A 55,419-nucleotide genomic window follows, 5' to 3' on the forward strand; every position below is an offset into this window, starting at 1 on the left:
CGCTTCGGGCCGTACGCCGCCATCGGCAGCACCGCCGAAGATGCCGAGGAGAAGCCGAAGTTCGCTTCGCTGCGCCCGGGCCAGTCGATGCACACCATCACCCTGGAAGACGCGCTGGAGCTGTTCCTGATGCCGCGCGCGCTGGGTGAGGACAAGGGCGAACCGGTCAGCGTCGGCATTGGTCGCTTCGGCCCGTTCGCCAAGCGTGGCAGCACCTATGCCTCGCTGAAGAAGGAAGACGACCCGTACACCATCGACCTGGCCCGCGCCGTCTTCCTGATCGAAGAGAAGGAAGAGATCGCGCGCAACCGGATCATCAAGGAATTCGAAGGCAGCGACATCCAGGTGCTGAATGGCCGCTTCGGCCCGTACATCAGCGACGGCAGGATGAACGGCAAGATTCCCAAGGACCGCGAGCCCGCCTCGCTGACGCTGGCCGAAGTGCAGCAGCTGATGGAAGAAACCGGCAAGCCGGTGCGCAAGGGCTTCGGCGCGAAAAAAGCCGCTGCCAAGAAGGCACCGGCGAAGAAGGCGGCGGTGAAGAAGGAAGCCGCGCCGAAGAAGGCAGTGGCCAAGAAGGCACCGGCCAAGAAGGCGGCCGCGAAAAAGGCGCCGGCAAAGAAGGTCGTCGCCAAGAAGGCACCGGCGAAGAAAGCGGCCAAGAAGGTCGTCAAGAAGGCCTGATGTGGGACAGCGCCCGGCCATGGGCCGGGCGCAGGCAGTGCAGTACCCGGTCCGCCGCCGCCTCGATGGCGCCGGTCCACCCCATCTGCACGCGGTGGGAGGATAATGAAGGCCCATGCCGGGCCGGTCGCCACCATGAAAGAACTCACCCTGGATTCTGCCGTCACCCTGCTGCGCTCCGGCGGCGTGATCGCCTATCCCACCGAAGCGGTCTGGGGCCTGGGATGCGACCCGTCGCACGAAGCGGCGGTGCACACGGTGCTGCGGCTGAAGCAGCGGCCGATCGAGAAAGGCATGATCCTGGTGGCCGCCGAGCTGGCGCAGCTGGAAGGCTGGGTACGCCTGCAGGCGTTGCCCGACGAGCGTCAGCGTGCAGTGCTGGCCAGCTGGCCCGGCGCCAACACCTGGATTCTTCCTGCCGGATCACGCGCGCCAGGCTGGATCACCGGCGAACACAGCGGCATCGCGGTGCGCATCAGCGCCCACCCGCTGGTGGCGGCACTGTGCCACGCGTGGGGCGGGCCGCTGGTCTCCACCAGCGCCAACCTGGCCGGCGAGCCACCGGCACGCAGCCGCGAGGAACTGGATCCGCGCCTGCTGCGCCTGCTGGACGGCATCCTGGACGGCCCGACCGGCGGCCTGGCCCAGCCGACGCCGATCCGCGATGCGCTCAGCGGCAACGTCCTGCGATCCTGAGCCGCCCTGTGGACGCGCGGATTGCGCCGCTCCGCCGGATCCCGCACGCTGCCTCCATGAGCCCGCTGCGCGCCGCCCTCTGCCTGAGCCTGCTGCTGCCATTGACCGCCACCGCCGGCGACGATGTGCGTGTCTACCGCTGTGTCGGCAGCAATGGCGCCGTGGCACTGCAGGACACGCCGTGCAGCAGCGGCCGCCAGGAAGTGCGCGACCTCCAGCGGCCGCGTGATCCGGCGCCGCAGGTGGTGCGCAGCGACGCCGCGCCCGCAACCAGCACGCCGCCGGCCGTGATCGAGCGCGAGGTCCGGCACGTCTACGTCCAGCCTCCGCAACCGATGTACGAATGCGTTACCGCCGACGGCGAGCGTTACACCAGCGACAGCAACGAAGGCAATCCACGCTGGGTCCCGCTGTGGACCACGGTCTGGTCGCCGCGCGGCCATTTCGGGCCAGGCCATCCCGGGCCCCGCCCGGCCACGGGCGCATCGGCCGGAGGTCCGCCGATCTACCGGCCACCTGCGGTCGGCGTCGGCGTGCAGGTGCCGGCAGGCAACATCCTGGTCCGCGACACCTGCCATGCGCTGCCGCCGCAGGAAGTCTGTTCGCGCCTGCGCGATCGCCGCTGGGAGCTGGACCGCCGCTACAACAGCGCGCTGCAGAGCGAGCGCACCGCGATCAGCAACGAACAGCGCGGTATCGATGCGCGCCTGTCGCGCGACTGCGGGCGTTGAGCCCCTGCCCGTGTAGGCTGCACGCATGAGAAAAGCACTCTGGCTGGTTCTGGCGCTGCTGCCCGCAAACGCGTTCGCCGAGGACATGGTGATCTACCGCTGCACATTCAGCAGCAGCGACGTTCCTACCCTGCAGCGCACGCCCTGCCCCGAAGGCAGCACGCAGCAGATCCAGCGGGTACCGGAGCCATCAGCGACTCCGGCACCGCGCGTGGAGCCGCCCGCCGGCCAGGAAATGGAGCTCGCCCCGTCGTCAGCGCCGCCGCCGGCAGCGGCGGACACGCCGCGCGGGCTCGACCAGGCGCGCACCATCATGGAAGCGGGCATGGTTGAACCCGCTGGCGGCGGCGACGCCATTCTGGACAGCGCAGCGCTGCCGCTGCGGACGGACCCGGCAAACCGCAGCGACTCCGCGCCACGGGCACCGCTGCCGCCGATCTTCCAGTGCAGCAGCGAGGAAGGAAGCCGCTACCTGCACGAGTACGAGGCGGCGCCACCGCACTGCGTGCTGCTCGACGTACAGGGTCTTGGCGGTGTCACCCCGGCCAATGCCGCCAGCTGCGAAGTGGTACGCGACCGCTGCGAGGAGGTTCCCGAGATCCAGCGCTGCGGCAGCTGGCAGCAGCGCCTGCGCGACGCCCGGGGGCGCGAGCGCTTCGCCGCGCCGGAGAACCTCGACGCCGCGCGCAGCGAGCGCGAGCGTCTGCAGGCCGTGCTCGAGGCCAGCGACTGCCCGGTACCGAGGTGAGGACCTGCCGGCGTGGCGCGGGCCCAACGCGGTGACGGTCAGAACCCGTAGCGCAGGAAGCCGCCGTCCACGGCGATGCATTCGCCGGTGACATAACTCGCCGCCGGCAGGCACAGGAAGCCCACGGCCGCGGCGACTTCCTCCGGCTCACCGATGCGGCGCATCGGCGTGCGATCGATGACTTCCTCGTAGTAGTCAGGGTCGGACAACGGCCCGGAGGTGCGGCGCGTGCGGATGTACCACGGCGCCACCGCGTTCACGCGGATGCCGTCCTCGGCCCATTCCACGGCCAGGTTGCGGGTCATCTGATGCATCGCCGCCTTGCTCATGCCGTACACCACGCCACTGCGCACATGGGTCAGGCCGGAGACGCTGCCGACGTTGACGATGGCCGACGAGGCGTGACGTGCCAGCAGCGGATGCGCATAGCGCGACAGTTCAAACGCCGAGAACAGATTGGTCTCGAAGATGCCGCGCCACTCGTCCTCGGTATAGTCGATGGCGGCGCGGGTGATGTTGCCACCCGCATTGTTGACCAGCACGTGCAGGCCATCGGCATGGTCCTCGACCCAGTCCAGGATCTGCCGGCGATCCTCGTCGTCGGAGACGTCGGCGGCAAGCGCGCGCACCTGCTGGTCGGGATAGGCGTCGGCCAGCTCGTCGCGCGCGGTTTCCAGCGCGTCGATGTCGCGCCCGACAATCATCAGGTCGGCACCGAAGCCGGCCAGTTCACGCGCGATGGCCAGGCCGATGCCGGCGCTGGCGCCGGTGATCAGTGCGGTCTGCCCGTCCAGTCGCCACCGTTGCTGGGTCATGTGTCCTCCCGGGCTGCGCCCGCTGTGTTCCGATGCAGAAAGGATACGCGCTCACGGCACGCCCCTGCCGGCGGTGCCACACTGGCCGCACGCCCGTCGTGGAGAGCCGCCATGCGCATCCTGATCCTGTCCGTACTGCTGTCGGCGACTGTATTGCTGGCCGGCTGCCAACGCCCACCGGCACCGGACCCGGAACGGCCGCCGGAACCCCAAGCCCTGGCCCGTGCAGCGCAGCAACCGATCGATCGCGCGCGCGCCGTGCAGAAGACCGTCGATGATGGCGCCGAGCGCGAGCGCAGCGCGGAAGCCGACGCAGCGCGCTGATCGCCGCGATGGCGCCGTCAGCGGAGCGCCGCCAAACGAAAACGCCCGGCCAAGGGCCGGGCGTTTTCCGTCGATCCACGCTACGCGTGGCTGGCTGTGCTCAGAACCCGCAGAAGCAGTACGCCAGGGTCTTTACCGGAGCGCCGTTACCCTTTTCGCGCGCGGCGTTCTCGACGAAGCGCAGCTGGGTATCCACTTCCGGCATCGTGCGCGCCAGCATCATCCGCGCCACGCCCGAATCGGACAGCATCCAGGCACCAGTACGGCTGCCGGCAAACCCACTGACGAACTGCGCGAACGGGGTCGCGGCCTTTTCGATGTAACGCACGCGGAACTTGTCTTCGCCGCCCAGCTTGGCGCGGCTGGCGGCGTCGGCCACGGCGTCTTTCAGGCCACCGAAGGCATCGACCAGACCACGTTCCTTTGCCTGCGCGCCACTCCAGACACGGCCACGGGCCACCTCATCAATGGCCTCGACCGGCTTCTTGCGTGCTTCGGCGACACGTCCGGTGAAGTCGGCGTAGCCCTTGTTGATGACCGTCTGGATGACCTGGCCCACCGCCGGATCCATCGGACGGGTGACGTCGAACGCACCGGCGAAGCGCGTGGTGCCGACACCATCGGTATGCACGCCGATCTTGTCCAGCGCGCGGCTGAAGTTCGGGATCATGCCGAAGATGCCGATCGAACCGGTGATGGTCGAGGGATCGGCGTAGATGCGATCGGCATTCATGCTGATCCAGTAACCACCGGACGCGGCCAGGTCACCCATTGACACCACCACCGGCTTGCCGGCGGCCTGCAGGGCCACCACTTCACGGCGGATCTGCTCGGAGGCGAACACTTCGCCACCCGGCGAATTCACGCGCAGTACCACGGCCTTGACCTGCTCGTCGTCGCGCGCAGCGCGCAGCAGCGCCGACGTGGACTCACCACCGATGCGGCCGGCCGGCAGGTCACCGCCACTGATCTCGCCGGCGGCAACCACCACGGCCACCTGCGGGCGTGCATCCACCGGACTACGGCGGGCGTCGAGCAGGGCCATGTAGCGACCGAAATCGACATTGCGGAAGCCGCCCTCAGCGTCTTCATCGGCCACGCCGCGTTCGATCATCAGGTCTTCGAACTCCTCGCGGGTCTTCAGCGCGGTCACCAGCTTCTGCTGCAGGGCGAACTTGGCCAGATCGCCACCGGCAGCCGCCACGCCTTCGGGCAGCGTATCGATGCCGGCGGCCAGCTGCGCCGGATCCAGCCGGCGCGCCTTGGCGATGTCGCCCAGATAGCGCTGCCACACGTCGTTCATCCAGTACAGGTCGGCTTCCTTGGCTGCCGGCGAAGCGGCATCGAGCACATAGGGCTCGGCCGCGGACTTGTACTCGCCCACCTTGAACAGGTGCACGTCCACGCCCAGCTTGTCCTGCAGGCCGGAGCGGAAGTACTGGCGGTAGCGACCCAGACCCTCGAGCACCACCGATCCCATCGGATCCAGGTAGACCTCGTCGGCCTGCGCAGCCAGCAGGTACTGCGACTGGCCCATGCTTTCGCTGTAGGCCACCAGCTGCTTGCCGGACGCGCGCAGGCTCTGCAGCGCGGCGGCGACTTCACGCAGCGAAGCGAAACCGGAGGGCTGCAGCTTGTCCAGTTCCAGCACCACGCGTTCGATCTTCTTGTCGTCGCGCGCCGATTCGATCACCCGGACCAGGTCACGCAGCTGGACCTCTTCGGCGCTGTTGTCGCCCACGGCCTTGGCCAGCGCGCGGCTGACCGGATCGGCACTGAACTGCTCGACCAGGCGCCCTTCCGGTGCGATCACCAGGGTCGTGCGGTCCTGCAGCGATTTGCTGGCGCCGGCGCCCATGCCGGCAGCGATGACGAACACCACCAGCAGCAGGAACAGCAGGCCGAAGAACACCAGGTTGAGGATCAACCGGCGGGTGAAATTCATGACGTCCCACAGCCCGATGAAGAAACTGGCGACGGGATTGCGACGCGCCTGGGGCAGCGGGGGCACGGGTTGATTCATGGAGCGCTCCGGATGGCTTCTTGCCGTGGTAACAGCATAGCCGGTGCCGTGTGAGGCGGCATCGGACACAAGTCAGGGGATCGCCCGTCACGGGGTGACGGGCGGAGGGTCAGGACAGCGCGGACTGGCCGATGCGCTGGCTGCTGCGACGCAGGCGCCAGCCCATCAGGATGGCGGCGGCAGTGAGGCCGACGATCAGGCCGATCCACATGCCCTGCGGGCCCATGCCCAGCCCCAGGCCGAGCCCGGCGCCGAGCGGCATGCCCAGGCCCCAGTAGGCGAACATGGCGATGAACATCGGCACGCGGGTGTCCTTCAGGCCGCGCAGAGCTCCGGCCGACAGCACCTGGATGCCGTCCGGGAACTGGAAGGTGGCCGCGTACAGCAGCAGCGTGGAGGCCAGGCCGGCCACCGCCAGATCGTTGGTGTACACCCCGACGATGGCATCGTGGCCGAACAGCAGCACCAGCGCGGACAACGTCTGTGTACCCATGATGATCGCGTAGCCGGCCCAGGCTGCACGACGCACACCGAAGCCATCACCCCGCCCCACTGCATGACCCACGCGCACCGTGGTGGCCTCGGCCACGCCCATCGGGATCATGAAGCACAGCTGCGCCACGTTGATCGCGATCTGGTGGGCTGCCGCCTCGTTGGCGCCGAGGCGGCCGATCAGCAGCGCGGTGACGATGAACAACCCACCTTCCATCAGCACGGTGATGCCGATCGGCAGACCGGTGCGCAGCAGGTCCCAGATCGCCTTCCAGCGCGGCCACTCGAAGTGCGAGAACAGCTGCAGATGGGCGAATCGCCGGGTACGCCACAGATAGAGGGCAAATGCGCTTGCCTGCAACCACATCATCACCGCCGAGGCGATGCCCAGGCCCTCGGCACCCAGCTCCGGGAAGCCCAGCTTGCCGTTGGCCAGCACGTAGCCCATCGGCGCCAGCACCACCAGGCCGCCGAAGCCGATCAACATGGTCGGCAGCGTCCAGTGCATGCCCTCGCTGAGATAGCGCATGCAGAAGTACAGCGTCAGCGCCGGCCCGCCCCAGCGCACCGCATGCAGGAACGCTGTTGCGCCGGGCACGATGTCCGGCGCGATGCCGAAGGCGGGCAGCAGCGGCGGCACCACCGTGAGGAAGGTGAACATGATCAGGCCCAGGCCCAGCGCCAGCCACAACGCCTGCCGGAACAGCGGACCGATCTCGCGCTCGCGGCCGGCGCCGTGCAGCTGTGATACCGAGGCGGTCAGCGAGATCAGCGTGCCGATCGGAATCAGCATCGGCAGCCAGAGCAGGGCCGTGCCGATGGTCACGGCCGCCAGGGTTGAGGTGGCGTGATGACCGGCAATCACGTTGTCGACGAAGGAGATCAGGCCGGTGGAGACATGCCCGAGCACGAGCGGCAGGGCGAGCAGACCGGTGGCGCCGACTTCCTTGCTGAAGCGCGGCGTGGAGGTTGCGTTGGACATGGGATGCAGAACGCGAACTGCGGTTGCGCGCGAAGGGCACAGGCACCGGGTTGCGGGCCGTCATCTTACGCGCGCGGTGCGTTCATTCCCATGACATGGCGTGAACGCTGGGTTTGACCGCGCGCTTACTGGCCGGCCTGGCGCTTGAGCCAGGCGTCTCGTTCCGCAGCAGGTACGGCGAGGAACGCGCTGCGCACCGCATCGCGTTCCTGCGGCGGCGTGCGCTGGGCCACCAGCGCCAACTGCGCCAGCTGTGCCGGGCTGAGCTGGTGCAGCACGGCCAGTGCACTGTCGCGCTGCTGCGGTGGCAGGAAGCCGAACAGCCCATGCAGCTTGGGAAACTCCACGCCCAGTTGCGGCCCCAACCGCCAGCCATCGCGGAACGCCTGGTCCTGTGCCTGGAATTGCGAGCGCAGGCGCTCCTGCTGTGCGGCCGGCAGCGCGGCGAACCGCGTGGCCGCCTGTCGGATGCGTTCGCGCTCGCTTTCCGGCAGCGCGCGCCAAGCGGCGTAGTCGGCGCGGCGCTGCCGCTGCTGCTGCGCGTCGAGCTGGACGAACGCGGTGGGTGCCGCCGATGGCGGGACCGCGGGCGTGGCCGCCGGCGCGGGTGGCAGTGGAACATTCAGGGTCTGGGGCGTTGCGGACAGCGACAACGGGATGGCCAGCAGCAGGCTGGTGATCACGGACTTATTCATCGGCGGCGGCGGTTTCCAGCACTGCGCTGGCCGGCTCTGGCCGGCTCGGCTTGGTCTGCGACTCGTCCACCGGCAGCGGACCACCGGCGGCCGTCCAGGCATACAGATCGGCCTCGGCCAGCAACGGATAATCGCGGTCGGCCAGCATTGCTGCGTCATCGCTGGCCGGGGCGCTGTCCGCCTGCGGCGTGGCAGCGACCGTGCTCGGCGGCAGCGCCTCGACCGTGACCGGGCCGGCCTCGGCAACCACCCCCTCCGGCAGCGGCGCATCGCTCACCAGCGACCGACCGCTCCAATGGCGCCAGCCCAGAGCGGCTGCCAGCAGTACTGCCACCGTCAGCAGCAGGATCGCCGGCCCGCGCCAGCGCGGTCGGGCATCGGGGCGCCGGCGCCGGGGGCTGGCAGCGCTCCGTTCATCGCGCTGCGGTGCCCTCCAGCTGGACGTCGGCGCCTGCGGATTGCTGCTGGTGGCAGCTGCCGGCTGCTGCAGCTGCTGCAGGCGCTGCGCCGGCAGGTCGCGGATGCGCTGCTGCACCTGTTCGGCCAGGCCGCGCCAGGCAACGGCATCCGGCTGACCCTGGGCATCACGCGGGCAGGCATCGGCCAGCAGCTGCTGGTAGCCGGCCTCATCACGATCGAGTACCCGCGTGGCGATGTTCTCATCCAGGCTGCCGCCCACCCGCAGCAGCAGGGCCAGCCGTGGCAGCGGTGCCATGCCGCCCAGTGCGGCGAGTGCCGGCGGCCACTGGCCCGGGGCCGGCTCGCGCAGTGCCTGCCGCTGCCCCAGCAGGGTCCAGAAGCGGGTCGGCCACTGTGCCATCGGCAGATCGCTGGCAACGGCCGAGAAGGCGCGCATCACCGCCACCAGGGTCTGCTCGGCCCGGGCCGGGTCGCCGCATTGCAGCTCCGCCACTACCAGGGCACGGCGCTCTACGCCACGCAGAAACGCCGACAGCGCACCGGCCGCGGTCGAGGAAACAGGGGCGGGCACAGCGGTCATCGGTCACTCCAGAGGTCTGCCGGCATGATAGCGGCAGGCCATCGGCGCCCGGCAGGACTTGCGTCCGTGGGCACTTCATGCTGCAGGTTGTGCACAGCACCACGCTGGCGCCCGGCAAAACCGCGACATCTCGCTGAATTCACTCTGTTTCAGCAATGTTTCACACATAACATATTGATTTTAATACATTTTAAAGTATGGCGATTTTTTGACCAACCCAAGGGCGAGGCCGTCGCCATCGGCGTCCTGCGCAGCCGTTGACCGGTAACGCACAGTGTTATCCACAGAACGTGTGGATAAGACTGAATCTCCAATGGACACCGATATTTAGGTGACATTTATGATTCGGCGACGTCCCCCGTGTGGGCCTTCCGGGCGGCATGCGGGTGCACACGGCCCGTTACACTGCCCCGATGCTCGACCCGATTCCGACCCTGCAGGTCGCCCTGCCCGTCCCCCTGCCCCGCCTGTTCGACTATCTGTCGCCGCAGGGCGATGCCCCGGACGTGGCGGTCGGCTGCCGGGTGAAGGTGCCGTTCGGCAACCGCGAACTCATCGGCGTGGTGGCCGGCCACGGCCAGGCCGACGACGGCCAGGGCCTGCGTCAGGCGCTCGCGTGGTGCGACCCCGCGCCCCTGCTGCAGGGCGAACTGTGGCAGAGCCTGCAATGGCTGGCCCGATACACCCACGCGCCGCTGGGCGAAGTGCTGAGCACGGCCCTGCCGGGGCCGCTGCGGCACGGCGAAGCCCTGCCCGACACCCATCATTGGGGCTGGCAGCTGACCGCCGCAGGCCACGCGCAGCGCGGCACGCTGCGCGCAGGCAGCCGCCCGCGGCAGTTGGCGGAACTGCTGGCCGACGCCGTCGTGGACGAGGACGTGCTGGGGGCGCGCATGGAGGACTGGCGCAGCGCGGCGCGCAGTCTCGGCAAGCGCGCACTGGCCGAGCGCGTTGCACTGAGCGTAGCGCCACAGCACGCGCAACCGCTGCCCGGCCCGACCCTCAATCCGGACCAGGCCGAAGCCGTTGCCGCGATCAACGCCGCGGAGGGGTTCCAGCCCTTCCTGCTCGATGGGGTGACCGGCAGCGGCAAGACCGAGGTCTACCTGCAGGCGATCATCCACTGCCTGGCCCAAGGCCGGCAGGCGCTGGTGCTGGTGCCCGAAATCGGACTGACGCCGCAGACCCTGGCGCGTTTCCGCGGCCGCCTGGGCATCGCCGTGCATGCGCTGCATTCGGGATTGAACGACAACGAGCGCGCGCGCGTCTGGGCAGCCGCCTCGCGCGGCGAAGCGCGGGTGATCGTCGGCACCCGCTCGGCGGTGTTCACGCCGCTGCCGCAGGCCGGCCTGCTGATCGTGGACGAGGAACATGACGGCAGCTACAAGCAGCAGGACGGCATCCGCTACCACGCGCGCGATTTCGCCCTGGTGCGTGCCAAGGCGCTGGGGGTTCCGGTGCTGCTGGGCAGCGCGACACCGTCGCTGGAAACCCTGCACAACGCCTATGCCGGTCGTTACCTGCACCTGCGCCTGAAGCAGCGCGCCGGCGACGCGCGGCCGCCACGCGTGCGCATCCTGGATGTGCGCAAGCGTCCCCTGCAGGACGGTCTCTCGGCCGAAGTGCTGGCCGGCATCGGCGAGCACCTGCAGCGCGGCCAGCAGGTGCTGGTGTTCAAGAACCGGCGTGGTTACGCACCGGTACTGCTGTGCCATGACTGCGGCTGGACGGCGCCGTGCCAGCGCTGTGATGCGCCGATGACCGTGCATGGCGGCGGCCGTCGCCTGCAGTGCCATCACTGCGGTGCGCGGCAACCGGCGCCACTGGCCTGCCCCGCCTGCGGCAGCCTGGCCCTGCAGCCACAGGGAATCGGCACCGAGCGGCTGGAGGAGCACCTCACCGCCGCCTTCGCCGAGTACCCGGTGGTGCGCATCGACCGCGGCACCACCGCCCGCCGCGATGCGCTGGAACAGCAGCTGGCCAAGCTGGGGGACCAGGCCGGCATCCTGGTCGGCACGCAGATCCTGGCCAAGGGCCACGATCTGCCCAGACTCACGCTGGTGGTGGTGGTCGGCATCGACGAGGGCCTGTTCTCGGCCGATTTCCGCGCCAGCGAGAAACTTGCGCAGCAGTTGATCCAGGTCGCCGGCCGCGCCGGGCGCGCCCGCGATTCGGGCGAGGTGTGGCTGCAGACCCACCATCCGGGTCATCCCCTGCTGGAGACGCTGGTCAACGGCGGCTACCACCCATTCGCGCAGGCCGAACTGAACCAGCGGCAGGCCGCCGGCTTCCCGCCATTCGCGCATCTGGCACTGATGCGTGCCGAAGCGCAGCAGGTGGAGCACGCCAACGCGTTCCTGCTGGCTGCACGGCGACTGCTGGGCGAACAGGCGCTGGTGGAGGCGTACGGACCGATGCCGGCACCGATGCCGCGCCGGGCCGGCTACCAGCGCACGCAGCTGCTGCTCTCATCGGCACAGCGCCCGCCTCTGCACGGCGTGCTGGCGCAGCTGGTACCGCAGCTGTATGCCTTGCCGGAAGCCCGCAAGGTGCGCTGGTCGCTGGATGTGGATCCGACGGATCTGTATTGAATGCAAGCAGAATCCGCCGGGCATGGCCCGGCGCCATCGTTACCGCGCGCGATTCCCGCTTACGTCAGCGGTGACATCACGCCGCGCTGGTAAGCGGGTCGCTCACGCAGGCGTGCGTACCACTCGGCCAGGTGGGGCAGGTCCGGACGCTGGATCGGCAGTTCATACCAGGCGTACACCAGTGAACCCAACGGGATGTCGCCCATCGCGAATGTCGCGCCCGACAGCCACGGCTGCGTGGCCAGCGTCGCATCGGCCATCGCCAGGTAATCGGCGGCGCGCACGATGGCGGCATTGATGCGCGATTCGTCGCGGTCTGCCGGCGCGGTGCGCATGATGCCCCAGATCAGATCGCTGTACAGCGGCGCCATCCGCGAGGTGCTCCAGTCCATCCATTTCTCGGCCTGTGCGCGTTCCATTGGATCCTCGGCGTACAGTGTCCCCAGCGCGTAGCGCGCGCTCAGGTAGCGCACGATGGCGTTGGACTCCCACAGCGGCAGGCCGTGGTCCTCGATCACCGGCACCAAGCTGTTGGGGTTCATCGCCAGGTATTCCGGCGTCTGTGTGCCACCGTGGCTGCCGCCCACTTCGATGGACTCGTAGGGCAGGCCGATCTCTTCGGCACACCACAGCACCTTGCGGACGTTGCTGGAATTGCGACGGCCCCAGATCTTCAACATGCGGGTATTCCTTGCGGGCAATGCGAGCGGCAACGATACGCCTGATCGGTGTACATGTGGGCGTGCGGAATGATGCGCGGGGGCGTCGGCCGGGCATGGCCCGGCGCTACCGGTTCTTCTTCGGCAGCGCGCGCACGTAGGACGACTTGCCATCCTTCTTCAGTTCGAACAGACCGATCGCCGCCAGCAGATCACTCAGCTTTCCATAGCCGTAGTTGCGCGAATCGAACGAGGCCTGGTTGGCGATCTGGCTGCCCACCGGCCCCAGGTGCGACCAGCCGTCCTCGCCTTCCGCGGCGGACACGGCGCGGCGCAGCATCTTCACCAGACGTGTATCGCTGCGCATTTCCGCGCCGCTCTTGCGCGGGCGCACTTCGTCGCCGCTGCCCGTTTCACCGGTGGCCGGCTCGATGGCACCCGGCTCTGCCGTGCCCTGTTCCACTTCCGGCACGCTGGCATGGGCCTGGCCCAGTGCTTCCAGATAGGTGAATTTGGAACAGGCATTGACGAAGGGTTCCGGCGTCTTCTTTTCGCCGAAGCCATACACCTTCACCCCGTCGGTCAACAGGCGCATCACCATTGGAGTGAAATCAGCATCGCTGGAGACGATGGCGAAGCCGTCGAGGTTGCGCGCGTACAGCAGGTCCATCGCATCGATCACCATGGCCATGTCCGAGGCGTTCTTGCCCTTGCTGTAGGCGAACTGCTGGATGGGCCGGATCGCGTACTCGTGCAGCACCGCCTCCCAGCCTTTCAGCCGTGGGCTCTTCCAGTTGCCGTAGGCACGGCGGACATTGGCCACGCCGTAGCGGGCCACCTCCGCCAGCACTTCGTCGATCTTCGATGCGGGCGCGTTGTCGGCGTCGATCAACAGGGCGATGCGCTTTTCCGGTTCGCTCATGGGCCTCTCGCTGGCGGTTGCCTGAATCCGAGTATCGCCGATCCGCGCGCACGCTGACGTGACAGGCCGCCGCCGTGCGAAGATGCCGGACGGTTCCCCATGCCCCCTGGAGTGAGTCGATGAGTCGTGAGCGCGTTCCCCACCTGGTCGTTGTCGGCGGCGGTTTTGCCGGCCTCTGGGCCACCCGTGCGCTGGCACGCGAACGCATCCGCATCACCCTGGTCGACCGCCGCAACCATCACCTGTTCCAGCCGCTGCTGTACCAGGTGGCGACCGCAGGCCTGTCAGCGCCGGACATTGCCGCACCGCTGCGCCACATCCTCGGCCACCAGCGCAACGTGGAAGTGCGGCTCGGTGAGGTCGTGGCCATCGACAGGCAGCTCCGCCAGGTGCGGCTGGCCGACGGCAGCACGCTGGACTACGACAGCCTGCTGCTGGCTACCGGCGCCACTCACGCCTACTTCGGCAACGACCAGTGGGCCGATGATGCGCCCGGCCTGAAGACCCTCGACGATGCCATTGCCCTGCGCCGCAAGCTGCTGCTGGCGTTCGAGCGCGCCGAAGCCGAACCGGACCCGGCCAGGAAGGCGGCGTGGCTCAGCTTTGCCGTCGTCGGCGGCGGCCCGACCGGCGTCGAACTGGCGGGCACCCTGGCCGAGATTGCACGCCATACGCTGCGCAATGAATTCCGCCACATCGATCCGGCCAGCGCCAAGGTGCGCCTGGTGGAAGCCGGTCCACGCGTGCTGTCCTCGTTCCCGGAAGTGCTCTCGCTGAAGGCGCGCCGGCAGCTGGAAAAGCTGGGTGTGGAAGTGCTGACCGGAACGCCGGTGAGCAACATCGACAGCCAGGGCTTCACGCTGGGTGACCAGTTCGTGCCGGCGCGCACCGTGGTGTGGGCGGCCGGCGTGGCCGCCTCGCCGCTGGCGCGCACGCTGGACGTGCCACTGGACCGTGCCGGGCGCGTGCAGGTGCAGCCGGACCTGACCCTGCCCGGGCATCCGGAACTGTTCGTGGCCGGCGATCTGGCCGCGGTGAACCAGGCCAACGGCAAGCCCGTGCCCGGCGTAGCGCCCGCCGCCAAGCAGATGGGCAAGTACGTGGCCGAGGTCATCCGTGCACGCCTGCACGGCAGGCCGGAGCCCGGGCCCTTCAAGTACGCGGACTACGGCAACCTGGCCACCATCGGCCGCATGGCCGCCATCGTGCACCTGGGGCGCCTGCAGCTGTCGGGCGTGCTGGCCTGGTGGTTCTGGCTGGCCGCGCACGTGTTCTTCCTGATCGGCTTCCGCAACCGCATCGTGGTGCTGCTGAACTGGGCGGTGGCGTATTGGAGCTACCAGCGCAGCGCACGCATCATCTTCGGCGACGACCAGGATGACCGACGGCCGAAACGGTAGCGCAGGTCTGCAACGGGGTCCTGCAACGGGGTCAGATCCCTTTCCTGCGGAAAGGGATCTGACCCCACGTTGGGCACGGCGCTACAAAGATGAGGAATCCAATGCCTGCAACCACGCCAGCTTGCGCTCGCGCGGCAGCTGTTTGAGCTGCCATTCGGCGCGCGAGGCGGCGGAGCGGTCCGGGTACTCGCGCACGGCCAGGATGCGCAGCGGCGGGCGGGCCCGGGTGTAGCGCGCCCCCGTGCCGGCGCGATGGGCGGCGAAACGCGCGTCCACGTCGGTGCTGATGCCAGCGTAGTAGCTGCCATCGTGGCATTCGAGCAGGTACAGGAACCACGGGCGGTGGGACGGGGCCATGCCGGGATTATGCCGTGCTGCACCGCAGCGGATATACTGCCCGCGAATGCAGGAGAGAGGCGCCGCGCTGGCGCCCGCCGAAGGCGCAGGCTCCCATGATCGCTCAGGCCGGTGGGCTGGAATCCCACCAACCATGCATTCGACTCGCCGAGCTGGAGAGAGGTCACCGGGCATGCCCGGTACGATCCGCCGAAGGGGCACGCGGCCTACGCCGCTGAACTCTCAGGCAAAAGGACAGCGGGAGCGGCACCGGTCATCGTCATCCCGTCATTGCGCAGGCAATGGCGGCGTCCGCGCATGGCCGGCCCCACCGCGTCCGGAGCCTGTTCCATGTTGCTGTCCATCATCTACCTGATCGCCATTTCCGCCGAAGCCATGACCGGCGCACTGTCCGCGGGACGCCGCCGCATGGATCTGTTCGGCGTGGTCATGATCGCCTGCGTTACCGCGCTCGGCGGTGGTTCATTGCGCGACATCCTGCTTGGCCACTATCCGCTGGGCTGGGTCAAACATCCCGAGTACCTCGGCTTCACCGTGTGCGCGGCGCTGATCGCCACCTGGGTCGCACGCTGGATGCACCACTTCCGCCGCACCTTCCTGGTGCTCGACGGCCTGGGCCTGATCGCCTTCACCCTGATCGGTTGCTCGATCGCACGCGAGGCCGGTCATGCCACACCGATCGTGCTGATCGCAGGCATGCTGACCGGTGCGTTCGGCGGCGTGCTGCGCGACATTCTGTGCAACGAAGTGCCCCTGATCTTCCAGAAGGAGCTGTACGCGATCATCGCGCTGCTGACCGGCGCCGCCTATCTGCTGCTGCTGCACTGGAACGTGTCCGATGCCACGGCCATCCTGTGCTGCCTGGCGGGCGGCTTCGCCCTGCGCCTGCTGGCGATCCACTACCGCTGGGAAATGCCGAAGTTCGTGTATCACGACGAAGTGCATTGAACGATGGCGTGTTCGCCGGGCGTGGCCCGGCGCTCCCCTTCGTGCCCTGCACCACCCCGGCGATGGACCTGGCGCTGTCGCTCATGCGCAGCGCCAGGCGCATCGCCGGTGCGGACGGGCCGGTCTCCAACTCCGACCGGCCCTGATCGCGGCCGCACCCCCGCAGGCGCAGGCCGCCATCCACACACATGCCGCGCTCAGGCGGCTTCTGACACCGTCACTTCGCGACGGGCGCGCACGGCCGCAGCCAGTCGCTCCAGCACCGTCACGGTGGTGTCCCAGTCGATGCAGCCATCGGTGATGCTCTGCCCGTAGACCAGCGGCTGGCCTTCCACCAGTTCCTGCCGGCCTCCCACCAGATGGCTCTCGATCATCACGCCCACGATGCGCTGTTCGCCGTCCTCCAGCTGAACGGCGATGTCTTCGATCACCTTCGGCTGGTTTTCCGGGTTTTTCAGGCTGTTGGCATGGCTGGCATCGATCATCAGCCGCGTCGGCAGCCTGGCCTTGGCCAGTGCCTGGCAGGCGTCGGCCACGTTGGCCGCGTCGTAGTTCGGCTGCTTGCCGCCGCGCAGGATCACATGGCAATCCGGGTTGCCGGTGGTCGAAACGATGGCGGTGCCGCCCTGCTTGGTCACCGACAGGAAGTGATGCGGGTTGGAGGCCGCGCCGACCGCATCGGCCGCGATCTTGACGTTGCCATCGGTGCCGTTCTTGAAGCCCACCGGGCACGACAGGCCGGAGGCCAGTTCGCGGTGCACCTGGCTTTCGGTGGTGCGTGCGCCGATCGCGCCCCATGCCACCAGGTCGGCGATGTACTGCGGCGAGATCACGTCGAGGAATTCAACGCCGGCCGGCAGGCCCAGCTTGTTGATGTCACGCAGCAGGCCGCGGGCAATGCGCAGGCCCTTGTCGATCCTGAAGCTGCCGTCCAGGTCCGGATCGTTGATCAGGCCCTTCCAGCCCACCGTGGTGCGCGGCTTCTCGAAGTACACGCGCATCACGATCTCCAGCTCGCCGGCCAACGCGTCGCGCAGCGGCTTCAGGCGCTGTGCGTACTCGATGGCCGCATTCGGATCGTGGATCGAACACGGGCCGACCACGACCGCCAGGCGATCGTCGCGGCCATGCAGGATCTGGTGCAGGGCCGCGCGCGAAGCACTGACGGTGCCGGAGGCTTCATCGTCACACGGCAGCATCGCCAGCAGCTGGGCAGGCGGTGTGAGCGGTTCGATGGTGCGGATGCGCAGGTCGTCGGTATGGGGGGGCATGGGGGAGGTCTCCGGTACGTAGGGGGTCCCCAGCGAGGCGGCATGAAAAAAGCCGCCAGGTTCGCTGGCGGCTTTCGGGAATGCGTCTGAAGCTTTCTTCAGGGTGAGCGCAGTCCTTCCTCCGCCAGTGGCTTCGGAAAGTAATACCAGTAAAAGCGGGTAGCGGCTGCGTTCATGGGATGTATTGATAGCACAGCTTCTGCGCAGCACAAAATGTTTCATCCGCAACTGGGGAGGCGGTTCAGCAGCACGGCGATCTAGCGACTGCCATGCACTTCCACGTCCAGCAGCAGGCCCTCGTGGATATCGGCCCAGCGCTCCAGCACCTGATCCAGCTCCCGCCTCGCCTCCTCCAGCTGCTCGGGGTTGAGCAGGGACCGCGCCGTGTAGAGATCGGAGACCAGCCGCCGCAGGGTCGATTCCGGTATCGCCACCGAGGGCCCGTCCACATCCGGCAACTGCAGCGCCGGGGTGTCGCCGGGAGGGCCGAACAGCGTGACTTGGAGCGTGCTCTGCATGATCGACTTCCCTGTGGGTAGACGTGGGCAATGCACTGTTTACCGCGTCTGGCGCACCAGCGCATGTGCCGTCACGCGGACCGCTCATGTCGTGACTGGACCGATTGTGCCCGCAGGTTGAGAACGCCTTTCCACACTTTCCACGCCCCGGCCTGGAGGGGCCTGCAGGCGCTCAATGCGCGGTTATACGGGCAACGGCATATGCGATACTTCCTCCGTCTCCATGACGTGTCGCGTACTGCCTTGGCATCCCACGCGGACATGTGCTCAAGATGGTTTGCCACCGGAAAAGGGTGGCCGGGTCGGCAAAGCCCGTGTGTCACTGAAGTTCGCGTTTGTCAGCCGGCGTCGCCTTGTGCGGCGCCGGCTGGCAATCCGTCCGCGTTCTATGGCGGGCGGTGCGGGGGGGCGCTTGCGCCCGCCGGATCAGTGACCCGGTCTTTGCCGCCACGTACCGTCCGCCACCTCTTCCGGTGGCGGTGTCGTCTGTCCTGTACGGAGCACACGCCATGAACACACCACACGTTCCCTTCCCCGGTGCCCACCCCGATCCGGCCAATGCCGATCAGGCGCCGTTCGATCCCAACAGTCTGGTCGCCCACCTGCAACGCATCGGCAGCGGTGCGGCCGCCGATGGCCAACCCTGGCCCGAGCGCCATCCAGCGAACGGCCGACGCATGATGCTGGCCGATGCCGATGGCGCACTGGCCGGCCTGCGCATCGTGCAGGAGGTGCTGCTGGCCGCCGAACGCTGCCGCCAGAACGCCGCGCCCGAACATCACGTGAGCGACCGGGTGATGGAAGGGTTGATGCTGGCATCCCTGGGGCTGGCCACGCATGCGGCCGAACGCCTGCAGCCCCACTAGCCGCGTCCGCGCAATGTGACCGGGCCCGATGGCCCGGTCATGGTCCGGCACCCGCCGGATCACAGTGAACGCAGTGCGCGCCTGCGGATGTAGGCGTTGGCAGGGCTGTCGCGCTCGCGTTGCCAGCGTGTGCACAGGTCACGCAGCCACTGCGGCTGGGTCTTCCCGGCATCGTTGAGCCAGTTGCCGACGGAATCCTGCACATAGCGTTCGGGATCATCAGCCAGTGCCTCCAGCAGCGAATGCGCGTGTTCGGGATGCTGCTTGAAAAGAGCGATGTGCGCCGCCCAGACGCCACGGGGACGCAGTGCTTCACAGGCAAACCGGCGCAGATGGGCGGACGGTTCCTGCGTCCACGGCTGCAGGCATTCAAGCGCCAGCAGTGGCCCGGCAACGATGTCGGTGCGCAGCGCCAGCCACGCCCATTCGCGCACGCCGAAATGCGGATCATCGGCCAACGGGCGCATCTTCTCCAGCTTCACCGGCAGGGAGGCGGTGGCATCGCCACCGATCAGGTAGCAGGCCCAGCCGCGCACGGTGTCGGATGCATGCGACTGCCACTGTGCAGGATCACCCTGCCTGGCCTCACGCAACAGCGTTGCCGCCAGAACCATGCGCTGGGTAATGCCTTTGCTGGCGGCATCGCGCATGCATTGAATGGCAGTCTCCGGCAGCACCGCAACGGTCTGCAGCAACACCGCGAAGTCCACGGCCAGACATTCCGCCAGATGCGTGCTGGCGGCTGCCCCGGTATCCAGCTGATGCTTTCGCGCCGGGCTGATCGCTGCGCTCACTGCAGGTCCTTCCGTCCGCCGCCGGTGTGCTGCCACACCTTGGCCAGCAGCTGTGAGAGCTGCACCTGCTCGGCAGTGTCCAGGCCGTTGAACAGGCCCGCGATCCACTGCGTGTGCTGATTGAAGAGGTCTTCGGCCAAGCGCTTGCCCTGCACGGTCAGCACGATCTGGAGGCGACGGCCATCGTCCGCATCGCTGCGCCGCTGCAGCAACCCTTCGCGCTGCAGGCCATCGAGCAGGCCGCTGATGGTGGCGCGGGTCACGCCTGCACGTTCGGCCAGCGCATGCGGCGACAGTGTGCCGCCGGCACCGTGCAGCAGGAACAGCACGATGAAGCGGCCTTCACTGAGCCCGTGCGGTGCCAGCCGGCTGGCGCAGTCGCGATCGATCGCCGAGGACAGCGACAGCAGTTGGAAGCACAGATGCAGCAGGGCGACATTGGCGTGGCCACGTCGCCGGGCCTCGTCCAGAAGGGCGCCATGTTTTGCCTCAAGCACAGTGATTTCCAATATGTTTAGGCGCCTAATCATATTCATGACGGGATGGAACGCAACACCTACGGGGCCTGCCGCCGGGCCCGGCCGGGCGCACTCCTCGCGCAGGGGGCTGCAAGCAGCCGAAGCTGCGGTAGCATCGCGCCACGTCCCGCCAGGAGTTCCACGCATGCGCCGTGCCGTCCTGCTGTTGCTGACGCTGTTCCCCGCCGCCGTAATGGCCGCTCCCCCTCCCGTGCCCTCCCCGGCCCGGATCGATGCCGAAGCCAAGCGCCTGATGCAGGTGGCTCACGCCCGCGGGATGGCAGTGGCCGTCGTCGACGGTGGCAAGGTCGTGCACGTTGCCGCCTATGGCGAGCGCAACGCTGCCGGCGAACCGCTGCAGACCGACACGGTCATGTATGCGGCATCGCTGACCAAGATGGCCTTCGGCCACCTGATCGCGCAGCTTGCACAGGACAAGGTGATCGATCTGGATGCCAGCATCGCCAGCGCGCTGGACAGACCGCTACCGGACTATCCGGCCGAGCCGAAGAAGTACGCCGATTACACCGTGCTGGCCGGCGACCAACGTTGGCGCCGGCTGACCCCGCGCCTGCTGCTCAACCATGCCAGCGGCTTTGCCAACTTTGCATTCCTGGAGCCGGACGGAAAACTGAAATTCCACTTCGATCCGGGCAGCCGCTATGGCTATTCCGGCGAAGGCCTGATCCTGCTGCAGTTCGTGCTGGAGCGCGGGCTGGGCCTGGACGTGGGTACGCTCATGCAGCAGCGCGTATTCGACCGCTTCGGCATGCCCCGCACCAGCATGATGTGGCGCGAGGATTTCGCCACGAATCTGGCCGACGGCTGGACCGCCGAAGGCACGACGGAACCGCACGATGAACGCAGCCGCGTGCGTGCCGCCGGTTCGATGGACACGACCATCGCCGACATGGGCAATTTCGCGGCCGGCTATGTCAGTGGCCAGGGGCTGTCGGCATCGATGCGCCGGGAGCTGGTGCGGCCGCAGCTGCCGATCACCACCGCCAGCCAGTTCCCGACGCTGCAGCCGGAACTGCCGGTGGCGCAGCGGCGCAGAAACCTGGCTGCGGGACTGGGCGTGGTGACATTCACCGGTCCACAGGGCGCAGGCTTCTACAAGGGCGGACATGACGATGCGGTGGGCAACACGCTGGTGTGCGTCGAACAAGGCCAACGCTGCGTAGTGATCCTGGGCAACGATGTGCGCGCCGAAGCGACCTTTCCGGCACTGGTGCGCTTCGTGCTGGGCGAGACGGGGGTGCCGTGGGAATGGGAATACGGCGCCACGAAGGCATTCGTGCGCTGACAGGTCGACCACGGTCCACGTCCAGCAGAGGGGGCGGAACGCCCACAAAAAAAACCCCGCCTTGCGGCGGGGTTTTTCACTTCATCGGGAACAGCGGACCTTAGAAGTCCATGCCGCCCATGCCACCCATGCCGCCCATGCCACCGGCGCCGCCCAGGGCCGGCTCGTCCTTCTTCGGCGCTTCGGCAACCATGGCTTCGGTGGTGATCATCAGGCCAGCGATCGAGGCCGCGTTCTGCAGCGCCGAACGGGTCACCTTGGTCGGGTCCAGGATGCCGAACTGCAGCATGTCGCCGAACTCACCGGTGGCGGCGTTGTAGCCGAAGCTGCCGCTGCCTTCCTTGACCTTGTTGACGATGACGGACGGCTCTTCGCCGGCGTTGGCGACGATCTCGCGCAGCGGGGCTTCCATCGCGCGCAGGGCGATCTGGATGCCGTGGTTCTGGTCTTCGTTGGCGCCCTTCAGGCCGGCCAGCGCGGTGACCGCACGGACCAGTGCAACGCCGCCGCCCGGAACCACGCCTTCTTCAACGGCTGCACGGGTAGCGTGCAGGGCGTCGTCGACGCGATCCTTCTTTTCCTTCATTTCGATTTCGGTGGACGCACCCACCTTGATCACGGCAACGCCGCCGGCCAGCTTGGCCACGCGTTCCTGCAGCTTCTCGCGGTCGTAATCCGAGGAGGTGTCCTGGATCTGGGTCTTGATCTGCGCAACGCGCGATTCGACCGCAGCCTTGTCGCCCACGCCGTCGATGATGGTGGTGTTCTCCTTGGAGACCTGCACCTTCTTGGCGCGGCCCAGGTCCTTGATGGTGGCCTTCTCCAGCGACAGGCCCACTTCTTCGGAGATCACGGTGCCGCCGGTCAGCACGGCCATGTCTTCCAGCATCGCCTTGCGACGGTCGCCGAAGCCCGGGGCCTTCACGGCCACGACCTTGACGATGCCACGGATGGTGTTGACCACCAGGGTCGCCAGCGCTTCGCCTTCGACTTCCTCGGCCACGATCAGCAGCGGCTTGCCGGCCTTGGCGACGCCTTCCAGCACCGGCAGCAGGTCACGGACGTTGGAGATCTTCTTGTCGTGCAGCAGGATGAACGGGTCATCCAGGTCAGCGGTCTGCGACTGCTGGTTGTTGATGAAGTACGGGGACAGGTAGCCGCGGTCGAACTGCATGCCCTTGACCACGTCCAGCTCGTTGTCCAGGCCCGAGCCTTCTTCAACGGTGATCACGCCTTCCTTGCCGACTTCCTTCATCGCGTCAGCGATGATCTGGCCGATCGACTCGTCCGAGTTGGCCGAGATGGTGCCGACCTGGGCGATCGCCTTGTCGTCAGCGGTCGGCTTGGAGATGTTCTTCAGCTCGGTGACGGCAGCCACGACGGCCTTGTCGATACCGCGCTTGAGGTCCATCGGGTTCATGCCGGCAGCAACGGCCTTGGCGCCTTCGCGGATCAGGGCCTGGGCCAGCACGGTGGCGGTGGTGGTGCCGTCGCCGGCGTCGTCGTTGGTGCGCGAAGCAACTTCCTTCACCATCTGCGCGCCCATGTTCTCGAACTTGTCAGCCAGTTCGATTTCCTTGGCAACGGAGACGCCGTCCTTGGTGATGGTCGGGGCGCCGAAGCTCTTCTCGAGCACGACATTGCGGCCCTTCGGGCCGAGGGTGGCCTTGACGGCATTGGCGAGAACGTTGACGCCGCGCACCATGCGCGAACGGGCGTCTTCACCGAAACGGATATCCTTGGCAGCCATTGCAATTACCTCATTGGTCGCGCCGGGCCGTGCCCGGCGGCTGGGATGTGGGGATCAGGTTGAAACAGGTCGCGGCGGGGCTCAGCCGATGACGGCGAGCACGTCGTCTTCGCGCAGGACCTTGTACTCGACGCCTTCGCTCTTGTACGAGCTGCCGGCGTACTGGCCGTAGATGACCTTGTCACCGACCTTCAGCGACGGCGCGCGCACGCTGCCGTTGTCCAGCGGCTTGCCGGGGCCGACGGCCACGACTTCACCCTTGGTGGACTTTTCCTTGGCCGAGTCGGGGATGACGATGCCACCGGCGGAGATTTCGTCGGCTTCGATCGGCTTGACCACAACGCGGTCGTGCAGCGGCTTGATGCTCATAGGAGACCTCTTAAGTGATTGATTGGTCTAAAAAAGTCCGGCGATGTTAGCACTCGCACCAGGCGAGTGCCAGAACCGCACGTGAAGAAACCCGACAAGGTCGGGAGCACGGCAGAGATGGAGCCCCCCGGGAGGCTTTCAAGGGGCGTCGCGAAAAAAGTTTCCGCGCCGGACGCTGCGGCAGTGCGGTGGGGTGGCCCCGAATTAGGTGACCAACGTCGCACTGTCAGATATCTGACGTTCATTTACGACAAAGTGTCACTGGATCGGCCTTAGGCTCGGCCGCGCATTCCCAATCACAAGGAGTCGTCGATGCGATTGCTGTCCCCGCTCGCCACCGCCTGCGTGCTGGCCCTGGCCACCGCGCCGGCCCAGGCCGAGGTCTTCATCAACGAACTGCATTACGACGACAGCACCGCAGCCGGTGACGTCGGCGAGGCGATCGAGGTCGTGGCCACCGCCGGCGAGGATCTGTCCGGCTATCGGCTGTATCTCTACAACGGCAGCACGCCGTCGGCCGCTTCGGTGTACGCCAACACGGCCGTCCCTGCCGGCAGCGCGGCCGGGTGCGGCAGCGCCACTCTGGCCGTGGTCAGCTATCCGACCAACGGCATCCAGAACGGTCCCAACGACGGCATCGCGCTGGTCGACGCCAGCGGCAAGGTGGTCCAGTTCCTCAGCTATGAGGGCACGATCACTGCCTCCGGCGGTCCTGCCGCAGGCATGACCAGCCAGAACATTCCGGTGGCCGAGACCAACAGCACGGCCCCTGGCACCTCACTGCAGCTGACGGGCAGCGGCAGCCAGTACGCCCACTTCACCTGGGCCGAATCGGCGACGCAGACCTTCGGCAGCTGCAACAACGGCCAGACCTTCAGCGGTGGGGGTACGCCCGGTCCCAATACGCCGCCATCGGTGTCCACCACCACCCCCGCCCAGGGCAGCAGCACGTTCCCGGCCGCGGCCGATCTGGAAGTGGTGTTCAGCGAGACGGTGAACCTGGCCAGCGGCGCCTTCGCGCTGAGCTGCGGCGCCTCCGGCAGCGTACCGCTGACCCACCCGGCCAGCGGCAGGAGCGTGAAGCTGTCCACCAACACCGCGCTGGTGGCCGGTGAGGCCTGCCGCTTCGACATCCGCGCCGCGCGCATCACCGACCTGCAGGGCGCGCATCCGGCTGCCGACAGCCGCATCGCCTTCACCGTGGCCAGCGCCACGGGCAACCCCGATCCGGGCAATCCCGGCGTACCGGCGGGCTACTACTCCAGGGTCAACACCTCCAGCCCGAGCCAGCTGCGCTGCTCGCTGCACGCGACCATCAAGGGCCACACCGCCTATCCGTACAGCGGGTCGGGCACCAGCACCTGGACCATCCTGGAGATCGCCGACGAGGATCCGAACAATCCCAACCGCATCCTCGATGCCTATCGCAACCGCAGCTACGCCAAGGTCAGCGATCGCGCTGGCACGGGCAGCGGCCTGACCTACAACCGCGAGCACACCTGGCCGAACTCGCTGGGCTTTGCCAGCACCACCGGCGACAAGGGCCTGCCCTACGCGCCCTACACCGACACCCACATGCTGTACCTGACCGATGCGCAGTGGAATGCCGACCGCGGCAACAAGCCGTTCGGCAAGTGCGATGCCAACTGTGGCGAGCGCGCCACCGAGGCCAACAACGGCCATGGCGGCGGCAGCGGCGGCTACCCGGGCAATTCCAACTGGGTGCGCACGCCGGACGGCAACACCGGCACCTTCGAGGTGTGGGGCCATCGCAAGGGCGACATGGCGCGCGCGGTGATGTACATGGCGATCCGCTACGAGGGCGGCAAGGATGCAGCCACCGGCCAGTCCGAGCCGGACCTGGAGCTGACCGACGACCGCAGCCGGATCGTCAGGACCAGCAGTTCGCCGGCCTACATGGGCCTGCTCTCGACCCTGATCGACTGGCATCTGTCCGATCCGCCGGACGACGCCGAGCGCGCGCGCAACGACGTGATCTACAGCTTCCAGGGCAACCGCAACCCGTTCATCGACCACCCCGAGTGGGCGACGCCGGCGTTGTTCACCTCGGCCAAGCCGGCGACCTGCCAGCTGGCCAACTGACCGCGCAACGCAGCGGTCCATCGCCGCCGCCGGACCTTGATCCGGCGGCGGCCCTATACTCGACGGTCATGCCGACCGTCGATCCCGTCCTGCTGCTGTTGACCACCTGCCCGGACCGGGCCAGTGCCGAGCGCATCGCGCATGCGCTGGTCGGCGAGCGCCTGGCCGCCTGCGTGACGCGCCTGGAAGGGGCGCAGTCGACCTACCGCTGGCAGGGCGAGGTCACTACCGATGCCGAGCTGCAGCTGCTGGTGAAGACTACGGCCAGCCGCGTGGAGGCAGCGATGGCACGGATCGTCGAACTGCATCCGTATGAACTCCCCGAGTGCATCGCGGTCGAAGCCCGGGCCGGACTGCCGGCCTATCTGGATTGGATCCGGGCGCAGACCCGGGAGGACACCGCTTGATGAATCTGTTTGCCCGTGCCGCCGCGCTGTGCGCCCTGCTCTCGCTGGCCCTGCCTGCATTCGCCCTGGACGAGAAAGATCTGCTGCCGGTGGACCAGGCGTTCGCGCTGACCGCCAGTGCGCCGGAGCGGAACCAGATCCAGCTGCAGTTCAAGATCGCGCCGGGGTACTACCTCTATCGCCACCGCACCAGCGTCAAGGCCGACCCGGCCTTCAATGCCGGTGCGCTGCAGATGCCCAGCGGCACCAAGCACCACGACGATTTCTTCGGCGAGGTCGAGACCTACCGCGAACGCCTGCAGGTTTCGCTGCCGGGCGCCCCGACGGATGCGGCCGGCACCCTCAGCCTGGAAGTGCGCTACCAGGGCTGCGCCGATGCCGGTGTCTGCTACCCGCCGCAGAAGCGCGTGGTCCAGGTGACACTGCCCGGTGGTGGCGGTGGCGCCGCAGCCGCCCTGCCAACCGCGCGGGTCACCGGCGTGAACGCGTTCAACACTCCGCTTGCCGGGGCCGGCAGCGGTGGTGGCCTGCGCCTGCCCGGCAGCAGCAACAGCCAGGCGCTTCCGCTGCCCTCCGAACAGGCCTTCGGCTTCGACGCGATCGCCAGCGATGGCAACACCCTGCTGCTGCGCTTCAGTCCCGCGCCGGGCTACTACCTGTATCGCGATCGCACTTCACTGAAGCTGGAAGGCAGTGCCGGTGTGCTGGCTGATACGCCGCGCTGGCCCGCCGCGCAGTCGCATCGCGACGAGCACTTCGGCGATGTGTCGGTGTACTTCAACCAGGTCGAAGTGCCGCTGCCGCTGCGCCGCACGGTGACCGACGCGGTGGACAGCACACTGGTGGTGACCTTCCAGGGTTGCCAGACCGATGGCATCTGCTACCCGCCGATGACCCGCCGGGTGAAGCTGTCGATCCCCGCGGGAAAGATCAGCGCCCACGCCGGCCAGCCTGCGCCACGCAGCGAAATGATCCGACCGCTGCCGGCGGGCAGCGCCGCACCGCGCGAGGCTGCCAACGGCACCCCGTTGCGCCTGCTGCCGACCGTGCCGAACAGCGAACCGGCGCGTACCGATGTGGACGGCGCGCAGGCAGGGTTCGCCGCCGATGCGCGGGGCGACAACGCGCTGCGTACCCGCCCGCCGGCCACCACCCCGGATCCGGACCGTTCGTTCCTGTGGGTGCTGCTGCTGGCACTGGCCGGTGGTCTCGTACTGAACCTGATGCCCTGCGTGCTGCCGATCCTGTCGCTGAAAGTGCTGGGCCTGGCACAGAGCGGTGAGAGCGCCGAGCGCGCCCGCAGCCACGCCATGTGGTACACGCTGGGCGTACTGGTCGCCTTCGCGGTGATCGGCGCGCTGATGGTCGGCCTGCGCATGCTTGGCAATGCGGTGGGCATCGGTTTCCAGCTGCAGCACCCAGGCGTGGTCGCGGCCCTGGCCTACATCATGTTTGCGGTTGGCCTGAGCCTGTCCGGCGTGTTCACCCTCGGCGGTGGCCTGGGCAACCTCGGCCAGTCACTCGCCCGTCGCAGCGGTCCGGCCGGCGATTTCTTCACCGGTGCGCTGGCCTGCGTGGTCGGCAGCGCGTGCGTCGGTCCGTTCATGGGAGGCGCGGTCGCCTATGCCTTCGTTGCCACGCCCGTACAGGCGATGGCCGTGTTCCTGTTCCTGGGTCTTGGCCTGGCCCTGCCGTTCCTGCTGATCGGCTTCGTGCCGGCGCTCGCGCGGCGCCTGCCCAAGCCCGGCCCGTGGATGGAAACGCTCAAGCACGTGCTGGCGTTCCCGATGTATGCCACCGCACTGTGGCTGCTGTGGGTGCTGGGCAAGCAGCGTGGCGTGGACGGCATGGCGCTGGCGCTGGGCGGACTGCTGCTGCTGGCCCTGGGCCTGTGGTTGTTCGAGCGCAGCCGCTGGCGCAGCCAGCGCGCCGCCGGCCTGCTGGGCGTGCTGCTGGCAATCGCCGCGCTGGTACCGGTGTGGGGCGTGACCCAGCTGAAGCCACCGGCACGTGCGGCACAGGCCACCAGCGAGAACGTCGTGGAGTATTCGCCGCAGCTGCTCGACCGCCTGCGTGCCGACAACCGCGTGGTGTTCGTCAACATGACCGCCGACTGGTGCGTGAGCTGCAAGGCGAACGAGCGCGCCGTGCTGTCGCGACCGGAGTTCAGGGAGCTGCTCAGGCGCACCAACGCGGTGTACATGCGCGGCGACTACACCAACGTGGACCCGCAGATCACCGCTTTCCTCGATGAGCACAAGGCCGTGGGCGTTCCGCTTTACGTGGTGTACGGGCCCGGCGCACCGCCGACGGTGCTGCCGACCCTGCTTACCCAGGCCGTGGTCGAAGAAGCGCTGCTGCGCACCGCACGATGAGGTGGCAACGGCCAGCGCTGCTGTGGACCGCGGTGCTGGCTGCCGGCCTGGGCCTGTGGGCCGGCCATCGGCTGACGCCGGTGCCGGCGGCGGACGCTGGCGATCCAGACGTGCAGCCACCTGCAGCACCGCTGCCCGTGCTGCAGGCAGGCGATGCCCTGCCCGCACTGGTGCTGCCGGACCTGCAGGGACAGCCGCTCGATCTGCGCCAGCGTTTTGCCGGCCGGCCGCTGCTCATCAATGTCTGGGCCAGCTGGTGCGGGCCCTGCGTCGAGGAAATGCCGGAACTGTCGCGCTTCGCGCAGGCGCAGCAACCTGACGGCGTGCAGGTGCTGGGGCTGGCGCTGGATACACCCGAAGATGTGCAGCGCTTCCTGCAGCGGGTGCCGGTGGACTACCCGATCGTGCTGGAGACGCCCGGTCCGCGCGATGCCAGCGTGCAGCTGGGCAATGCCCAGGGGCTGCTACCTTACAGCGTGCTGGTGGATGCACAGGGCCGCATCGTGAAGCAGAAGCTGGGGCCGTTTGCCGCCGGCGAAGTGCAGACGTGGGCCCGGCTGTAAGCTGGCCGCGGCCGGCATCCACGCGTCCTGATCCCGGTCAGACCAGTGAGCGCGCCCAGAGCTGGGACACCTGTGGCTGGCCGAACAGCTGCTCGTGCTGCTCGGTCATCAGTTCGAAGCCGGCCCGTTCGTACAGACCGCGGGCGTCGATGAGCGCGGCATTGGTCCACAGCACCATGCGCTTGTAGCCCACCGCGCGCGCGAAGCTCATCGCCTCGTCCACCAGTCGCTGCCCGATGCCCCGCCTGCGCGCGCTGGCATCGACGTGCAGCAGCCGCAGCTTGGCATTGTGCGCGTCGTGCCGGACCACGAACACCGACCCCACCGGGGTGCCGTCCAGTTCAGCGATCCAGCAGCGCTCGGTCTGCGGGTCGTGTTCGCGCAGGTAGCGGGTGACGATGTCGGCCACCAGCGCTTCAAACTCCGCGTTCCATCCGAATTCGCGTGCATACAGCGCGCCGTGCTTCTGGATCACCCAGCCCATGTCGCCGGGGCGGGGATCGCGCAGCACGCAATCCGACGATGCACCTCCCAGCAGTGCCTGGATGTGCGCCATCGCCTCAAGAAGGCGCTGGCATCCTGCTTCGCTGATATCTCCCAGCATGGCAGCGACGCTTTCGCTGGACGCTGCATCCAGCTGTGCGAAGGCGGCGCGGCCCGCCTCGGTCAACACCAGCCGGTTCGCGCGCGCATCCATCACCGACGGTTCGCGTTGAACCAGACCGCGCGCCTGCAGCCCGCTCAGCAGCCGGCTGAGGTAGCCCGCGTTGAGGTCTAGCCGATGGCCCAGCTGCGCAGCCGTGATGCCCTGGCCCGCCGCCAGTTCGAACAGCACCCGCGCCTCGGTGAGGGTGAAGTCGCTGTGCAGCAAACGCTCCTCGAGCACCGCGATCCTGCGGGTGTAGAAGCGGTTGAAGGCGCGGACCTGTGCGACGGGATCGGAAGTGAGCGCAGACACGGGGACGTTCCTGATGGTTGCCTTGGGCACATAGTACATGCCTTGAGCAACTATATAAGGCTGTTTTGCGATCCATTCCGCGTCTTGGCGCCTTAAAACGAAAGATTCGTTGCAGTACGGTTTACGTTCTGTTAATTCTGCGTTTAGCGACCAGGGCCCTGGCTGCAAGGAGAACCAACAGGATGAACGACTGACCGACAAACCACTCAAATCGACTGCAGGGTGCATGCATGAAACACGGAATTCGCAGAAGTGTTCAGGCTCCAGACGCAATCACGCCATTGGCATCCGCAGTAATGGTGGCCCTCGCCACCGCGCTGCTGTCCACCAGCCCCGTTGCACGGGCGCAGGACAGCGGCACATCGACGACGCCCGACGCGGCCACCACCCTGGATACCGTTTCGGTACTGGGCAGCCGCACCAAACCGCGCACGGTGTCCTCGTCGGCGGTGCCGATCGACATCATCAGCGGTGAAGAGTTCCGCAACCAGGGCGCGACCGACGCCCTCGACCAGCTCAAAGTGCTCGTGCCTTCCTTCAACGTCAGCACGATTCCCATCGACGATGCGGCCAGCCTGGTGCGTCCGGCCAACCTGCGTGGCCTGCCGCCGGACAACACCCTGCTGCTGGTCAACGGCAAGCGTTTCCACCGCTCGGCGGTGATCACGTTCCTCGGCCACGGACTGTCCGACGGCGCACAGGGACCGGACCTGTCCGTGTTCCCCTCGCTGGCGCTGGAACAGGTGGACGTGCTGCGCGACGGCGCAGCGGCACAATACGGCTCGGACGCCATTGCCGGCGTGCTCAACTTCAGCCTGAAGAAGCTGCGCGAAGGCGGCACCGCCGAGGTGTTCGCCGGCCAGTACTACGAGGGCGACGGGCTCACCACCCAGTACTCGGCGCAGATCGGCCTGCCGCTCACCGAGCACGGCTTCGCCACCCTTACGGCCGAATGGCGCAACGCCGACGACACCTCGCGCAGTGTGCAGCGCGACGATGCCGCCGCGGTCGCAGCGGCAGGCTACCCCGGGGTGAAAGATCCTGCGCAGATCTGGGGATCGCCGAAGGTGGACGACGACCTCAAGCTGGTCGCCAACCTCGGTTACGACACCGAGAACGTGGAGTTCTACCTGTTCGGCAATTACGCCAAGCGTGAAGTGGATGGCGGGTTCTACTACCGCGACCCCACCGCACGTTCGGGCGTCTACTCCAACGATGGCGGCCAGACATTGCTGGTGGGCAACCTGACCGGCGTGGGCGCATGCCCCACCATCGCCCTGCGCGATGGCGCCGGCAACCTCCTGCCGTACGGCACCGTGAGCGGCGCGGTGGCTGCCCTGCCCGCCAACTGCTTTACCTTCCTGTCCAGCCTGCCCGGCGGCTTCACCCCACGTTTCGGCGGCAAACTGGAAGACGCCTCGGTGTTCGCCGGCGCCAAAGGCACCTGGGGTGAGTGGTACTGGGACGTGAGCGGCTCCTGGGGACGCAACGACATCGAGTTCACCATCTACAACACCGTCAACGCCTCGCTCGGTCCCGACCAGCCGGCCGGGCTGTTCTTCCGCCCGGGTGGCAATACCCAGACCGAAAAGAACCTCAACGTGGACGTCAGCCGGGACATCCCGGTCAGCTTCAGCAGCCAGCCGCTGCGCCTGGCGATGGGTGCCGAATGGCGCGAGGAGAGCTTCAGGATCAGCCCCGGTGACGGCCCGTCCACCGCCATCGGGCCGCTGACCGAGCAGGGCTTCGCGCTGGGCTCCAACGGATTCAACGGCTTCAGCACGCGCACCGCCGGCACCTTTGATCGTCGCAACTGGGCCGCCTACGCCGACCTGGAAGCACAGCTCACCGAGCGGCTGCTGCTGGCCGGTGCGCTGCGCTACGAGGACTACGATTCGTTCGGCAGCACCACCACCGGCAAGCTCACCGCACGCTTCGACTTCAACGAGCACTTCGCTCTGCGCGGCGCCTACAACACCGGCTTCCGTGCGCCGACTCCCGGCCAGGCCAACATCAGCCAGATCAGCACCGTGTTCGGCGGTACCGCACTGGAAGACATCGCCACCCTGCCGCCGACCAATCCGATTGCCCAGCTCAAGGGCGCGCAGCCGCTTACTCCGGAAGAGTCCAGGAATGTGTCATTGGGTGCGGTGTGGACCGAAGGTGACTGGCTGGTCACCCTGGACGGCTATCAGATCAAGGTGGAAGACCGCATTGCCCTGAGCACCAGCTTTGCAGTCACTCCGGAGGAGCGTGCGGCGCTGGTGGCCGGCGGCAATGCGGAAGCCGCTTCCATCTCGCAGGTAACCTACTTCGGCAACGCCTTCGATACCACCACCACCGGCGTGGACCTGGTGACCAGCTTCAAGAGCAACCACTTCGGCGGGGTCACCACCTACTCGCTGGCGGCCAACTGGAACCGCACGAAGGTGGACCGCTACGACACCGACTTCATCGACGAAGCGCGCGTGTACAAGCTGGAGAAATCGCTGCCCAGGACCAAGGGCTACTTCAGCATCAATCACCAGCGGCAGATCTTCCACGCCAATCTCCGGTTCAACTATTACAGCAGCTGGTACGAGGATCACCTGGACAGCGGCGTGATCTCCGCCGAGGACGGCGGCCTGCCGATCTACGGGGGCAGCGCGTTGATCGTGGATGCGGAGGTGGGCTGGAAGTTCGATTCGGGCCTGTACGTCAGCGTGGGCGCGCAGAACCTGTTCGACCGTGTGCCGGCCAGCAACCCCTGGGGGGGCGTGGCCGGTGCGCAGTATCCGGTGCATTCGCCCTACGGATTCAACGGCGGGTTCTATTACACGCGGGTGGGCTGGAAGTTCTGACGCAGGTGCAAGTGCGCGCAACGGTGGCCATGGAAGGCCCCGTCGCTGGCGCCACCCCACCGGCTTGACCGCAGGCAGGGCGCCCCCGAGAATTACGCGACTAATTCTCATTTGCTGTTGCGCAGGATGCGGGCGGCAGCCCTCCTGGCTTTCATCCCCCGATGTTCAAGAACGTCCTGTTCCAACTGCACTGGCTGCTGGGCATCACGGCCGGCACCGTTCTGGCCATCATGGGCCTGAGCGGCGCAGCCCTGTCTTTTGAAGATGAACTGCTGCGCGCCGCCAACCCCGGCTTCGCCGCCATCGCCGAACATCACGCCGAAGGCCAGCAGCCGCTGCCCCTGAGCGAGCTGGTGCCGATGCTGCAGGCCGACAGCAAACGGCCGTTGCAGCGGCTGCGCGTGGATGCCAGCGGCCAGCGCCCATCGGTGGCCCGTTTCGCCGGCGGCAAAGCGCACTGGGTGTACTTCGACCCCTACAGCGGCGAGCGCTTCAGCGCCCTGCGCGGGCAGGCCTTCTTCGACTTCGTCGAAGACCTGCACCGCCACCTCGCCGCGGGCGAGCGCGGAAAATGGATCACCGGCAGCTGCGCGATCGCCCTGCTGTTCTTCACGCTGTCCGGGCTCTACCTGCGCTGGCCCCGCCGCTGGTGGCACTGGCGAAGCTGGCTGGCCGTGGAATGGAAGCGCAGCGGCCGCGGCTTCCTGTGGAGCCTGCATTCGGTGGCCGGCACCTGGGTGCTGCTGATCTACCTGATGAGTGCCCTGACCGGCCTGTGGTGGTCGTTCGACTGGTATCGCAGCGCGGCCAATGCCCTGCTCGGCGTGGCGCCACCGGCCAAGCAGGTGATCGATGCCGGCGCCGTGCTCGACCTGCGCCGCGTGGAAACGACGCTGTACGCGCAGGCCGGGGTGCGCACCGGTTACATCGACCTGCGGCTGCCCGAGAAGCCCGGCCAGGCACTGAATGTGCGGACCATGGCGGGCGATCCAGCATTGCGCGGCGGCCATCATGACCGCGCGCACGATCTGCTGCAGCTCGACCCTGCCAGCGGTGCGATTCTGGACGCGCGTCCCTACGCGCGCCAGGGCGCTGGCGGTCAGCTGGCCACCAGCGTGTTCGCGCTGCACTCGGGCAGCTACTTCGGGATTCCCGGGCGCATCATCGTGATGCTCAGCAGCCTGGGCATGAGCCTGTTCTTCATCACCGGCTGGCTGCTCTATCTCGACCGTCGCCGCAGCCAGCGCGCCGCACGTGCGCTGCGCCAGCCGCTGCCGGCGGCCGCAGCCAACGGCGCCGCATGGCTGGTGGTGCATGCCAGCCAGAGCGGCCTGGCCGAACAGCTGGCATGGCGCGCGGCAGCGCAGCTGCAGGCCAGCGGACAGGCGGTGCAGGTATTGCCGCTGGCAAGGATCGACGCGCACCGCCTTCAGGCGGCGAGCCACGCGCTGTTCGTGCTCAGTACCTTTGGTGACGGCGAACCGCCGGATTCGGCACGACGTGCCTCGCGCCAGCTGCTGGGCCGATCCCTGGACCTGGCCACACTGCAGTTCGGCATGCTCGCGCTGGGCGACCGCCAGTACCCGCACTACTGCGCCTTCGGCCGCCAGTTCGATGCGTGGCTGCTGGGCAACGGTGCCCGCGCGATGTTCGACCGCATCGACGTGGACGCTGCATCGGTCGCGGCATTGCGCCAGTGGCAGCAGCAGCTCGGCCTGTTGACCGGCATTGCTGCCGACGACAGCGTGCTGCCGGCGGCCACCCGCATGCACGACTGGCAGCTGCTGGATCGCCAGCAGCTGAACCCGGGCAGCGTCGGTGGTCCGATCTGGCGGATCCGGCTGGCCGCGCCGGATGACGTGCAGTGGCAGGCCGGCGACATCCTGCACATCGCGCCGCGGCACAGCGCCGCGCATGCCCGTGCGGTACTGCTGGCGCATGGACTGGACCCGCTGCAACCGCTGCTGATCGAAGGCGGCACGCAGACCCTGCAGTGCCTGGCCAGCGAACGCGAACTGCCGGACGCGGCCAGTGCGCTGCAGGTGCAGGATGCCGGACGCTGGCTGACGGCCCTGCCCGTACTGCCGGGCCGCGAGTATTCGATCGCCTCCTGCCCGGCCGATCGCGTGGTGGAACTGGTCGTGCGCCTGGTGCACGACAACAACGGGCGCCCGGGGCTGGGTTCGGGCTGGCTGTCGCTGCATGCGCCGGCAGGCGCGCACATCGCCGCGCGCGTGCACCGCAACCCCGGCTTCCATCGCGTGCCGGGCGCACCCATGGTGCTGATCGGCAACGGCACCGGCATCGCCGGCCTGCGCGGCCTGCTGCGCGAGGCGGCACACGCAGGCGAGCACGGCCACTGGCTGCTGTTCGGCGAGCGCCAGCGCGCTCATGACTTCCTGTTCGCCGATGAGGTGAGCGCATGGCAGGCGCAGGGCCATCTGATCCGGGTCGACCTGGCGTTCTCGCGCGACGCAGCGGGCGGTTACGTCCAGGACCGCCTGCGGTCGGCCTGCGATGAACTGCGGGAATGGATGCAGCGTGGCGCCGTGATCCATGTCTGCGGCTCGCTGCAGGGCATGGCCGAGGGCGTGGATCAGGTACTGCGGGGCGCGCTCGGTGACGAGGTGGTGGAAACGCTGCTCGAGAGCGGTCGCTACCGGCGCGACGTGTATTGAGCCGCGCCGCCGGGCTGGACCCGGCGGCGGACGCGATCACGCCGCCGCGCGGGCCTGACGGTCCGGCTGCAGGCGGAACGCGGACACGGCTTCGGCCAGCGCGCGCACCTGCGCCTGCATCTGCGCGGTCGACGAGCCGGCTTCTTCCACCAGGCTGGCATTGCGCTGGGTACTGGCCTCCATCTGCACGATGGCGTGGTTCACCTGGGCGATGCCTGCGTGCTGATCCTGCGAGGCGCTGCGGATGCCGGCGAGCAGGTCCGCCAGCTGCTGCACGCTGCCGACGATCTCGTCCATGGTGGTGCCCGCCTGCGCGGCCTGCACGCTGCCTTGGCCGACGCGTGCCACGGAATCCTCGATCAGCGCCTTGATCTGCCTGGCTGCCTCGGCACTGCGCTGCGCGAGCAGACGCACTTCCGCCGCCACCACCGCGAAACTGCGGCCCTGCTCTCCGGCACGCGCAGCCTCCACGGCGGCGTTGAGCGCAAGGATGTTGGTCTGGAATGCGATGCCGTCGATCAACTGGGTGATGTCCCCGATGCGGTGCGATGCTTCACTGATGCCCTGCATGGTCTCCACCACCTGACCGACGGCCACCCCACCCCGCTGTGCAACCGCTGCAGCCCCCTGCACCAGCGCGTCGGCACGTCCGGCGGCGTCGGCGTTGCGGCCGACGGTGTCGGTCAGCTCATGCATCGAGGCTGCGGTCTCTTCCAGATTGGCCGCCTGCTGCTCGGTACGCTGCGAGAGGTCGTGATGGCCGGCAACGATTTCACCGACACCGCTGTCGAGGCTGGCGGCGGCGCGCTGGATGCGGGTCACGATGCGGCCGAGCTGTGCGACGGTTGCATTGGCGTCGTCGCGCATGCGTGCGAACACGCCCTGCAGCTCACCTTCCATGCGCACGCTGAGATCCCCACGGGCCAACGCCGCCAGCAATGCCTGCAGGTCCCCCAGGTTGGTTTCAAAGGTGGACAGCAGGCGGTTGATGCTGGTGGACAGCGTATGCACGAAACCGTGCTTGCCCTGCAGCGCGATGCGCCCGTGCAGGTCACCCTGCGCGGCAGCGTCGACCAGTGCCGCCACCTCGGTCTCCAGCAGCGTTTCCAGCGCACGGCTGCGCCACTCCAGCGCCACGCCCAGGAACTGGTCGTCATCGACGATGGCGTTGGCAATCAACTGATAGCGCACACCGGCATGACTGATTTCCCGCTCCTGGCGGTGGCGCGCATCGACCAGGCTGGCCAGGGCCGGATGCAGGTCCCGCGCGTCAGTGCCGACCAGCGCGTCGGCCTGCAGGCCCAGCAGGTGCCGCAACGCAGGATTGGCGTAGGCCACCTGGCCTTCGGCATCGACCACCATCAGCCCGGTCTGCGCGCAGTCCAGGGCCTGGCGTACGCGCGTGTTGCCACGGGCCACCGCACGCTCGGTCTCGATGCGCGCACGCAGCCGCTGCTGCATGTCCACCAGGCGCTGTGCCAGCTGGCCGATCTCGTCGTTGGCGTTGTGCACGCGCAGCGTGGTATCGAGCCGGTCATCGGCAATGTCGCTGGCGAACCGCAGGGTGTCCTGGATCGGCCTGCGCACCGCGCGCAGCACCAGCAGCAGGCTGGTGATCAGCACGCCGGCCACCAGCAGCAGGGTGAGGGCGAACAGCACGCTCATGGTGCGTGCACCGGCCTGCTGCCGCGCCTGCGCCAGGGCCAGCGCATTCACCTGTGCCTGCTGGAAGGCGGCGAGCGCGGGCGCCACGCCGGCAGCGGTCTCCAGCAGCGATTGCGTCTCCACATCAAGGCCGACGCGGGCAGCGGTATAGCCAAGCAGTGCCGACTGATAGGCGTCCATGCCGGTGCGGAGGGCCTCCTGCACGTCGGGCGGCAACCCCGCCAGCGCCAGATCGAACGGCAGCTTCTCTTCGCTGGCGCGGTCGGCATGAGTCGAATCGCCATCGAGCAGCAGCAGCGCTTCCTGGCGCCGCATCTTCTGCAGGTGCAGCGCCAGTGCCGGCCGGTCCAGGCCATCCACCTGCTGCTGCAGGGCATCGGCGGCCTGCTGCAGCTGTGCAGCCAGGCCGGCATCACCACGCCCCATCTCGTCCACACGTTCGAACAGCGCAGCCACTCCCTGCGAGAATCCCTCGGCGGCCTCGGTGAGCGCCTGCAATGCCTTGCGGCGACCGGCATCCATCGGCATCGCCCTGAGCGCCTTCAGATCGACCTGCAGTGCCTGCTGGGCCGCCTGCAGCTGGCTGCGGTCAGCATCGTCGAAACTGCGTGCATACTGGGTCTGCAGGCGACGCGCCTCCGCCACCCGCGTCGCCAGGCGTGCGGCCAGATCGCTGCCACGCTGGTAACTGGCCTGACTGCGTGCGGCCTGGCTGCTGGCATAACCGGTCCAGGCATGGACAGCGGCAATCGCCACCAGGCCCGCGCCGCAGACCAGCAGGGTGGCCTTGAGTTTGTTGGCCACGCTGAGTCGATGCGGCTGCAGCCAGACCAGCAGGCGTGGAAACGCCGAGCGCATCGCGATGAGACGGGTGCGCAGGGACCGAAGGGGGACGGCGGCCGACATCACAGACTCCAGGCGGAAGGACGCACCTGTATCGGCCTGACCGGCGACAACTTTAGGCACATTGCCGAAGCCGTGGCACGCACCGTGCCGGTTGCGCTCTTTGTACCGGCCCCAGGCGACGGAGACGTGACACAGCGCCCGCGCTTGACCTCAACCCCGGTTGCGGTTGCACAGTGTGATTCTTCCAACCGGCCGCCCTCGCCATGACCCCGCTCGACGTCCCCCGTTATCTGCAGCGCCTGCAACTGGATGCTCCGCCGTCGCTGGACCTTGCCGGACTGACCCTGCTGGTGCAGCGCCACAACGCCCTGCTCCCCTTTGAAACCCTCAGCAGCCTGCTGCGCGACGCGGTACCGATCGATCTCGACAGCGTGCAGCACAAGCTGCTCGACCAGCAGCGCGGCGGCTACTGCTTTGAACTCAACGGCGGCCTGCTGGCGCTCCTGCAGACAGTGGGCTTCGACGCACAGCCGCTGAGCGCGCGCGTGCTGCTGGCAGCACAGGACGATGCCCCGACGGCGCGTACCCACCTGCTGCTGCGCGTGCACGTGGAGGGAGAGGACTGGCTGGTCGATGCCGGCTTCGGTGGCCTGACGCCGACGGTGCCACTGCGGCTGCACGAAACGGCGCCGCAAACCACGCCGCATGAGTCTTTCCAGCTGCAGCAGCTGCCGGGCGGGGACGATTTCGTGCTGTCCGCCCAGGCGGGCGACGCATGGCGGGCGCTGTACCGCTTCGACCTGCGGCCGCCAGCGCCGATCGACAACGTGGTGGCCAACTGGTACGTGTGCACGCACCCGGATTCGGGTTTCCCCGGCCAGCTGCGCGCGTCACTGGCCGGCCCGGACTGGCGGCGCACCATCGGCAGTGGCAACTACACCGAGTACCGCCCCGGGCAGGCGCCGCTCAAGCGTCCGCTGCGCGATGCCGCCGACGTGCGCGACGTCCTGCAGTCGGCATTCGGCCTGCGCGTGCCGGACGATGCGCGGCTCGACCCGGCGATCACCGATTGGCTGCAGCGCTCGCACGCCGCATCACGGTAGCACCGCGCGGTACGGTGCCCGGGTTACAACGTCACCGGCGCCTGCAGCGCAATACGGTTGCCCTCGCTGTCGCAGATCTCGGCCGCCCGCCAGTGGCCGGCATCATGCAGTTGCAGGTAGAAGGCGATGGCGCGAGCCAGGTCGCTGGCCGGAATCTCGACATGCGCGATGGGGTGCATCGTCGCAGGATGGCGCCGCCCTGACATTCCGTGCGCATCGTTGCGGGCATGCTGGCCTGCCCCCCTTCGCGGAGCGCTGCATGACCCTGGCCGATCACCGAAGTGCACTGGCGCCACTGGGCCATCTGCGCGTCGCCATCAATCTGGGCAATCCGGTCCTTGCGCAGGGCGACGCACGATCGCCGCGCGGCCCCTCGGTGGAGCTGGCCACCGCGCTGGCGCAGCGGATGGGCGTGCAGGCGCGATTCACCTGTCACGATGCGGCCGCATCGGTGGTCGCGGCGGCAGCCGACGACGCATGGGACCTGGCCTTTCTCGCCATCGATCCGGCACGTGCCGGCCGCATCGCCTTCAGTGCACCGTATGTGGAGATCGAAGGAACCTACCTGGTGCGCGAGGACAGTCCGGCGCGGCAGGTGGCCGATCTGGATCGCGATGGGCTGCGTATCGCCGTTGGCCGCGGTGCCGCCTACGATCTGTTCCTGAGCCGGGAACTGCGGCACGCCACGATCGAGCGTGCCGACACGTCGGCGGCGGCCATCGATCTGTTTGACGCACGGCGCCTGGATGCCGCCGCTGGCGTGCGCCAGCCACTGCAGGCCTGGGCACTGCAGCATCCGGGACACCGCGTGCTCGCCGACCGCTTCACTGCGATCCAGCAGGCCGTGGCCGCACCTGCGGCGCGCCCCGCTGCCGCCCTGCGGGCCCTGTTCGACGAGGTCGAGGCGATCAAGGTAGGGCCCCTGCTCGAGGACGCTTTCGCACGTTCCGGACAGGCGGTCACCCTGGTGCGATGACGCAGCAGTGGCCCGCAGCACGCGACAGGTGGCTGCGTGCGCCGGGCCGGATCAGCCCTGCGTCTCCATGTGCCGCGCATGCTCGCTGGCCTGCGCATGCAACCACTCACGGAAGGCGAGGAATCCACGGTGGCGCGCCGAGCGCTGCGGATACACCAGCCAGTGCGGCCAGGCGGTTTTCAGCCGCTGCTCCGACAGCGCGACCAGCTGGCCCGAATCCAGCAGCAGGCGCGCGCGCGTCAGCCGGCCCAAGGCCACACCGACGCCATCGAGCGCTGCACGGTGATGCGCTTCCGAATCGTCGAGCACCGCCACGAACCGCGAAGGGGGGCTCTGCCCGATCAGGGCAAACCACGCGGCCCATGCGCCATCCGGATCGCCCAGCAGCGGCCACTGCGCCAGTGGAGCACGGTCGATGCCGCCCATCCGCGCGATCAGCGCCGGGCTGGCCATCGGCACCAGCCACTCATCGAACAGCCGCTCGACCACCAGCCCGGCCCATTGCCCGCCGCCTACGCGCAAGGCCGCGTCGAACTGCAGCTGCCGATCGAAATCGACAAGGCGCTCGCTGGACTGCAGGTTGATCTCGATCTGCGGGTGTGCGGCGACGAAATGACCCAGCCGTGGCACCAGCCATGCGGAGGCCATCGACGGTACGGCGCTGATCGTCAGCACATGTTCGGCGCGCGCGGCATAGCGCTGGAACACCTCGTTGATTGCATCCAGGTGCGGCCCGACCCGATCGAGCAGGCGCTGGCCCTCCAGGGTCAGTGCGACCCCGCGCGCCTGGCGGACCAGCAGCGGCTGGCCGAGGCGTTCTTCGAGCTGCCGCATCTGGTGGCTGAGCGCGCTGACGGTCAGGTTCATCGACGCCGCGGCGCGTGACAGGTTGCCCAGGCGCGCGGCAGCCACGAAACCCTGCAGGGCATGGAGGGGTGGGCGGGACATAAGGCTTGAATCCTGTTCAAGTCAAGCTTGCGGAAATGTCGCTTTTTGCGTCCTCATGCTGCCCGTATCGTTCAATCCACTCAAGTGGAGTGACGATCATGAACATCTTCAGCAGTCTGTTGTTCCTGCACGGTCACATCGCAAGCGCCGAGCTGGCCCGCCAGTTGGCCACGCCGGTGGCCAGCACGACCGGGGCACCGGCAAAGCCGTACCGGAGCACACACCTCGACCGTCCAGCTGCAGCAAAGGTGACTTGCCCCACCTGCCCCGCCCCGCGCTGAGCGCGGCAGCGGCGGGCTTACCAGTGCCGGGGCGCTAATGCCCGTACCAGGCCTGCACATGGGGCGGTAGCGATGGCAGCGGGTCGATGTCCAGCGCGCGATAGCCATCGAGGGTATCGCGCAGCAGCGCCGGTCCGGGGCTGCCCGGCATGCGCAGGCTTTCCTCTTCCGGCAGCTGCAGGGCGGCCCAGTCATGCAGGCGATCCAGCCGCTGGACCATGGCGGCGCGCAGCCAGGGGCGCAGCGGGAAGGTCCGATATCCGCGCCCATCCAGCGTACGCACAGCATCGGACAGGGCCTGGTTCGCGCCACGCACCCATTCGGTGCGTCCGCCGGCCTTGTCCTGCACGGTCATCGGTGCCGGCGCGCGATGTGCTCGGAAGGGGGCACGCAGCTCCAGCTCCAGGTCACGCGCATCGCGCTCGGTTTCCGCCTCCACCAGCGCCCCGGCGCACAGATCGAAGAACTCGAACCAGCGCCGATGCAGTGCGCTGATGCGACCGAGCGGGTCACGCGAGAAACCGATCTTGGCGTAATCCTCCCAGGCGCAGGGAAAGACGTAGGCGAAGACACGACCATCGATGCGGATCTGCGGTTCCATCGGCGCAGGCTGCATCGCTTCGGACGCGATGGCAACCGGGCCGAACCGTGCGCCGTTCGGGTCACGGCCGCTGCAGCACGTCCTGCACTGCGGCAGCCACGTCGGTGTTGTCGATGTAGCTGCCATCATTCCACCGCACATGCTGTCGGTAACCGGCGTCGATGCCGCGCACGCGGGCGCCGAGCCGCTCGGCGCCGGCGCCCTTGGCCCACAGCGGTACCAGTGCGTTGGAGTGATTGCCGGTGGGGCGGAAGCTCATCCCCGGCATCCGCCCGCGCCCGTTGTTGCGCACCGGCTCGAACGCCACCTGCTGCGCGTCGGGCCCCATCGGCATGCTGTTGTCGTGGTCGGTGGTGACGATCAGCAGATTGCGCTGCCATCCGCCGTTGCGCTCGATCCACGCCACCACCGCCGATACCGCATCGTTGAACTCGACCGTCTCTTCGATCAGGCGGCCGTACTGCGGCTGGTCGCCGCACTGGCCGTAATGCCATTCGGTGCCGCACGCACTGGTATGCGCGGCCCAGTCGGTGGCCCCACCTTCCACCATCAGGAACAGGCCCTTGGACGAGCGCTGCTGCAGGAACTGCAGGGCGCCGCGGGTCATGGTCGCCAGGTCCGGCACGCTGTCGATCTTCCTCACGCCGGAGGGAGTGGTCTCATCCCTGCCCAGGGCCTGCAGCTGACGCGCCTGCTGCAGGGTGCTGGCCACACGCGGTACGCCGATCAACGGGCGGTCGGCTGGCAACCGTCCCTGTGCAAGCGCAGCGAATGCTTCCTTGCTGCGGATCAACCGCCACGGTCCGGCAGGATTGCCAGCGATGGGGGTACCTGCTTCCAGCTGCTGCCAGTCCTGCTGCGACACCCACTCCCAGGGGTTCGCGCAACCCTCGGCCTTCACTGCGCCCGCATCGTCATCGCAGGCGCGGCCATCGACGCTGTAGCCGGGGCCACCGGTTCCCATGACCAGGTCCATGTGGCCCTGGGCCAGCATCTGGTGGGCGATGGCATGGTAGTTGTTGCGCGACGCGTTCTGCGCGGCGAACGCGGCCGGTGTCGCGTGCGAGAACGGCACCGAGGTGACCACACCGGTTGCCATGCCCAGGCGCTTGGCGCGCAGGGTGTTGAACTCGACCGCGACGCCGTCGTTGTTGACGTTGATGGCGTTGTTGTACGTCTTGATGCCCGACGACAACGCCGTGCCCGCCGCGGCGCTGTCGGTCGCCACCGCGGCCAGGTACTGATAACCGGCGAACGGAAGATCCGCTGCCGGTACCGGGGTGGCATCCCATGCTTTCGCGGCGTCGTAGCCGAGCGTCTGCGCCGAATCGTGCGTGGGCTGGCTGCTGGCGTTGAGCGGGAACGTGGCCACCGCAAGGCGCTGCGGGAAGTGCGCGTACGGGGCGCCTTCGCGGCTGCCATACTGCCAGTACGCGGCGGCATCCCAGGTTCCCCAGCCCGCGCCGTCGTTGATCATCACGATCACGTTGTGCGGGTAGCCGCCGGTCGCCACCGGCGCCTGCGCACGCGGTGCCGGCTGGCAGCCGGCGAGGGCTGCCAGCGCGGCCAGAATCGAAGGGTAGAGCCAACGGCGCGGCGTGTGTGCGGTCATCGTGCATCCTGTGGGGTCGGGCAGGCGGCCCGGAATGCGCGACGTTATATCATTGCAATATTGCAGATTCACGCATCCTGGCAGCGGTATCCTGTGAACGTCTCCCCTGCCGCGCCACCATGCCGTCTCCACGTTCCCCGGTCTCGTCGATCACTCTGGATGCCGGCAGCTTCGCGGTCATCCACCAGGAGAACGCCGACCTGCAGCGTCCGCCTGCTTCACTGACCAAACTGATGACCGCGTACGCAGCCTACGAACAGGTCGCATCCGGCGCCGCCGCTTGGGAGATGCCGGTGACCGTTGCCGCCGAGGACGTGCACGCGGTTGCTGACGATGAAACGCGCATGGGCCTGGTGCCCGGCGAAACGGTCACACTGGGCCGGCTGCTGCAGGGCATGCTGGTGGTATCGGGCAACGACGCGGCCCTTGTGCTTGCCCGCCATCTGCACGGCTCGCAGGCGGCGTACCTGCAGCACATGAACGCGCTGGCGCGGCGTCTCGGCCTGGGCAGTACCTGGTTCGCGTCGGTGTCCGGCATCACCACGCCGCGGCACGTATCCAGCGCACGCGACATGGCGGTGCTGGCGGGCCGCCTGCTGGCAGATCATCCGCAGGTGCTGGCCATCACCGCACAGCCAGCGTTCGCACACGGGACGTTCAGCCGCAGCAACCAGAACGCACTGCTCGCCGATGAAGGTGTGGACGGCCTGAAGACCGGCTATACCCGCGCGGCCGGGTTCTGCCTGGCGGCTACGGCGCGCCGCCCCATCGCCGGACACGCGCAGCCGGTGCGATTGATCACCGTGGTGCTTGGCTCGGAAGACCGCGAAGCACGCGATGCGCGGGTGCGCAGGCATCTTGCCAGTGGATTCGCCGCGTTGGCCGGTGACACCGTCGCAGAAGCCTGACCTGCGCGGGCAGTCAGTCCCGTACAACGGTGGATACGATCACCCGCTGCAGTTCGCGTTCCGCGTCGGCTTTGCCGATAGCGCCATTGGCCACCGCTTCGGACAGCGCTTCGGCAGCGCCGAGGATCGCCCAGCGCCCCTCCACCGGTACCTGACCGTCACCGGCGAACGGGCCCAGCCAGTCCGCGCAGTTGTCGATGAACTCCTGCTGGTAGCAGTGCCGCACCTCGCGCAGCTCCGGCGCGCCGACCAGCGCTGCGAGGATGCTCTGCACGTCGCTGCCCTGGCTCAGCACGCAGTCGATGTAACCGGACGCGATGGCCGCTGCGCGCGCGGTCAGTTCTGCCGGCGCCGCGGCGATACGGTCATTGAAAATGAGCGTCTGCCGCTGGTCGTAGTCATGGTAGAGCGCCGCCAGCAGGCCGTTGCGCGTCACGAAGTGATCGTAGGCCACCGGCTTGGTCACGCCCGCCGCTTCGGCCAGGCGCCCCAGGGTCAAGGCATCGGTGCCTTCGGCGCCTACCAGCGCCCATGCGACATCCAGCAGCTGGCGGGCCCGCTGCTCGCGGGTCAGTCGGCGACGCGTGGGGGTGTCGGTGGCAGGCATCGGCGGAACACGGCTGTCAGCTCGTTGGATGTCCGATTTTACGGCCGATCTCCATCGCGGTCTGCAGATGCGCCGCGGCCGCCCCGGTGTCCGCCTCCAGCAGCAGGGTGGAGGACAGCACGCGCGCGCCGCAGTAATCGAAGATGCCCATGTCGATCTGCGTGTTCATGGCCGCGCCATAGCCACGGCGTTCAATCATCGCGGCATCGGCACCCCCGATACCGACCAGATGCACCTGCAGCCGCTGCAGCCGCTTCTCCACTTTTCCATCGGCACCCTCGGCGTAGGCCCAGCCCTGGGTGAAAACGCGATCGATCCAGCCCTTCAGCAGCGCCGGGAACGACCACCAGTAGAGCGGGTAGACCAGCACCAGCGTGTCGGTCGCATCCAGCCGTGCGTGCTCGGCCGCCACATCGGCCGGTGGCGGCGCGATGCCGCGGAACAGGGCCTGGTCCTGCCCGTTGAAGCGCGGGTCGAAGCCTTCGGCCATCAGATCGGCCATGGCGGTGGTATTGCTCTCATCGGCATCGGCGATGGCCTGCGCGATGCGAGCGGCTACCGCGTGGGTCAGCGAGGCAGGATCGGGATGGGCAACAACAATCAGGCTGTGCATGGGCAACTCCTTGGAGATTAGTTACTAATGGTAACTAGCGCACCTAGCCCGATCAGCACTGCCAGCAGGACACTGTTTCTGGCGTCCTGTATCGCCTCAAGTCAAATGCAAATGATTCGTGATACGATTGTTAAGGAGATCTGAAACCCCACACGGACGTCCCAGCCATCGCCAGTGGACCCCTCACCCGGAGTACCGCGCGATGTTGCATGCCAGTCTGAAGTCCCGTCGTTCCGTTGCCACGCTGGCCGTGGCCATCGGCCTTGCCCTCGCCTCCCAGGCCCACGCCGAGGCGTCAGCCGATGCCGCCGCCAAGCAGATGGACACCGTGGTGGTCACCGCCACCGGCGCCCAGCAATGGATCCGGGATGCCCCCGCCAGCATCAGCGTGATCACCCGCGAGGACATCGAGCGCAAGCCGGTCAGCAGCATCGGCCAGCTGTTGAGCACCGTGCCCGGCGTGACCGGCGGTTACGCGCTGTCCGGTGCGCAGTCGAAGATCCGGCTGCGCGGCCTGCCCGAGCAGTACACACTGATCCTGATCGATGGCCGCCGCCAGGGCAGCTCGGCCGGCGTGAACTATCGTGATGACCTGGGCCCGCAGGATCTGAACTGGCTGTCGCCGGACATGATCGAACGCATCGAAGTGGTGCGCGGCCCGATGTCCTCGCTGTACGGATCGGACGCGATGGGGGGTGTGATCAACATCATCACCCGCAAGATCGCCGACCACTGGGGCGGCTCGGCCACCTTCAACTACAGCAAGCCCGATTCGGACACCCGCGGCAACACCACGCAGATGGGAGCGCTGTTCAGTGGCCCGCTGACCGACAACCTGGGCGTGCGCATCGGCGCCAACGTCACTGACCGCGAATCTGACCGCGGCGCGCGGCAGACACCGGGCAACAAGGCAGAGAACGCCAACGTGCTGTTCAACTGGCGCATCAGCGACAGCCACGTCGTGGGCGTGGAGGCCTCGCGCGGAACGCAGCGCAACAGCGGGGCCGGCCAGGTCAACAGCTGGGGACTGTCCAAGCTGGTGCAGACCGGCTACGTGATCCGCCATGACGGCACCTACAGCGACGCCACCACGTCCAAGACCACGCTGGTGCAGAACGAATACGAAGACAAGGGCAGCGACGTCGGCAACCGTTCGAAGGAAACGGTGTTCGATACCGCCTTCAACACCGGCTTCCACTGGGGCGTCGAGCACAGCCTGAATGTGGGCGGGCAGTGGAAACGCGAGGAGTTGGAGAACAGCGACACCATCGGTACCGTTCCGGTCACCTGGACGGGCAGCGGCCGCATCAGCCCGACCAGCGAGGCCGACTCCTGGGCGCTGTTCGCCGAGGACCACCTCACCCTGCACGAGCGCTTCGTGCTGACCCTGGGCCTGCGCTGGGACAACACGGAAAACTACGATGACAACCTGAGCCCGCGCATCTACGGCGTCTGGCACCCGGCCGACGCATGGACCGTGCGCGGTGGCATTTCCAAGGGCTTCCGTGCCCCCAACCTGAAGCAGGGAACGGCCGGCGCTGCGACCCAGTCCGGCGGCAACGGCTGCCGTGCCCTGACCGCCGAAGGCTGGAGCAGCCGTTCGGTGAATGCCGACGGCACGCGCGGCTGCTACATGGCCGGCAACCCCAACCTGGAACCGGAGACCAGCACCAACTACGAGCTGGGCGTGGGCTTCGACCGCGAGGGCTGGTCGGCCTCGGCCACCTACTTCCTGACCAACTTCGACGACAAGATCGAACAGGTGCCGCTGAGCCAGATCCCCGGCCAGACCACCAGCTTCGTCAACGGCTACTGGTGGACGGTGGCACAGAACATCCAGAAGGCACGCACCCGCGGTGTGGAGGCCAGCGTGACCGTGCCGCTGCACGAACGCCTGAGCTGGACCACCCACGCCACGCGCATGCTGGAATCGAAGAACCGCACCACCGGCGCTACCCTGCTGGTAGTACCGGAGCTGACCGCCAACACCTCGCTGGAATGGCAGGTGACCGATGCCTGGTCGTTGAATGCCAGTGCGCAGCACATCGGCAAGCAACTGGTATCGGCCACCAGCGCGACCTTCGCCAAGGCGTACACCACCTGGGATCTGGTGACCGGCTTCGACGTGAACGAGAACCTGACCCTGCGTGCCGGCGTCCTGAACGTGGGCGACGTGTCCACCATCGACGAAGGCAACAACTACGACGGCGGCGCGCGCACCTTCTTCGTGGGCGCCACCGCACGGTTCTGATGCAGCACTGGCTCGGATCCCTTCGCGCAGCGAAGGGATCCTGCCGTGCATCCGCGGCCCTGCCTCAGCGGAACAGCGCGTTCAGCGCCGCACCCGATGCTGCCGCCTGCAGGCCATCAAAGCGGCCTTCCTGCTGGATGGGATCGATGGCCCGCATCAATCCCCCCCACGCCGCACGGGCCAACGCCCCGCCCAGGCTGACCCGGCGTACCCCCATCGCAGCGATGTCCTGCAGCGTCAGTGACGTCGGTCCGCCCACCAGCAGGTTCACCGGCTTGCCGCCGGCCGCGGCCACCACCGCCTGGATCTGTCCGGCCGTGGTGATGCCCGGTGCGTACAACACATCGGCACCTGCGGCCGCGTAGGCACGCAGGCGCTGCAGCGTGTCTTCCAGATCCGGTACGCCCACGAAGAAGTTTTCCGCCCGGCCCACCAGCAGCACATCGGCCGCGGCGCGATCGATGGCCGCACGCGCCGCACGCAGGCGTTGCACGGCCTCCTCCAGCGGGCGCAGCGGCGCGTCGGCCAGACCGCTGGCATCTTCAATCGACAGAGCGGCGATGCCCGTATCCAGTGCCGCCGTCACGGCCTCAGCCACGTCCTGTGGCGTGGCGCCGAAGCCATCGCCGAAGTCTGCGTTCACCGGCAGGTCGGTGGCGGCCACCATCAGCCGCAGGTGGTCAAGCGTCGCCTGCAGCGATACCGCACCATCGGGGCGACCTTCGCTCCATGCACACCCCGCGCTGGTGGTGGCCAATGCCAGGAAGCCCTGCCGCTGCAGGTAGCGCGCGCTGCCGATGTCCCACGGATTGGGCAATACGAAGCAGCCCTGCGCATGCAACTGCCGGAACGTGGCACGTCTGCGGGCAGTGGTGGCATCTGCGCTGTTCATGGCGGGTATCCGTGCGGTGAGCTGACCACCCTATCCGGGCCGCGCACAGGACTCAACGCACCTGCGGCGCAGCATCAGGTGATGCCACCGGATCATTGGACGCGGCCCCCGCATCCGTCCGACGGTGACGGTCCGCCGTCCACGGAAACAACCATGCCGCGCTCACCGCATTCTTCTGACGCCATTGCTGGCGACGACACCGATGCACACCAGGCCGCGCCGTTCTCACCCAGCCGGCGCCGCCTGATCGCATCGGCCGGCCTGGCCGCAGGTGGCCTGGCCGGCGCCACGCGTCCGGCCGCCGCAACACCGGCCCGAGAGGTGGCGAACACGACCGCACCGGGGCGTCCCGGATTCCAGGCGATCGTCCCGCCGCCGGCGCAGGGCCGCAGTCCCTGGGGACAGGACACCGCCAGCGAACCGACCCCACGACCGCGCAGCACACGCCCGGGCGAATCGCCATTGCCGACCCACCCACGCCCCTACACCGACATCAAGAGTTACCACGCCCACATCTATTTCGACGAGGACACCTCGGCCAAGGCCGCACTGATCCGGCGCTGGGTGGCGGAACGCTTCCCGGTGGAACTGGGCAACTGGAATCCGGAGCCACGCGGCCCCCATGTCACCCCGTCCTTCTACTTCGGCTTCACCAACGATCTCCTGCCGGTCGTGGTGCCATGGCTGCAGCTCAACAGCCTGGGCCTGACGATCCTCATCCACCCCAACACCGGCGATGGGCGCGCCGACCACCTGCATTACGCGCTGTGGGTGAACCGCGCGCAGCCGGTGAACGCCTACGACTGGCCCGCGCCCCGGCCGGGCGAACAGGAGCCGCTGGAACAGGTGTTCCCCAACGTCGTGCCGACGCGGCCGCTGGAAACCTGAGCAGACCCGCCCGGCCTGGCCGGGACAGGGGCGGTCGGCCGCCATCGTCGGCGTACGTGCGGGTATCAGCAGCCGTCGCCACGTTCAGCGCGCCTTGAGGCGCTGCCCGGCATACGGGCACAAGCGCTTCCAGCGATTTCAAACAATCGATTGAAACGCGGCAAACTTCGCCGAACTGGACAGCATCGGCCGCTTCCGCCAGACTGCCGCCCTTTCCAGTCGATCGGATCCCATGGCGAAGCTGCTGGTCCTGCACGGCCCCAACCTCAACCTGCTCGGTACCCGCGAGCCGGAGGTCTACGGTCACACCACCCTGGCCGATATCGACCAGGCGCTGGCCCGCCAGGCCGATGCCGCCGGGCACGTGCTGGAGAGTGTGCAGTCCAACGCCGAACACGCGCTGGTGGACCGCGTACAGGCCGCCCGCACCGACGGCACGGCGTTCATCCTGATCAACCCGGCCGCGTTCACCCACACCTCGGTCGCCCTGCGCGATGCGCTGGCGGCCGTGGCCGTGCCGTTCATCGAAATCCACCTGTCCAACCCGCACGCCCGCGAACCGTTCCGCCAGCACAGCTATTTCAGCGACAAGGCGGTCGGCGTGGTGTGCGGCTTCGGCGCCGACAGCTACCGCTACGCGATGGACGCGGCGCTGCTGCGGCTGTCCGCCACCTGATTGTCGACCCGGGCGCCCACGGCGCTCTCCTCACCTAGATAGAAACCCAAGAGGCCCTCATGGATCTGCGCAAAATCAAGAAGCTGATCGACCTGCTGGAAGAGTCGAACCTGGCCGAAATCGAAATCAAGGAAGGCGAAGAGTCCGTGCGCCTGTCGCGCGCGCCGGTCGCCGGCTATGCCGCCCCGGTCGCCGCTCCGGTGTATGCCGCCCCTGCCGCGCCGGCGCCGCAGGCAATGCCGATGCAGTCGCCGACCGAAGCCTCCACCGGCGGCACCGCCAAGCCGGGCCCGGCGCTGCCGGAAGGCCACGTGCTGCGTTCGCCGATGGTCGGCACCTTCTATGCCTCGTCCGCTCCGGACAAGCCGGCCTTCGTCACCGTGGGCCAGCAGGTCAAGGAAGGCGAAACCTTGGCCATCATCGAAGCGATGAAGATGTTCAACCCGATCGAAGCCGACGCGTCCGGCACCATCGTCGCCATCCTCGGCGAGAACGGCCAGCCGGTGGAGTTCGACCAGCCGCTGTTCGTGATCGGCTGAGGGGCACGCCATGCTCGACAAAGTCGTCATCGCCAACCGAGGGGAGATCGCGCTGCGCATCCTGCGCGCGTGCCACACCCTGGGCATCCGCACGGTGGCCGTGCACTCCACGGTCGACCGCAACCTCAAGCATGTGGCCATGGCCGACGAGTCGGTCTGCATCGGCCCGGCGCCGTCGCCGCAGAGCTACCTCAACATCCCCGCCCTGATCGCCGCGGCGGAAGTCACCGATGCCCAGGCCATCCATCCGGGCTACGGCTTCCTGTCGGAGAACGCCGATTTCGCCGAGCGCGTGGAGGAATCCGGCTTCATCTTCATCGGCCCCAAGGCCGACACCATCCGCATGATGGGTGACAAGGTCGAAGCCATCCGCGCCATGAAGGCCGCCGGTGTGCCGTGCGTGCCCGGCTCGGGCGGCCCGCTGGGCGAGGACATCGTCGCCAACACCAAGATCGCCCGTGAGATCGGCTACCCGGTCATCATCAAGGCAGCGGGCGGCGGCGGCGGTCGCGGCATGCGCGTGGTGCACGCCGAAGCCTCGTTGAAGACCTCGATCGAAACCACCAAGAGCGAAGCGAAGGCGGCGTTCGGCAATGGCGAGGTCTACATGGAGAAGTTCCTGGAGAACCCGCGCCACGTGGAGATCCAGGTGCTGGCCGACGGCCAGGGCAATGCCATCCACCTCGGCGAGCGCGACTGCTCGATGCAGCGCCGTCACCAGAAGGTGGTCGAGGAAGCACCGGCACCGGGCATCACCGCCGAGCAGCGCGAGCAGATCGGCAAGGTCTGCGTGGAGGCCTGCATCCGCATCGGCTACCGCGGCGCCGGCACGTTCGAGTTCCTGTACGAGGACGGCCGCTTCTACTTCATCGAAATGAACACCCGCATCCAGGTGGAACATCCGGTCACCGAAATGGTCACCGGCATCGACCTGGTGGCCGAGCAGCTGAAGATCGCCGCCGGCCAGAAGCTGTCGATCAAGCAGAGCGACGTGGTGCTCACCGGCCATGCCATCGAGTGCCGCATCAACGCCGAAGATGCTGAAACCTTCGTGCCGAGCCCGGGCACCATCACCGGCTTCCATCCGCCGGGCGGCCCCGGCGTGCGCGTGGACACCCACATCTACAGTGGTTACCGCGTGCCATCGAACTATGACTCGATGATCGGCAAGCTGATCGTGCACGGCCCGGACCGCGAAACCGCGATCGCCCGCATGCGGGTGGCGCTGAGCGAAATGGTGGTCGACGGTATCAAGACCAACATCGCCCTGCAGCAGCGGATCATGCGCGACAAGGGCTTCCAGGCCGGTGGCCAGAACATCCACTACCTGGAAAAGCGTCTGGCCGAGCGCAAGAACAAACCGATCGCGCTGACCTGATCGGCACAGGTGCTGGACACGAAAAGGGCGGGGATATCCCCGCCCTTTTCGTGCATTCTGCAGCGCCTTCCCCCGCGCCCGGCGTACCGGGAAAAGCAGCCGCGCGTGAGGGCCCGGCGCTGCAGGATCGGTGTCAGTGCCTGTCGGCCGCGGTTGCCGGAATCTGCGAGTTCGGCAGCGGGCGCACGCCATTGGGCGAGGTCGGATCGACAATCACCATGGTCTCGGTCGAGCCATCGGGCCAGACCACCTGGAAGGTGCTGCCCGCCGGCAGCGATGCGAACGGCACGCCGCTCTGCGCGCGATAGACCGCAGCGACCTGGCTGGCGCCGGCGCGGCGCAGGTCTTCCTGTGCCTTCACCGTGGTCAGCTCCACCTTCGACAGATGCCGGTAGCGATCCTCGTAGGTATCGATCATCAACAGGCCCACCGCGCCGGCCGAATAGGCCACGAACAGTGCCACCCAGAACCAGAACTTGGCCCCGTGAAGGAATCGACGGTAGTTCATGGCCTGCTCCCCCTTCCAATCAATCGCTTGATCCATTCGTTCATCTTCCCAGCACCTTGCCGCGAAACCGCAGCGTCATACACGAAATCCCGGAAATCCTGCGTCTCATCCTGCGAACAGATCCCTCCATTCGCACAAAAACTGTTGACCAGCACGCTGTCGGCCCCACACGGTAGACCGAGTTCGCAGGCCGCAAGCCGCCACGCCATTTCGCTGAGCTGCTCGCCGGCCACCAGCCCGTCCAGTGCACTGTCACCGGCGGCGCGCACGCCCATTCCCGGAGCGAGGGCCATGAATGCCTCCGGATCGCGCGACAGGCGCACGCGCTCGACCAGGCCACGGCGGTAGTCCGCGCTGTCGTGCAGCGGCTCACCTTCAGCGAACAGCGCAGCTTCGGCCGCCAGATTGCCCTGCGCGGCCGCCTTGCGACGCTCCGCCAGCACCAGTGCCGCGCCCAGTTTGTCGCCGGGCACGAACCCGCCGCAGCGCTGGGCCACGCGCTCGCGCGCATCGACCATGGCCGGTGCGGCACTCAGGCCCAGCCCCGCCAGCACGTTGTTGTCCAGGCGATACCCGCCCGGATCGACCGCGTACTGCGCGCAATAGTCATACACCCGGCTGAGCATCCAGCGCGCTTCGTGGTTGCCACCGTCGGCCTGCGCGCGCAACCGCTGCGCATAGGCGAACAGATCGGTGGCGCCCTCGATGTCGGCCCGGATGTCCAGCGGCAGGCCGGACGGCAGTGCGCCGCCCCGCTCGAAGGCCGCCAGACGCCGCGCCAGCGCCTCGGGCATGACCGGCACCGTCGTCCCATCCTCGTTGCCCGCCACCTGGGCCGTCGGCAGCCCGGAGGCCGCGACCGGAGACGATACCGAGCCCACGTGCCCGCTGGCCCGATACCCGGCCACGCCCAGCACGGCCACCGCCGGCAGCACGAGCAACCAGGTTTTCAGGGTCGGAGCGAGGGCCATCGGCAACGGAAAGCGTCGGGGGCGCACAGGAAAGCGCGCAGTTTAGCAAGGCCCGGCAGGCCTGTCTGAACGGGGGGCGTTCATCTCAGAGCATACGGAGACGCCCCGATGGTCTAGCATGGCCCCCTTTCCCGCGATTGCCCCCGATCCCATGCCGTTCCTGGAACTGACCCTGCGTTGCACCGAAGCCACCCAGCCCCGCTATGAGAATGCGCTGGAGGACGTCGGGGCGTTGGCCGTGACCCTGCTCGATGCCGAGGCCGACACCAGCAACGAGCAGGCGATCCTGGAACCGGGCGTGGGCGAGACGCCGCTGTGGGACAGCCTGGTGCTGACGGCGCTGTTCCCGGCTGACAGCAACGCGCTGTTGCTGCTGGCGGCGCTGGAAGCGTTCGACCCGGAACTGGACTGGAGCGGTGGCAGCTTCCGCGCCGTCGAGGACGAGGACTGGGAGCGTGCCTGGCTGGACCAGTTCCAGCCGATGGACTTCGGCAGCCGCACCTGGATCGTGCCGTGGAACCATGAGCTGCCGGAGGCGGCGCAGGCCGCCGACGCGGCCGTCGTCCGGCTGGACCCGGGCCTGGCCTTCGGCTCCGGTACTCATCCCACCACCGCGCTGTGCCTGCGCTGGCTGGACCAGCTGGCCGTGGACGGCCAGCTGCAGGGCCAGCGCGTGCTCGATTTCGGGTGCGGCTCGGGCATCCTCGCCCTCGCTGCGCTGAAGCTGGGCGCCGCCGAGGCGATCGGCGTGGACAATGATCCGCAGGCCCTGGTCGCGACCGCCGACAATGCCGAGCGCAATGGCGAGCAGGGCCGCATGCAGGTCTATCTGCCACAGGACGAGCCGGTGGCAACCTATCCCATCGTGGTCGCCAACATCCTCGCCTCGGCACTGGATGCCCTGGCCGAACTGCTGGCCGCGCGCGTGGCCAGCGGTGGCCGCATCGCACTGTCGGGCATCCTGCACGGACAGGAACACGAACTGCTGCAGCGTTACGGTGCCTGGTTCGACGACCTGCAGGCGACCCGCGATGGCGACTGGATGCGCATTACCGGCGTACGCCGCGCCTGATCGTGTTTGAATGAGCGCTCGACCCGAACCCGCACCGTGAGCATGTCCGAGCCGACCCCCGCACGACGTCCACTGGCCACCTTCCTGCGCCCCGCGCCGGAAGGCGGAACGGCACCTGCCGTCGAGGCGCACGTCGATACGCCTGCACAGGCCGGTCCGGCGCCCGAACCCACTGCGGCGGAGATCGAACATGCGCCGGCAGCGGCGGTGATCCCTGCGCAACCCGTTCCGCAGCACACCGATGATGTGCCCCCGCATGCCGCGGCGGTGGCATCACCATCGAACCATGACGCACCCGGTTTCCTCGCCCGTGCACCTTCACGCTCGCGCCCGGCGCCGCGCTGGCACTGGCTGCTGGTGACGGGGCTGGCGGCGCTGCTGATCCTGCAGAGCGTGCTCGCCGACCGCGCGCGGCTGGCCGCCGATGCCGGCCACCGCACATGGCTGGTGGCGCTGTGCAGCGTGCTGCGCTGCAGCCTGCCCGCCTGGCACGAACCCACCGCCTTCACCATGACCAGTCGCGACATCCGCCCGCTGCCTGATCAGGCCGGCGTACTGCAGGTCCAGGCCAGCATCCGCAATGACGCGCGATGGCCACAGGCCTGGCCCGACCTGCGGCTTTCGCTGTCCGATGCGGACGGACGGGTCATCGGCAGTGACGTTTTCAGCCCCACGCAGTACCTCGGCGAGAACCCGGGTAC

At 68.0% G+C, this 55,419-nt stretch carries 52 protein-coding genes and 2 riboswitches (2 of these 54 only partly in view); of the genes, 27 read left to right on the forward strand and 25 right to left on the reverse strand.

Annotated elements, in window-relative coordinates:
* The 4 genes from QMZ25_RS04825 to QMZ25_RS04840 all read left to right on the forward strand — a co-directional run.
* Positions 1–684, forward strand: the 3' end of a protein-coding gene (locus QMZ25_RS04825) for a DNA topoisomerase I (protein WP_283219204.1). It extends 1,818 nt beyond the left edge of the window; only the last 684 of its 2,502 coding nucleotides appear in the window; the start codon falls outside the window, past its left edge; the stop codon is at positions 682–684.
* Between the two features lie 105 nt (positions 685–789).
* On the forward strand, positions 790–1,380 hold the full coding sequence (locus QMZ25_RS04830; protein WP_080375246.1) for a Sua5/YciO/YrdC/YwlC family protein: 591 nt from the start codon (positions 790–792) through the stop codon (positions 1,378–1,380).
* A gap of 56 nt (positions 1,381–1,436) precedes the next feature.
* Complete coding sequence (locus QMZ25_RS04835) at positions 1,437–2,111, forward strand: DUF4124 domain-containing protein (protein WP_128987731.1); 675 nt, start codon at positions 1,437–1,439, stop codon at positions 2,109–2,111.
* 25 nt (positions 2,112–2,136) lie between these two features.
* Positions 2,137–2,859: a hypothetical protein gene (locus QMZ25_RS04840; RefSeq protein WP_283219205.1), complete on the forward strand. Its 723-nt coding sequence runs from the start codon at positions 2,137–2,139 to the stop codon at positions 2,857–2,859.
* A gap of 38 nt (positions 2,860–2,897) precedes the next feature.
* Here QMZ25_RS04840 and QMZ25_RS04845 read toward each other — a convergent pair whose 3' ends face one another.
* Positions 2,898–3,674, reverse strand: coding sequence for an SDR family oxidoreductase (locus tag QMZ25_RS04845; protein WP_065181584.1), 777 nt, complete (start codon positions 3,672–3,674; stop codon positions 2,898–2,900).
* Positions 3,675–3,785: 111 nt separating this feature from the next.
* Here QMZ25_RS04845 and QMZ25_RS04850 point away from each other — a divergent pair, with 111 nt between their 5' ends.
* The gene (locus QMZ25_RS04850; RefSeq protein ID WP_053515748.1) at positions 3,786–3,998 is read left to right on the forward strand and encodes a hypothetical protein; all 213 of its coding nucleotides are present in this window, start codon (positions 3,786–3,788) and stop codon (positions 3,996–3,998) included.
* 100 nt (positions 3,999–4,098) lie between these two features.
* Here the strand turns inward: QMZ25_RS04850 and sppA are convergent, their stop codons facing one another.
* From sppA to QMZ25_RS04870, 4 genes are all read right to left on the reverse strand, one after another.
* Positions 4,099–6,021, reverse strand: coding sequence for a signal peptide peptidase SppA (gene sppA / locus QMZ25_RS04855; protein WP_065174443.1), 1,923 nt, complete (start codon positions 6,019–6,021; stop codon positions 4,099–4,101).
* A gap of 109 nt (positions 6,022–6,130) precedes the next feature.
* Positions 6,131–7,495, reverse strand: coding sequence for an MATE family efflux transporter (locus QMZ25_RS04860; protein ID WP_053515745.1), 1,365 nt, complete (start codon positions 7,493–7,495; stop codon positions 6,131–6,133).
* Positions 7,496–7,620: 125 nt separating this feature from the next.
* Positions 7,621–8,190 carry a DUF3106 domain-containing protein gene (locus tag QMZ25_RS04865; protein WP_053515743.1) on the reverse strand — a complete coding sequence of 190 codons (570 nt, stop codon included), beginning with the start codon at positions 8,188–8,190 and terminating at the stop codon, positions 7,621–7,623.
* A complete protein-coding gene (locus QMZ25_RS04870; protein WP_128987728.1) occupies positions 8,183–9,190 on the reverse strand; it encodes a hypothetical protein in 1,008 nt (335 codons plus the stop codon). Before QMZ25_RS04870 ends, QMZ25_RS04865 begins: the two co-directional genes overlap by 8 nt.
* Before the next feature lie 413 nt (positions 9,191–9,603).
* Here QMZ25_RS04870 and QMZ25_RS04875 point away from each other — a divergent pair, with 413 nt between their 5' ends.
* Positions 9,604–11,781 carry a primosomal protein N' gene (locus tag QMZ25_RS04875; RefSeq protein WP_283219206.1) on the forward strand — a complete coding sequence of 726 codons (2,178 nt, stop codon included), beginning with the start codon at positions 9,604–9,606 and terminating at the stop codon, positions 11,779–11,781.
* A gap of 59 nt (positions 11,782–11,840) precedes the next feature.
* Here QMZ25_RS04875 and QMZ25_RS04880 read toward each other — a convergent pair whose 3' ends face one another.
* Both QMZ25_RS04880 and QMZ25_RS04885 read right to left on the reverse strand, forming a co-directional pair.
* Positions 11,841–12,461, reverse strand: a complete 621-nt coding sequence (locus QMZ25_RS04880; protein WP_053515737.1) for a glutathione S-transferase — start codon at positions 12,459–12,461, stop codon at positions 11,841–11,843.
* Positions 12,462–12,567: 106 nt separating this feature from the next.
* Positions 12,568–13,362, reverse strand: coding sequence for an NYN domain-containing protein (locus QMZ25_RS04885; RefSeq protein ID WP_065174439.1), 795 nt, complete (start codon positions 13,360–13,362; stop codon positions 12,568–12,570).
* A gap of 119 nt (positions 13,363–13,481) precedes the next feature.
* Between QMZ25_RS04885 and QMZ25_RS04890 the strand changes: the two genes are divergently transcribed.
* Positions 13,482–14,762, forward strand: a complete 1,281-nt coding sequence (locus QMZ25_RS04890; RefSeq protein ID WP_065174438.1) for an NAD(P)/FAD-dependent oxidoreductase — start codon at positions 13,482–13,484, stop codon at positions 14,760–14,762.
* Between the two features lie 81 nt (positions 14,763–14,843).
* On the opposite strand, the gene QMZ25_RS04895 is transcribed toward QMZ25_RS04890, so the two are convergent.
* On the reverse strand, positions 14,844–15,119 hold the full coding sequence (locus tag QMZ25_RS04895; RefSeq protein WP_283219207.1) for a GIY-YIG nuclease family protein: 276 nt from the start codon (positions 15,117–15,119) through the stop codon (positions 14,844–14,846).
* A 39-nt stretch (positions 15,120–15,158) separates the two neighbouring features.
* A riboswitch (glycine riboswitch) is annotated at positions 15,159–15,248 on the forward strand.
* Between the two features lie 13 nt (positions 15,249–15,261).
* A riboswitch (glycine riboswitch) is annotated at positions 15,262–15,367 on the forward strand.
* Positions 15,368–15,449: 82 nt separating this feature from the next.
* Here QMZ25_RS04895 and QMZ25_RS04900 point away from each other — a divergent pair.
* Positions 15,450–16,067: a trimeric intracellular cation channel family protein gene (locus QMZ25_RS04900; protein WP_053515730.1), complete on the forward strand. Its 618-nt coding sequence runs from the start codon at positions 15,450–15,452 to the stop codon at positions 16,065–16,067.
* Positions 16,068–16,264: 197 nt separating this feature from the next.
* Here QMZ25_RS04900 and QMZ25_RS04905 read toward each other — a convergent pair whose 3' ends face one another.
* Both QMZ25_RS04905 and QMZ25_RS04910 read right to left on the reverse strand, forming a co-directional pair.
* A complete protein-coding gene (locus QMZ25_RS04905) occupies positions 16,265–17,338 on the reverse strand; it encodes a 3-deoxy-7-phosphoheptulonate synthase (RefSeq protein ID WP_283219208.1) in 1,074 nt (357 codons plus the stop codon).
* A 257-nt stretch (positions 17,339–17,595) separates the two neighbouring features.
* Positions 17,596–17,856 (reverse strand): hypothetical protein, encoded by a 261-nt coding sequence (locus QMZ25_RS04910; RefSeq protein WP_053515725.1) that lies wholly within the window; start codon positions 17,854–17,856, stop codon positions 17,596–17,598.
* A 509-nt stretch (positions 17,857–18,365) separates the two neighbouring features.
* On the opposite strand from QMZ25_RS04910, the gene QMZ25_RS04915 reads away from it, so the two are divergent.
* On the forward strand, positions 18,366–18,722 hold the full coding sequence (locus QMZ25_RS04915; protein ID WP_279941967.1) for a hypothetical protein: 357 nt from the start codon (positions 18,366–18,368) through the stop codon (positions 18,720–18,722).
* A 59-nt stretch (positions 18,723–18,781) separates the two neighbouring features.
* Here QMZ25_RS04915 and QMZ25_RS04920 read toward each other — a convergent pair whose 3' ends face one another.
* Positions 18,782–19,516: a DNA alkylation repair protein gene (locus tag QMZ25_RS04920; protein ID WP_253119259.1), complete on the reverse strand. Its 735-nt coding sequence runs from the start codon at positions 19,514–19,516 to the stop codon at positions 18,782–18,784.
* Positions 19,513–20,013 carry a MarR family transcriptional regulator gene (locus QMZ25_RS04925; protein ID WP_053515766.1) on the reverse strand — a complete coding sequence of 167 codons (501 nt, stop codon included), beginning with the start codon at positions 20,011–20,013 and terminating at the stop codon, positions 19,513–19,515. Before QMZ25_RS04925 ends, QMZ25_RS04920 begins: the two co-directional genes overlap by 4 nt.
* Positions 20,014–20,179: 166 nt before the next feature.
* On the opposite strand from QMZ25_RS04925, the gene QMZ25_RS04930 reads away from it, so the two are divergent.
* Positions 20,180–21,340 (forward strand): serine hydrolase domain-containing protein, encoded by a 1,161-nt coding sequence (locus QMZ25_RS04930; RefSeq protein WP_283219209.1) that lies wholly within the window; start codon positions 20,180–20,182, stop codon positions 21,338–21,340.
* Positions 21,341–21,440: 100 nt separating this feature from the next.
* Here the strand turns inward: QMZ25_RS04930 and groL are convergent, their stop codons facing one another.
* Together groL and QMZ25_RS04940 are read right to left on the reverse strand one after the other, a co-directional pair.
* Positions 21,441–23,090 carry a chaperonin GroEL gene (gene groL, locus QMZ25_RS04935; RefSeq protein ID WP_053515717.1) on the reverse strand — a complete coding sequence of 550 codons (1,650 nt, stop codon included), beginning with the start codon at positions 23,088–23,090 and terminating at the stop codon, positions 21,441–21,443.
* An 81-nt stretch (positions 23,091–23,171) separates the two neighbouring features.
* The gene (locus QMZ25_RS04940) at positions 23,172–23,459 is read right to left on the reverse strand and encodes a co-chaperone GroES (protein WP_006396661.1); all 288 of its coding nucleotides are present in this window, start codon (positions 23,457–23,459) and stop codon (positions 23,172–23,174) included.
* Positions 23,460–23,771: 312 nt separating this feature from the next.
* On the opposite strand from QMZ25_RS04940, the gene QMZ25_RS04945 reads away from it, so the two are divergent.
* From QMZ25_RS04945 to QMZ25_RS04960, 4 genes are all read left to right on the forward strand, one after another.
* Positions 23,772–25,562 carry an endonuclease gene (locus QMZ25_RS04945; RefSeq protein ID WP_065174432.1) on the forward strand — a complete coding sequence of 597 codons (1,791 nt, stop codon included), beginning with the start codon at positions 23,772–23,774 and terminating at the stop codon, positions 25,560–25,562.
* 68 nt (positions 25,563–25,630) lie between these two features.
* Positions 25,631–25,969 (forward strand): divalent-cation tolerance protein CutA, encoded by a 339-nt coding sequence (gene cutA, locus QMZ25_RS04950; RefSeq protein ID WP_053515713.1) that lies wholly within the window; start codon positions 25,631–25,633, stop codon positions 25,967–25,969.
* Positions 25,966–28,344 (forward strand): protein-disulfide reductase DsbD, encoded by a 2,379-nt coding sequence (locus QMZ25_RS04955; protein WP_180875458.1) that lies wholly within the window; start codon positions 25,966–25,968, stop codon positions 28,342–28,344. Before cutA ends, QMZ25_RS04955 begins: the two co-directional genes overlap by 4 nt.
* Positions 28,341–28,907 (forward strand): TlpA disulfide reductase family protein, encoded by a 567-nt coding sequence (locus QMZ25_RS04960; protein WP_053515709.1) that lies wholly within the window; start codon positions 28,341–28,343, stop codon positions 28,905–28,907. The genes QMZ25_RS04955 and QMZ25_RS04960 overlap by 4 nt, the downstream gene beginning before the upstream one ends.
* Before the next feature lie 37 nt (positions 28,908–28,944).
* Here the strand turns inward: QMZ25_RS04960 and QMZ25_RS04965 are convergent, their stop codons facing one another.
* Positions 28,945–29,865, reverse strand: a complete 921-nt coding sequence (locus QMZ25_RS04965) for a helix-turn-helix domain-containing GNAT family N-acetyltransferase (protein ID WP_065181626.1) — start codon at positions 29,863–29,865, stop codon at positions 28,945–28,947.
* Between the two features lie 296 nt (positions 29,866–30,161).
* Here QMZ25_RS04965 and QMZ25_RS04970 point away from each other — a divergent pair, with 296 nt between their 5' ends.
* Together QMZ25_RS04970 and QMZ25_RS04975 are read left to right on the forward strand one after the other, a co-directional pair.
* Positions 30,162–32,705 carry a TonB-dependent receptor gene (locus QMZ25_RS04970; RefSeq protein ID WP_164151368.1) on the forward strand — a complete coding sequence of 848 codons (2,544 nt, stop codon included), beginning with the start codon at positions 30,162–30,164 and terminating at the stop codon, positions 32,703–32,705.
* Between the two features lie 161 nt (positions 32,706–32,866).
* Positions 32,867–35,383 (forward strand): sulfite reductase flavoprotein subunit alpha, encoded by a 2,517-nt coding sequence (locus QMZ25_RS04975; RefSeq protein WP_283219210.1) that lies wholly within the window; start codon positions 32,867–32,869, stop codon positions 35,381–35,383.
* Between the two features lie 36 nt (positions 35,384–35,419).
* On the opposite strand, the gene QMZ25_RS04980 is transcribed toward QMZ25_RS04975, so the two are convergent.
* Complete coding sequence (locus QMZ25_RS04980) at positions 35,420–37,954, reverse strand: methyl-accepting chemotaxis protein (protein WP_283219211.1); 2,535 nt, start codon at positions 37,952–37,954, stop codon at positions 35,420–35,422.
* A 203-nt stretch (positions 37,955–38,157) separates the two neighbouring features.
* Here QMZ25_RS04980 and QMZ25_RS04985 point away from each other — a divergent pair, with 203 nt between their 5' ends.
* On the forward strand, positions 38,158–38,997 hold the full coding sequence (locus tag QMZ25_RS04985) for an arylamine N-acetyltransferase (RefSeq protein ID WP_283219212.1): 840 nt from the start codon (positions 38,158–38,160) through the stop codon (positions 38,995–38,997).
* A 23-nt stretch (positions 38,998–39,020) separates the two neighbouring features.
* Here the strand turns inward: QMZ25_RS04985 and QMZ25_RS04990 are convergent, their stop codons facing one another.
* Positions 39,021–39,176, reverse strand: coding sequence for a hypothetical protein (locus tag QMZ25_RS04990; protein ID WP_283219213.1), 156 nt, complete (start codon positions 39,174–39,176; stop codon positions 39,021–39,023).
* An 80-nt stretch (positions 39,177–39,256) separates the two neighbouring features.
* Here QMZ25_RS04990 and QMZ25_RS04995 point away from each other — a divergent pair, with 80 nt between their 5' ends.
* Positions 39,257–39,973: a transporter substrate-binding domain-containing protein gene (locus QMZ25_RS04995; RefSeq protein ID WP_283219214.1), complete on the forward strand. Its 717-nt coding sequence runs from the start codon at positions 39,257–39,259 to the stop codon at positions 39,971–39,973.
* Positions 39,974–40,024: 51 nt separating this feature from the next.
* Here QMZ25_RS04995 and QMZ25_RS05000 read toward each other — a convergent pair whose 3' ends face one another.
* The gene (locus tag QMZ25_RS05000; RefSeq protein WP_065174425.1) at positions 40,025–40,921 is read right to left on the reverse strand and encodes a LysR substrate-binding domain-containing protein; all 897 of its coding nucleotides are present in this window, start codon (positions 40,919–40,921) and stop codon (positions 40,025–40,027) included.
* A 98-nt stretch (positions 40,922–41,019) separates the two neighbouring features.
* Between QMZ25_RS05000 and QMZ25_RS05005 the strand changes: the two genes are divergently transcribed.
* Positions 41,020–41,202 carry a hypothetical protein gene (locus QMZ25_RS05005; RefSeq protein ID WP_081279699.1) on the forward strand — a complete coding sequence of 61 codons (183 nt, stop codon included), beginning with the start codon at positions 41,020–41,022 and terminating at the stop codon, positions 41,200–41,202.
* Between the two features lie 34 nt (positions 41,203–41,236).
* Here the strand turns inward: QMZ25_RS05005 and QMZ25_RS05010 are convergent, their stop codons facing one another.
* A complete protein-coding gene (locus QMZ25_RS05010; RefSeq protein WP_065174424.1) occupies positions 41,237–41,803 on the reverse strand; it encodes a GIY-YIG nuclease family protein in 567 nt (188 codons plus the stop codon).
* 61 nt (positions 41,804–41,864) lie between these two features.
* Positions 41,865–43,415 carry an alkaline phosphatase gene (locus tag QMZ25_RS05015; protein ID WP_283219215.1) on the reverse strand — a complete coding sequence of 517 codons (1,551 nt, stop codon included), beginning with the start codon at positions 43,413–43,415 and terminating at the stop codon, positions 41,865–41,867.
* 119 nt (positions 43,416–43,534) lie between these two features.
* On the opposite strand from QMZ25_RS05015, the gene QMZ25_RS05020 reads away from it, so the two are divergent.
* Complete coding sequence (locus QMZ25_RS05020) at positions 43,535–44,323, forward strand: D-alanyl-D-alanine carboxypeptidase family protein (protein WP_180875467.1); 789 nt, start codon at positions 43,535–43,537, stop codon at positions 44,321–44,323.
* Between the two features lie 13 nt (positions 44,324–44,336).
* Here the strand turns inward: QMZ25_RS05020 and QMZ25_RS05025 are convergent, their stop codons facing one another.
* Complete coding sequence (locus tag QMZ25_RS05025; protein WP_053515691.1) at positions 44,337–44,930, reverse strand: TetR/AcrR family transcriptional regulator; 594 nt, start codon at positions 44,928–44,930, stop codon at positions 44,337–44,339.
* A gap of 16 nt (positions 44,931–44,946) precedes the next feature.
* Positions 44,947–45,543 (reverse strand): NAD(P)H-dependent oxidoreductase, encoded by a 597-nt coding sequence (locus QMZ25_RS05030; protein WP_053515689.1) that lies wholly within the window; start codon positions 45,541–45,543, stop codon positions 44,947–44,949.
* Positions 45,544–45,745: 202 nt separating this feature from the next.
* Here QMZ25_RS05030 and QMZ25_RS05035 point away from each other — a divergent pair, with 202 nt between their 5' ends.
* Positions 45,746–47,794 (forward strand): TonB-dependent receptor, encoded by a 2,049-nt coding sequence (locus QMZ25_RS05035; RefSeq protein ID WP_081279698.1) that lies wholly within the window; start codon positions 45,746–45,748, stop codon positions 47,792–47,794.
* A gap of 64 nt (positions 47,795–47,858) precedes the next feature.
* Here the strand turns inward: QMZ25_RS05035 and QMZ25_RS05040 are convergent, their stop codons facing one another.
* The gene (locus QMZ25_RS05040; RefSeq protein WP_283219216.1) at positions 47,859–48,686 is read right to left on the reverse strand and encodes an isocitrate lyase/phosphoenolpyruvate mutase family protein; all 828 of its coding nucleotides are present in this window, start codon (positions 48,684–48,686) and stop codon (positions 47,859–47,861) included.
* Positions 48,687–48,839: 153 nt separating this feature from the next.
* Between QMZ25_RS05040 and QMZ25_RS05045 the strand changes: the two genes are divergently transcribed.
* The 4 genes from QMZ25_RS05045 to accC all read left to right on the forward strand — a co-directional run bounded on the left by QMZ25_RS05045 (position 48,840) and on the right by accC (position 52,167).
* Positions 48,840–49,574 carry a DOPA 4,5-dioxygenase family protein gene (locus QMZ25_RS05045; RefSeq protein ID WP_065174419.1) on the forward strand — a complete coding sequence of 245 codons (735 nt, stop codon included), beginning with the start codon at positions 48,840–48,842 and terminating at the stop codon, positions 49,572–49,574.
* 232 nt (positions 49,575–49,806) lie between these two features.
* The gene (aroQ, locus tag QMZ25_RS05050; RefSeq protein ID WP_065174418.1) at positions 49,807–50,250 is read left to right on the forward strand and encodes a type II 3-dehydroquinate dehydratase; all 444 of its coding nucleotides are present in this window, start codon (positions 49,807–49,809) and stop codon (positions 50,248–50,250) included.
* Between the two features lie 59 nt (positions 50,251–50,309).
* Positions 50,310–50,789: an acetyl-CoA carboxylase biotin carboxyl carrier protein gene (gene accB, locus QMZ25_RS05055; RefSeq protein WP_053515682.1), complete on the forward strand. Its 480-nt coding sequence runs from the start codon at positions 50,310–50,312 to the stop codon at positions 50,787–50,789.
* Positions 50,790–50,799: 10 nt separating this feature from the next.
* Positions 50,800–52,167, forward strand: a complete 1,368-nt coding sequence (accC, locus tag QMZ25_RS05060; protein ID WP_014648613.1) for an acetyl-CoA carboxylase biotin carboxylase subunit — start codon at positions 50,800–50,802, stop codon at positions 52,165–52,167.
* A gap of 133 nt (positions 52,168–52,300) precedes the next feature.
* On the opposite strand, the gene QMZ25_RS05065 is transcribed toward accC, so the two are convergent.
* A complete protein-coding gene (locus tag QMZ25_RS05065; RefSeq protein WP_065174417.1) occupies positions 52,301–52,675 on the reverse strand; it encodes a hypothetical protein in 375 nt (124 codons plus the stop codon).
* Positions 52,672–53,646 (reverse strand): hypothetical protein, encoded by a 975-nt coding sequence (locus QMZ25_RS05070; protein ID WP_283219217.1) that lies wholly within the window; start codon positions 53,644–53,646, stop codon positions 52,672–52,674. The genes QMZ25_RS05065 and QMZ25_RS05070 overlap by 4 nt, the downstream gene beginning before the upstream one ends.
* Before the next feature lie 151 nt (positions 53,647–53,797).
* Between QMZ25_RS05070 and prmA the strand changes: the two genes are divergently transcribed.
* Positions 53,798–54,718, forward strand: coding sequence for a 50S ribosomal protein L11 methyltransferase (gene prmA, locus QMZ25_RS05075; protein ID WP_065174416.1), 921 nt, complete (start codon positions 53,798–53,800; stop codon positions 54,716–54,718).
* A 42-nt stretch (positions 54,719–54,760) separates the two neighbouring features.
* Positions 54,761–55,419, forward strand: the 5' portion of a protein-coding gene (locus QMZ25_RS05080) for a DUF3426 domain-containing protein (RefSeq protein ID WP_279924053.1). Its footprint extends 94 nt past the window's final position; only the first 659 of its 753 coding nucleotides appear in the window; it begins with the start codon at positions 54,761–54,763; its stop codon lies off the right edge, out of view.

The organism is Stenotrophomonas sp. RS-48 (assembly GCF_030053245.1).
In the GTDB taxonomy this organism is placed as follows: domain Bacteria; phylum Pseudomonadota; class Gammaproteobacteria; order Xanthomonadales; family Xanthomonadaceae; genus Stenotrophomonas; species Stenotrophomonas maltophilia_P.

What these genes read in the sequence shown, in the direction of transcription:
- QMZ25_RS04845 (WP_065181584.1), bottom strand. Translation starts at nt 3,674, where the DNA reads ATGACCCAGCAACGGTGGCGACTGGACGGGCAGACCGCACTGATCACC.
- QMZ25_RS04910 (WP_053515725.1), bottom strand. Translation starts at nt 17,856, where the DNA reads ATGCAGAGCACGCTCCAAGTCACGCTGTTCGGCCCTCCCGGCGACACC.
- prmA (WP_065174416.1), top strand. Translation starts at nt 53,798, where the DNA reads ATGCCGTTCCTGGAACTGACCCTGCGTTGCACCGAAGCCACCCAGCCC.
- QMZ25_RS04840 (WP_283219205.1), top strand. Translation starts at nt 2,137, where the DNA reads ATGAGAAAAGCACTCTGGCTGGTTCTGGCGCTGCTGCCCGCAAACGCG.
- QMZ25_RS04905 (WP_283219208.1), bottom strand. Translation starts at nt 17,338, where the DNA reads ATGCCCCCCCATACCGACGACCTGCGCATCCGCACCATCGAACCGCTC.
- QMZ25_RS05045 (WP_065174419.1), top strand. Translation starts at nt 48,840, where the DNA reads ATGCCGCGCTCACCGCATTCTTCTGACGCCATTGCTGGCGACGACACC.
- QMZ25_RS05040 (WP_283219216.1), bottom strand. Translation starts at nt 48,686, where the DNA reads ATGAACAGCGCAGATGCCACCACTGCCCGCAGACGTGCCACGTTCCGG.
- accC (WP_014648613.1), top strand. Translation starts at nt 50,800, where the DNA reads ATGCTCGACAAAGTCGTCATCGCCAACCGAGGGGAGATCGCGCTGCGC.
- QMZ25_RS05035 (WP_081279698.1), top strand. Translation starts at nt 45,746, where the DNA reads ATGTTGCATGCCAGTCTGAAGTCCCGTCGTTCCGTTGCCACGCTGGCC.
- aroQ (WP_065174418.1), top strand. Translation starts at nt 49,807, where the DNA reads ATGGCGAAGCTGCTGGTCCTGCACGGCCCCAACCTCAACCTGCTCGGT.
- QMZ25_RS04970 (WP_164151368.1), top strand. Translation starts at nt 30,162, where the DNA reads ATGGTGGCCCTCGCCACCGCGCTGCTGTCCACCAGCCCCGTTGCACGG.
- QMZ25_RS05025 (WP_053515691.1), bottom strand. Translation starts at nt 44,930, where the DNA reads ATGCCTGCCACCGACACCCCCACGCGTCGCCGACTGACCCGCGAGCAG.
- QMZ25_RS04880 (WP_053515737.1), bottom strand. Translation starts at nt 12,461, where the DNA reads ATGTTGAAGATCTGGGGCCGTCGCAATTCCAGCAACGTCCGCAAGGTG.
- QMZ25_RS04870 (WP_128987728.1), bottom strand. Translation starts at nt 9,190, where the DNA reads ATGACCGCTGTGCCCGCCCCTGTTTCCTCGACCGCGGCCGGTGCGCTG.
- QMZ25_RS04915 (WP_279941967.1), top strand. Translation starts at nt 18,366, where the DNA reads ATGAACACACCACACGTTCCCTTCCCCGGTGCCCACCCCGATCCGGCC.
- cutA (WP_053515713.1), top strand. Translation starts at nt 25,631, where the DNA reads ATGCCGACCGTCGATCCCGTCCTGCTGCTGTTGACCACCTGCCCGGAC.
- QMZ25_RS04830 (WP_080375246.1), top strand. Translation starts at nt 790, where the DNA reads ATGAAGGCCCATGCCGGGCCGGTCGCCACCATGAAAGAACTCACCCTG.
- QMZ25_RS05065 (WP_065174417.1), bottom strand. Translation starts at nt 52,675, where the DNA reads ATGAACTACCGTCGATTCCTTCACGGGGCCAAGTTCTGGTTCTGGGTG.
- QMZ25_RS04875 (WP_283219206.1), top strand. Translation starts at nt 9,604, where the DNA reads ATGCTCGACCCGATTCCGACCCTGCAGGTCGCCCTGCCCGTCCCCCTG.
- QMZ25_RS04940 (WP_006396661.1), bottom strand. Translation starts at nt 23,459, where the DNA reads ATGAGCATCAAGCCGCTGCACGACCGCGTTGTGGTCAAGCCGATCGAA.
- QMZ25_RS04895 (WP_283219207.1), bottom strand. Translation starts at nt 15,119, where the DNA reads ATGGCCCCGTCCCACCGCCCGTGGTTCCTGTACCTGCTCGAATGCCAC.
- QMZ25_RS04980 (WP_283219211.1), bottom strand. Translation starts at nt 37,954, where the DNA reads ATGTCGGCCGCCGTCCCCCTTCGGTCCCTGCGCACCCGTCTCATCGCG.
- QMZ25_RS04885 (WP_065174439.1), bottom strand. Translation starts at nt 13,362, where the DNA reads ATGAGCGAACCGGAAAAGCGCATCGCCCTGTTGATCGACGCCGACAAC.
- groL (WP_053515717.1), bottom strand. Translation starts at nt 23,090, where the DNA reads ATGGCTGCCAAGGATATCCGTTTCGGTGAAGACGCCCGTTCGCGCATG.
- QMZ25_RS05000 (WP_065174425.1), bottom strand. Translation starts at nt 40,921, where the DNA reads ATGTCCCGCCCACCCCTCCATGCCCTGCAGGGTTTCGTGGCTGCCGCG.
- QMZ25_RS05030 (WP_053515689.1), bottom strand. Translation starts at nt 45,543, where the DNA reads ATGCACAGCCTGATTGTTGTTGCCCATCCCGATCCTGCCTCGCTGACC.
- QMZ25_RS05005 (WP_081279699.1), top strand. Translation starts at nt 41,020, where the DNA reads ATGAACATCTTCAGCAGTCTGTTGTTCCTGCACGGTCACATCGCAAGC.
- QMZ25_RS04890 (WP_065174438.1), top strand. Translation starts at nt 13,482, where the DNA reads ATGAGTCGTGAGCGCGTTCCCCACCTGGTCGTTGTCGGCGGCGGTTTT.
- QMZ25_RS05015 (WP_283219215.1), bottom strand. Translation starts at nt 43,415, where the DNA reads ATGACCGCACACACGCCGCGCCGTTGGCTCTACCCTTCGATTCTGGCC.
- QMZ25_RS04975 (WP_283219210.1), top strand. Translation starts at nt 32,867, where the DNA reads ATGTTCAAGAACGTCCTGTTCCAACTGCACTGGCTGCTGGGCATCACG.
- sppA (WP_065174443.1), bottom strand. Translation starts at nt 6,021, where the DNA reads ATGAATCAACCCGTGCCCCCGCTGCCCCAGGCGCGTCGCAATCCCGTC.
- QMZ25_RS05020 (WP_180875467.1), top strand. Translation starts at nt 43,535, where the DNA reads ATGCCGTCTCCACGTTCCCCGGTCTCGTCGATCACTCTGGATGCCGGC.
- QMZ25_RS04985 (WP_283219212.1), top strand. Translation starts at nt 38,158, where the DNA reads ATGACCCCGCTCGACGTCCCCCGTTATCTGCAGCGCCTGCAACTGGAT.
- QMZ25_RS04930 (WP_283219209.1), top strand. Translation starts at nt 20,180, where the DNA reads ATGCGCCGTGCCGTCCTGCTGTTGCTGACGCTGTTCCCCGCCGCCGTA.
- QMZ25_RS05010 (WP_065174424.1), bottom strand. Translation starts at nt 41,803, where the DNA reads ATGGAACCGCAGATCCGCATCGATGGTCGTGTCTTCGCCTACGTCTTT.
- QMZ25_RS04850 (WP_053515748.1), top strand. Translation starts at nt 3,786, where the DNA reads ATGCGCATCCTGATCCTGTCCGTACTGCTGTCGGCGACTGTATTGCTG.
- QMZ25_RS05070 (WP_283219217.1), bottom strand. Translation starts at nt 53,646, where the DNA reads ATGGCCCTCGCTCCGACCCTGAAAACCTGGTTGCTCGTGCTGCCGGCG.
- QMZ25_RS04945 (WP_065174432.1), top strand. Translation starts at nt 23,772, where the DNA reads ATGCGATTGCTGTCCCCGCTCGCCACCGCCTGCGTGCTGGCCCTGGCC.
- QMZ25_RS04960 (WP_053515709.1), top strand. Translation starts at nt 28,341, where the DNA reads ATGAGGTGGCAACGGCCAGCGCTGCTGTGGACCGCGGTGCTGGCTGCC.
- QMZ25_RS04835 (WP_128987731.1), top strand. Translation starts at nt 1,437, where the DNA reads ATGAGCCCGCTGCGCGCCGCCCTCTGCCTGAGCCTGCTGCTGCCATTG.
- QMZ25_RS04995 (WP_283219214.1), top strand. Translation starts at nt 39,257, where the DNA reads ATGACCCTGGCCGATCACCGAAGTGCACTGGCGCCACTGGGCCATCTG.
- QMZ25_RS04860 (WP_053515745.1), bottom strand. Translation starts at nt 7,495, where the DNA reads ATGTCCAACGCAACCTCCACGCCGCGCTTCAGCAAGGAAGTCGGCGCC.
- QMZ25_RS04990 (WP_283219213.1), bottom strand. Translation starts at nt 39,176, where the DNA reads ATGCACCCCATCGCGCATGTCGAGATTCCGGCCAGCGACCTGGCTCGC.
- QMZ25_RS04900 (WP_053515730.1), top strand. Translation starts at nt 15,450, where the DNA reads ATGTTGCTGTCCATCATCTACCTGATCGCCATTTCCGCCGAAGCCATG.
- accB (WP_053515682.1), top strand. Translation starts at nt 50,310, where the DNA reads ATGGATCTGCGCAAAATCAAGAAGCTGATCGACCTGCTGGAAGAGTCG.
- QMZ25_RS04865 (WP_053515743.1), bottom strand. Translation starts at nt 8,190, where the DNA reads ATGAATAAGTCCGTGATCACCAGCCTGCTGCTGGCCATCCCGTTGTCG.